Source organism: Herbaspirillum sp. (genome assembly GCF_035644555.1).
GTDB lineage: Bacteria > Pseudomonadota > Gammaproteobacteria > Burkholderiales > Burkholderiaceae_D > Herbaspirillum.
On the sequence record NZ_DASQOH010000003.1, the window covers coordinates 57,672 to 98,785 of the forward strand.

Annotated in this window: 32 protein-coding genes (1 of these 32 only partly in view); 19 read left to right on the top strand and 13 right to left on the bottom strand. The window is 64.2% G+C overall.

Annotation, left to right across the window (positions count from 1 at the left end; all coding sequences use genetic code 11):
- From VE092_RS00555 to VE092_RS00575, 5 genes are all read left to right on the top strand, one after another.
- Positions 1 to 415 carry the end of a GNAT family N-acetyltransferase gene (locus VE092_RS00555; RefSeq protein WP_324872758.1) on the top strand. Its footprint begins 488 nt before the window's first position, so only the last 415 of its 903 coding nucleotides appear in the window; the start codon falls outside the window, past its left edge; its stop codon occupies positions 413 to 415.
- Between the two features lie 191 nt (positions 416 to 606).
- Complete coding sequence (locus tag VE092_RS00560) at positions 607 to 1,983, top strand: aspartate aminotransferase family protein (protein WP_324872760.1); 1,377 nt, start codon at positions 607 to 609, stop codon at positions 1,981 to 1,983.
- 131 nt (positions 1,984 to 2,114) lie between these two features.
- Entirely contained in the window at positions 2,115 to 2,609 is a 495-nt protein-coding gene (locus VE092_RS00565; protein ID WP_081626852.1) for an Lrp/AsnC family transcriptional regulator, read from the top strand.
- A 260-nt stretch (positions 2,610 to 2,869) separates the two neighbouring features.
- The gene (gene fliD, locus VE092_RS00570) at positions 2,870 to 4,900 is read left to right on the top strand and encodes a flagellar filament capping protein FliD (RefSeq protein ID WP_324872764.1); all 2,031 of its coding nucleotides are present in this window, start codon (positions 2,870 to 2,872) and stop codon (positions 4,898 to 4,900) included.
- A gap of 137 nt (positions 4,901 to 5,037) precedes the next feature.
- Positions 5,038 to 5,487 (top strand): MaoC family dehydratase, encoded by a 450-nt coding sequence (locus VE092_RS00575; RefSeq protein WP_324872766.1) that lies wholly within the window; start codon positions 5,038 to 5,040, stop codon positions 5,485 to 5,487.
- A 12-nt stretch (positions 5,488 to 5,499) separates the two neighbouring features.
- On the opposite strand, the gene maiA is transcribed toward VE092_RS00575, so the two are convergent.
- Genes maiA through VE092_RS00595 form a run of 4 tightly spaced genes read right to left on the bottom strand, consistent with a single transcriptional unit; the run spans position 5,500 to position 10,196 of the window.
- Entirely contained in the window at positions 5,500 to 6,147 is a 648-nt protein-coding gene (gene maiA, locus VE092_RS00580) for a maleylacetoacetate isomerase (RefSeq protein ID WP_324872768.1), read from the bottom strand.
- A 28-nt stretch (positions 6,148 to 6,175) separates the two neighbouring features.
- Entirely contained in the window at positions 6,176 to 7,522 is a 1,347-nt protein-coding gene (gene fahA, locus VE092_RS00585; RefSeq protein WP_324872770.1) for a fumarylacetoacetase, read from the bottom strand.
- Complete coding sequence (gene hmgA / locus VE092_RS00590) at positions 7,519 to 8,856, bottom strand: homogentisate 1,2-dioxygenase (protein WP_324872771.1); 1,338 nt, start codon at positions 8,854 to 8,856, stop codon at positions 7,519 to 7,521. Before hmgA ends, fahA begins: the two co-directional genes overlap by 4 nt.
- Positions 8,853 to 10,196: an MFS transporter gene (locus VE092_RS00595; protein ID WP_324872773.1), complete on the bottom strand. Its 1,344-nt coding sequence runs from the start codon at positions 10,194 to 10,196 to the stop codon at positions 8,853 to 8,855. The genes hmgA and VE092_RS00595 overlap by 4 nt, the downstream gene beginning before the upstream one ends.
- 263 nt (positions 10,197 to 10,459) lie before the next feature.
- On the opposite strand from VE092_RS00595, the gene VE092_RS00600 reads away from it, so the two are divergent.
- From VE092_RS00600 to VE092_RS00620, 5 genes are all read left to right on the top strand, one after another.
- On the top strand, positions 10,460 to 11,374 hold the full coding sequence (locus VE092_RS00600) for a LysR substrate-binding domain-containing protein (RefSeq protein WP_324872775.1): 915 nt from the start codon (positions 10,460 to 10,462) through the stop codon (positions 11,372 to 11,374).
- Positions 11,375 to 11,410: 36 nt separating this feature from the next.
- Positions 11,411 to 12,244, top strand: a complete 834-nt coding sequence (locus VE092_RS00605) for an alpha/beta hydrolase (RefSeq protein ID WP_324872777.1) — start codon at positions 11,411 to 11,413, stop codon at positions 12,242 to 12,244.
- A gap of 191 nt (positions 12,245 to 12,435) precedes the next feature.
- Positions 12,436 to 14,985, top strand: coding sequence for a PepSY domain-containing protein (locus tag VE092_RS00610; protein WP_324872779.1), 2,550 nt, complete (start codon positions 12,436 to 12,438; stop codon positions 14,983 to 14,985).
- Positions 14,986 to 15,230: 245 nt separating this feature from the next.
- Positions 15,231 to 16,649 carry a cardiolipin synthase gene (cls, locus tag VE092_RS00615; RefSeq protein ID WP_324872781.1) on the top strand — a complete coding sequence of 473 codons (1,419 nt, stop codon included), beginning with the start codon at positions 15,231 to 15,233 and terminating at the stop codon, positions 16,647 to 16,649.
- Positions 16,650 to 16,705: 56 nt separating this feature from the next.
- Positions 16,706 to 17,599: a hypothetical protein gene (locus tag VE092_RS00620; RefSeq protein WP_324872783.1), complete on the top strand. Its 894-nt coding sequence runs from the start codon at positions 16,706 to 16,708 to the stop codon at positions 17,597 to 17,599.
- 137 nt (positions 17,600 to 17,736) lie between these two features.
- Here VE092_RS00620 and VE092_RS00625 read toward each other — a convergent pair whose 3' ends face one another.
- Positions 17,737 to 18,051 (bottom strand): c-type cytochrome, encoded by a 315-nt coding sequence (locus VE092_RS00625; RefSeq protein WP_324872784.1) that lies wholly within the window; start codon positions 18,049 to 18,051, stop codon positions 17,737 to 17,739.
- 233 nt (positions 18,052 to 18,284) lie between these two features.
- On the opposite strand from VE092_RS00625, the gene VE092_RS00630 reads away from it, so the two are divergent.
- Together VE092_RS00630 and lgt are read left to right on the top strand one after the other, a co-directional pair.
- Entirely contained in the window at positions 18,285 to 19,187 is a 903-nt protein-coding gene (locus tag VE092_RS00630; protein ID WP_324872786.1) for a LysR family transcriptional regulator, read from the top strand.
- Positions 19,188 to 19,295: 108 nt separating this feature from the next.
- Positions 19,296 to 20,132, top strand: coding sequence for a prolipoprotein diacylglyceryl transferase (gene lgt / locus VE092_RS00635; protein ID WP_324872788.1), 837 nt, complete (start codon positions 19,296 to 19,298; stop codon positions 20,130 to 20,132).
- A 77-nt stretch (positions 20,133 to 20,209) separates the two neighbouring features.
- On the opposite strand, the gene VE092_RS00640 is transcribed toward lgt, so the two are convergent.
- Together VE092_RS00640 and edd are read right to left on the bottom strand one after the other, a co-directional pair.
- On the bottom strand, positions 20,210 to 20,839 hold the full coding sequence (locus tag VE092_RS00640; RefSeq protein ID WP_324872790.1) for a bifunctional 4-hydroxy-2-oxoglutarate aldolase/2-dehydro-3-deoxy-phosphogluconate aldolase: 630 nt from the start codon (positions 20,837 to 20,839) through the stop codon (positions 20,210 to 20,212).
- Positions 20,836 to 22,707, bottom strand: coding sequence for a phosphogluconate dehydratase (gene edd, locus VE092_RS00645; protein WP_324872792.1), 1,872 nt, complete (start codon positions 22,705 to 22,707; stop codon positions 20,836 to 20,838). Before edd ends, VE092_RS00640 begins: the two co-directional genes overlap by 4 nt.
- 385 nt (positions 22,708 to 23,092) lie before the next feature.
- Here edd and pgi point away from each other — a divergent pair, with 385 nt between their 5' ends.
- The 4 genes from pgi to tal all read left to right on the top strand — a co-directional run bounded on the left by pgi (position 23,093) and on the right by tal (position 28,240).
- Positions 23,093 to 24,766: a glucose-6-phosphate isomerase gene (pgi, locus tag VE092_RS00650; protein WP_324872794.1), complete on the top strand. Its 1,674-nt coding sequence runs from the start codon at positions 23,093 to 23,095 to the stop codon at positions 24,764 to 24,766.
- 50 nt (positions 24,767 to 24,816) lie between these two features.
- The gene (gene zwf, locus VE092_RS00655; RefSeq protein ID WP_324872796.1) at positions 24,817 to 26,283 is read left to right on the top strand and encodes a glucose-6-phosphate dehydrogenase; all 1,467 of its coding nucleotides are present in this window, start codon (positions 24,817 to 24,819) and stop codon (positions 26,281 to 26,283) included.
- Positions 26,284 to 26,321: 38 nt separating this feature from the next.
- On the top strand, positions 26,322 to 27,176 hold the full coding sequence (locus VE092_RS00660; RefSeq protein ID WP_034310514.1) for an SIS domain-containing protein: 855 nt from the start codon (positions 26,322 to 26,324) through the stop codon (positions 27,174 to 27,176).
- Between the two features lie 128 nt (positions 27,177 to 27,304).
- Entirely contained in the window at positions 27,305 to 28,240 is a 936-nt protein-coding gene (gene tal / locus VE092_RS00665) for a transaldolase (protein ID WP_006463829.1), read from the top strand.
- A gap of 116 nt (positions 28,241 to 28,356) precedes the next feature.
- Here tal and VE092_RS00670 read toward each other — a convergent pair whose 3' ends face one another.
- The 6 genes from VE092_RS00670 to VE092_RS00695 form a co-directional block, all read right to left on the bottom strand.
- A complete protein-coding gene (locus VE092_RS00670) occupies positions 28,357 to 29,916 on the bottom strand; it encodes a methyl-accepting chemotaxis protein (RefSeq protein WP_324872799.1) in 1,560 nt (519 codons plus the stop codon).
- A gap of 197 nt (positions 29,917 to 30,113) precedes the next feature.
- The gene (locus VE092_RS00675; RefSeq protein WP_182994022.1) at positions 30,114 to 31,151 is read right to left on the bottom strand and encodes an L-idonate 5-dehydrogenase; all 1,038 of its coding nucleotides are present in this window, start codon (positions 31,149 to 31,151) and stop codon (positions 30,114 to 30,116) included.
- A gap of 27 nt (positions 31,152 to 31,178) precedes the next feature.
- The gene (locus VE092_RS00680) at positions 31,179 to 31,973 is read right to left on the bottom strand and encodes an SDR family NAD(P)-dependent oxidoreductase (protein WP_324872802.1); all 795 of its coding nucleotides are present in this window, start codon (positions 31,971 to 31,973) and stop codon (positions 31,179 to 31,181) included.
- A 71-nt stretch (positions 31,974 to 32,044) separates the two neighbouring features.
- Positions 32,045 to 33,598, bottom strand: a complete 1,554-nt coding sequence (gntK, locus tag VE092_RS00685; protein WP_324872804.1) for a gluconokinase — start codon at positions 33,596 to 33,598, stop codon at positions 32,045 to 32,047.
- 84 nt (positions 33,599 to 33,682) lie between these two features.
- Positions 33,683 to 35,035: a GntP family permease gene (locus VE092_RS00690; protein ID WP_006463834.1), complete on the bottom strand. Its 1,353-nt coding sequence runs from the start codon at positions 35,033 to 35,035 to the stop codon at positions 33,683 to 33,685.
- Between the two features lie 368 nt (positions 35,036 to 35,403).
- A complete protein-coding gene (locus VE092_RS00695; protein WP_324872807.1) occupies positions 35,404 to 35,895 on the bottom strand; it encodes a VOC family protein in 492 nt (163 codons plus the stop codon).
- A 199-nt stretch (positions 35,896 to 36,094) separates the two neighbouring features.
- Here VE092_RS00695 and VE092_RS00700 point away from each other — a divergent pair, with 199 nt between their 5' ends.
- The 3 genes from VE092_RS00700 to ggt all read left to right on the top strand — a co-directional run bounded on the left by VE092_RS00700 (position 36,095) and on the right by ggt (position 40,197).
- Positions 36,095 to 37,021, top strand: coding sequence for a LysR family transcriptional regulator (locus VE092_RS00700; RefSeq protein ID WP_324872809.1), 927 nt, complete (start codon positions 36,095 to 36,097; stop codon positions 37,019 to 37,021).
- A gap of 93 nt (positions 37,022 to 37,114) precedes the next feature.
- The gene (locus VE092_RS00705; protein WP_324872810.1) at positions 37,115 to 38,173 is read left to right on the top strand and encodes a LacI family DNA-binding transcriptional regulator; all 1,059 of its coding nucleotides are present in this window, start codon (positions 37,115 to 37,117) and stop codon (positions 38,171 to 38,173) included.
- A 263-nt stretch (positions 38,174 to 38,436) separates the two neighbouring features.
- Positions 38,437 to 40,197, top strand: coding sequence for a gamma-glutamyltransferase (gene ggt, locus VE092_RS00710; protein ID WP_324872812.1), 1,761 nt, complete (start codon positions 38,437 to 38,439; stop codon positions 40,195 to 40,197).
- The last annotated feature ends 917 nt before the right edge of the window (positions 40,198 to 41,114 follow it).

Sequence of the window (41,114 nt, forward strand, 5' to 3'; positions counted from 1 at the left end):
GCCGATGGGCAAGAACGATGTGCAGCGCCTGCTGGCGCTGGATGCGCGCGCCACCGGCATGGAGCGCAGCAAGCTGCTGCTGGCCCTGCTGGAGATGTCCGAAGGCGTGGCGCTGGACCGCGACGGCGAAATGCTGGGCTTTGCGCTGGTGCGCCGCTTCGGCCATGGCCGCGTGATCGGGCCGGTGGTGGCACCCGACGCCGAGCGCGCCAAGGGTCTGATCGCGCACTGGATCAATACCTATTCGGATTCCTTCATCCGCATCGATGTGTTCGAATCCAGCGGCCTGCCGGCCTGGCTGGACACGCTGGGCCTGACCAACGTCGACCATGTCACGCGCATGTGCAAGGGCACGCCGCCGGTTTGCGCGGCGGACATGCAGCTGTTTTCCATCGTCAACCAGGCGCTGGGCTGAGGCCGCAGCCGGTCGCTCAGGGCGCGCCGCAGAAAATGCCAAAGCCGCCCGCAAAACCCATGAAGATGCTTTTTGGACCCCGCATCTTGCGCATTCGCTGCGACCGGGCAGGCATAGCATAGAACGCATCCCGGTCGTGTCGCCCGCCTGGCACGATCTTGTTCAACGCCATCGTCAGCGAGTCCTCCTTCATGCAAACATCGACCCTGGCTGCCCTCGACCGCAGCCACCTGATCCATCCCGTGACCAGCTTTCGCGAACACGAAGAGCTGGGACCCATCATCCTCAAGTCCGGCCGTGGCGCCTACCTGACCGACCATCAGGACAAGGAACTGCTGGATGCCTTCTCGGGCCTGTGGTGCGTCAACACCGGCTATGGCCAGGAGAGCGTGATCCGCGCCGCCACCGAACAGATGCAGCGCCTGCCGTATGCCACGGGCTACTTCCACTTCGCCTCGGAACCGGCCATCCTGCTGGCCAAGAAGCTGGTGGACATCAGCCCGGCCTCGCTCCGGCATGTCTACTTCACCCTGGGCGGATCGGATGCGGTGGATGCCGCCGTCCGCTACATCACGCACTACCACAACGCCATCGGCAAGCCGGCCAAGAAGCATTTCATCTCGCTGCAGCGGGGCTACCATGGTTCTTCCTCGGTGGGCGCCGGCCTGACCGCGCTGCCCAACTTCCACTTCCACTTCGACCTGCCGCTGCCGACCCAGCACTACCTGCCCTCGCCCTATCCCTATCGCAGCGAACTGGCCGACGATGCGGCCATCATCGCCGCCTCGGTACAGGCGCTGCGCGACAAGGTGGCCGAACTGGGCGCGGACCAGGTGGCGGCCTTCTTCTGCGAACCGATCCAGGGTTCGGGCGGCGTGGTGGTGCCGCCCAAGGGCTGGTTGAAGGCCATGCAGCTGGCCTGCAACGAGCTGGGCATCCTGTTCGTGGTGGATGAGGTGATCACCGGCTTCGGCCGCACCGGTCCCATGTTCGCCTGCCTGGACGAAGATGTGCAGCCAGACCTGATGACCATGGCCAAGGGCCTGACCGCAGGCTACGCGCCGATGGGCGCGGTGATGATGTCGGACCGGGTCTACCAGGGCATTGCCGATGGCGCGCCCATGAGTACGGTGGTCGGCCATGGGCAGACCTATTCGGCCCATCCGGTCAGTGCGGCGGTAGCGCTGGAGGTGCTGCGCCTGTACGAGGAAGGTGGTCTGCTGGAAAACGGTCGTCGGGTCGAGCCGCATTTCACCGGTGGCCTGCGCGCCCTGCTGGATCATCCGCTGGTGGGCGACGCCCGCAGCCGGGGCCTGTTGGGGGCGCTGGAACTGGTGGCCGACAAGCACACCAAGGCGCGCTTCGCGCCTGAACTGAAGCTGCACGAACGCATCTTCAAGGTGGCCTACCAGCAGGGCCTGGTGTTCCGCGCCTTCGGCGACAACATCCTCGGTTTCGCGCCGGCGCTGTGCTATACCCCGGCCGATTTCGAGCTGATGTTCCAGCGCCTGCGGGCCATCCTGGACGAGGTGCTGGCCCAGCCCGAAGTGCGACAGGCCGTCAAATAGGCCGGCAATGCGAGCAAAGCCCCCGGTCGGATGCGGAAATGCGGACCGGAGGGGTTAAAATGCCCTGACATCCGGCCTGCCTTCCCCGCCCAGGGACAGCAGGCCGGCTGAGTCGAATAACCCGAGGCAACATGATGACTAACGGCGCGTTGAAACTGGACCGGATCGATCTGAGGATTTTGTGTCACCTGCAGGAAAATAGCCGCATTACCAACGTAATCCTGGCCGACGCCGTCGGCCTGTCACCCAGCCCCTGCCTGATCCGCGTCAAGCGCCTGGAAAAGGCCGGCTACATCAGCGGCTACGGCGCCTACATCCGCCTGGAAAAACTGGCCGATGTGCAGATCGTGTTCACCGAGGTGACGCTGTCGGACCATCGGCGCGAAGACTTCGCCAAGTTCGAGTCCTATATCCGCAATGTCGACGAGATCATCGAATGCCACCTGGTCAGCGGGGGTTACGACTACCTGCTCAAGTTCATGACCCGCAGCGTGGTGCACTACCAGAGCGTGATCGAGTCGCTGCTGGAGCAGAACCTGCGCATCGAAAAGTATTTCAGCTACATCGTCATCAAGTCACCCTTCATCAAGCATCACTACCCGCTGGAAAAGTTCATCCAGACCTGAAGCCGGCTTCCCACGGCGGCCGCCTGCTGCCGCCTACTGCCATCGGGTGAGGTTGCGCCCCGGCCCTCACCGGGCAGTCGCCGGCCTGGCGCGTACCCGCCCGGTCGCTTCTCCGCGCCACACCGCCATTCCGCCCCCCCTTCAGCTTTTGTCGGCACTCCACTCTTTACTTTTGTAAAGATCTGCCGTTAATGTGGCACAGTCTGACGACTTGTCAGTTTTCACATTACAAAAAAATCATTATTGCTCAGGGGTCAACAATGGCAACTTCCACCGGGTCCATCTCTACATCGGCCGGTCCGCTCGATGTGGCGACCTTGGTCAACCAGCTCATCGCGGTCGAAAGCAAGTCGCGGCTGACGCCGCTGAAGAACAAGGAAAGTGGTTTCAATACCCTCATTTCCGCCTATGGCACGCTGAAAAACGCCTTGTCGACCTACCAGAGTGCGCTCAAGGGCATGACCGCCGCCACCTTCAGCGCCCAGAAGACCACCCTGACCAATGCCGGTACCGGGACCGGCCTGACCACCGATCCGCTCACGGCCGAGACCAATACCGACGAATCCACCAAGGTCTTGGCACAGAAGCTGAAGTCGGGCGGCTACACGGCGGGGACCACCTTCAACGCCGGCGATTCGATCGCCATCAAGGTGGGCAGCAACCAGCCCACGTTCATCACACTCAAGGCCAATGCCACGCTGGCCGGGGTGCGCGATGCGATCAATGCCTCCAAGGCCGGGGTCACGGCCTCGATCACCACCGACGGCAGCGGCGACCACCTGGTGCTGGAATCCAATACCGGTGGCACCGCCAATACCATCAAGATCACCGCCAACAACACCCTCTCGGGACTGAGCTACGATCCGGCCTCCAGCACACCGAGCAGCGTGACCCAGGTACAGGCCCCGCGCGACGCCGCCAAGGCGGCTTCGGGCTCGTACAGCCTGGCGGTGAACCAGCTGGCGCAGGCGGTCAAGGTCAGCTCGGCCGGCATCGCCCCGGGCAGCTCCTTCGACAATGGCGTGCTGGCCATCAAGACCGGCAATGGCTCGACCGTGCTGATCCAGCCCAAGACCAATTCCCTGGCCGGTGTGCGTGACGCCATCAACGCCAGCGAAGCGGGCGTGAACGCCTCCATCGTCAGCGATGGCACCAATGACCACCTGGTGCTGACCGCCAAGGACAGCGGCGCGGCCAACACCCTGCGGGTCAGCGGAACCGGCTCGTTCGCGCCGTTCGCCTTCGATCCCAGCGGCACCGTCACCACCCCGGGCGTGACGGCTGGCCAGACCTTCGCCACTGGCGCGCTGGCACTGCAGGTGGGCAACAAGTCCTTCAACATCACCCCGACCGATCTGGACGCCAGCGGCGACATCCGTCTCAATGACGTGATGAAGGCCATCAACGATGCCAACACCGGCGTGACGGCCAGCATCACCACCAGCGGCGGCAAGGAACAGCTGGTGCTCACCCCGACCGGCAGCGACGCGGTCAAGCTGACCGGCAGCAACGATTACGCCGGACTCACCGGCAGCACCATGGGCCAACTGGCCAAGGCGCAGGATGCGCGGATGACCATCGACGGCGTGACAGTGACCAGCACCAGCAACAAGGTCACCAACGTGATCTCGGGGGTGACGCTGAACCTGAGCAAGGTCACCAATGCCACCGACAATTTCACGCTGGCCATTTCCAATGACACCAGCGGACTGACCACCGCCGCCAATACCTTCGTCAACGCCTACAACACGCTGGCCAAGGCGGTGACCAACCTGACCAAGCAAACCCCGTCCACCACCAAGGGCGAGGCCAATACCGGCTCGCCGCTGGCGTCGGAATCGTCGGTGCTGAACATGATGACGCAGATCCGCAGCACCATGCTGGGCGCGCTGGGTGAAGGCGGCGGGATGAACCTGTCGCAGGTCGGCATCTCGTTCCAGAAGGACGGCACGCTGGCGCTGGATTCGACCAAGCTGAGCACGGCTGCCAACAAGGACTTCGAGAGCATCAGCAAGCTCTTCACCGCCACCGGCGGTGTGGTCACCAAGCTGCAGACGGTGATGGATGGCATCCTGAAGGAAGGTGGCACGCTGGCCACCAAGACCAAGGGCCTGCAGGCCAGCCTGAAGATCGTCACCGATCAGCAGACCGCCGCCAGTTCGCGCCTGCAGGATCTCAAGGACAACTACACCAACCAGTTCAATCGCCTCAACATCACCCTGGCGACCATGCAGGCGCGGCAAAGCTACCTGACCCAGCAGTTGAGCAAGCTATCCCCCAAGTCTTCCTGAGCCCGCCCCAGGAGCGCACGGGCCGCAGCGTATCGTCCGCTGCGGCCCGTGGTGGCGGCTGAAGTCGTTATACTGGGGCCCTGTCCGGTTTCCTGAAGACCGGCCCGTGACATCGATAACAATGATCAGGAGACATCGTGGATACGCCCCACTATTTGGAAGACTTCCAGCCCGGCCAGGTATTCCGTTCCCCCGCCACGCTGACCGTGGATGCCGAGGCCATCAAGCAGTTCGCCAGCCAGTTCGATCCGCAGCCCTTCCATCTGGATGAGGCTGCCGCCCAGCAGACCTTCTTCCGCGGACTGGCCGCCAGCGGCTGGCATACCGCCGCGCTGACCATGCGGCTGCTGGTCGATACGCTGCATATCCAGGGCGGCATCATCGGCGCCGGCTTCGATGAATTCCGCTGGCCACGCCCCACCCGCCCCGGCGACGTACTGCGCCTGGAGGCCGAGGTGCTGGGCATCAAGACCTCACAATCGCGACCGCTGCAGGGCTTCCTCAACCACCGCGTGACCACCTACAACCAGCACGACGAAGCCGTGCTGATCATGACCGGCAACCTGCTGGTGCCGCGCCGCAGCTAAGGCTGGCCCAGGTCAGGCGGCGTCCGGCTGGCGCGCCGGATGCGCCTGCTCGAAGGCCGGCAGCGTATTACAGGCGGCTTCGATGGCGCATAGCGTCGGATAGGGCGCCATATCGACCTCGAAGCGGCGCGCATTGAAGATCTGCGGTATCAGGAAGCAATCGGCCATGGTCGGCGCATCGCCCACGCAGAAGTGGCCGCGCGTGCTATCGGTCGCCAGTTGCTGCTCCAGCGCGGTGAAGCCGAGCTTGATCCAGTGCTGGATCCAGGCGGTCTTCTGGCCGTCGTCGATGTCGAGCTGCTGCTTCAGATAACGCAGCACGCGCAGATTGTTCAGCGGGTGGATTTCACAGGCGATGGCCAGCGACAGCTCGCGGATGCGGGCGCGCGCAAAAGCGTCGCCTGGCAGCAGGGAAGGCGTGGGATAACGCTCTTCCAGGTATTCCAGAATCGCCATCGACTGCCTCAGCAGTTGCCCCTGGTCGGCCAGCACCGGCACCAGCGCATGCGGATTGAGTTGCGTGAAGGCCGGCAGCAACTGCTCGCCACCCTGGTTGAGCAGGTGTACCGCTGCCGTCTCGTAGGCCACGCCCTTGAGATTGAGGGCAATGCGCACGCGGTAGGAGGCCGAGCTGCGGAAATAGCTGTACAGGGTTGTCATCCTCATCCTTCCTCGGTAAATGATCCGCTCAGGCCAGGCTGCGCGCCGGCAGTACGGTGCCGGCGGCTTCGCCGAACCCGATCGTGGGCAAGCCATCACGGCGGGCGGCGGCGCGCAGGACGATGGTGTCGCCATCTTCCAGGAATATCCGTCGCTCGCCGTTGGCCAGTTCGATGGGCGCCTTGCCGCCGGCGCTCAGTTCCAGCAGCGATCCGGCCTCGCCGGGCTGCGGACCGGACAAGGTGCCGGTCCCCAGGAAATCACCGGGGCGCAGGTTGCAGCCGTTGACGGTGTGATGCGCCACCAGTTGCGCCACGGTCCAGTAGGCGTCGCGGTAGTTGGACAGCGACAGGCGCTGCGGGGCGGTGCCGGCCTTTCGCATGGCGGCGGTCTGGATCAGCACTTCCAGTTGCAGATCGAAGGCGCCGCTCTCGCGCAGGGTGGGGGCATCCAGGTAGGGCAGCGGCTGCGGATCTTCGGCCGGACGGGTCCAGGCGCAACGATACGGTGCCAGCGCTTCCAGCGTGACGATCCAGGGCGAGATGGTGGAGGCGAAGCTCTTGGACAGGAAGGGGCCGAGCGGCTGGTATTCCCAGGCCTGCACGTCGCGCGCCGACCAGTCATTGAGCAGGCAAAGGCCGAACACCTTGTCTTCGGCCTGGCTCATCGGTACCGGTTCGCCCAGGGCATTGCCCCCACCGATGAAGATGCCCATTTCCAGTTCGTAATCCAGGCGCTTGCAGGGTCCGAAGCTGGGTGTATCAGCATCCGGCGCCTTGGTCTGGCCGACCGGGCGACGGAATTGCTGGCCCGAGACCGCAATCGACGAAGCACGACCGTGGTAGCCGATCGGCACCCACTTGTAGTTGGGCAGCAGCGGGTTGTCCGGACGGAACAGCTTGCCCACCGAGGTGGCGTGGTGGATGGAGGTATAGAAGTCAGTGTAGTCACCAATGGCGGCCGGCACGTCGTAGCGGGCCTGGGCCTGCGGCACCAGGCAGGCCGCCAGTTCGGTCTGGTGCGGCGAGCCGGTGCGTAGCAGGCGCGACAGCGCCAGGCGCAACGCCGACCAGGCTGTCGGGGTCAAGGCCATCAGGGCATTGAGCGTGCTGCCGCTGCAGGCCGCATGGGCGGCCTGGCGCGTGGCTTCGTCAAAGCCGGAAAAGGCACCGGCCGCCTGCGCCGCCGGCAGGTCCAGGATCTGGTCACCGATGGCGACGCCTGCACGGAAGCTTTCTTCACTTTCAGCACGGCGGAACACACCATAAGGCAGGTTCTGGATCGGGAATGGACAGCCGTCGGTGTTGGCACTCTCGACCCAGCTGCGCAGCTCGGTGTCGTGGGTTTCGTTCAGTTTCAGGCTAGGCAGGCTCATGCGCGCTCCGGGTTGAAGTTCTTCTGGATTCCCAGCCAGCAATCCTGGTAGTCGCGCTGCAGGGTCGGCGACGCCAGGGCATGGCGGGTGGGGCAAAGGATGTTGCGGGTCTCGAACATGAAGGCCATGGTGTGATCGACCTTGTTCGGCTGGCTGGTATCGATGCGGCTGGCCTTCTCGAAGGTGGCCGCGTCCGGTCCGTGGCCGCTCATGCAATTATGCAGGCTGCAGCCGCCGGGAACAAAGCCGCCGCCTTCCTTGGCGTCGTACTGGCCGGTGATCAGGCCCATGTATTCGCTGGCCACGTTGCGGTGGAACCAGGGCGGGCGGAAGGTATCCTCAGCGGCCAGCCAGCGCGGCGGGAAGATCACGAAGTCGATGGTATCCACGCCCGGGGTGTCGCTCTGCGACTGCAGCACCAGGAAGATCGAGGGATCGGGATGGTCGTAGCTGATCGAGCCGATGGTGTTGAAGTGGCGCAGGTCGTACTTGTAGGGCGCGTAGTTGCCGTGCCAGGCCACTACGTCCAGCGGCGAATGGCCGATCTTCGCCTGCCACAGGTTGCCGCCGAACTTGGCGATCAACTGGAAATCCCCCTCGCGATCTTCGTACCAGGCATGGGGCGTGGCGAAATCACGTGGATTGGCCAGGCCGTTGGACCCCAGCGGCCCCAGATCCGGCAGGCGCAGCAAGGCGCCGAAGTTCTCACAGACGTAGCCGCGTGCCTCGCCGTCCGGCAGCCGCACCTGAAAGCGCACGCCACGCGGGATGACGGCGATTTCCTGCGGTTCGATATCGAGCACGCCCAGCTCGGTACGCAACTGCAGTCGTCCCTGTTGCGGCACGATCAGCCATTCGCCATCGGCCGAATAGAAGAAGCGGTCGGTCATCGAGCAATTGGCCGCATACAGATGGATGGCGCAACCGTTCTGGGCCTGTGGCGAGCCGTTGCCGGCCATGGTGACCAGGCCCTCGATGAAATCGGTGGGGACCGTGGGCATGGGTTGCGGGTCCCAGCGCAACTGGTTCGGCGGCGGCGCCACGTCATCGAAGTGACTCACCAGCAGGCCGCGCTCCATCGGAGCAAAGGGTTCATGTACCGCTGCCGGGCGGATACGGTACAGCCAGGAGCGGCGATTGTGGCCACGGGGGGCGGTGAAGGCGGTGCCTGAAATCTGTTCGGCATACAGGCCATAAGCCACCTTCTGCGGTGAATTGCGGTGCGCCGGCAAGGCGCCGGGCAAGGCTTCGGTCTCGAACTCATTGCCGAAGCCGGACTGGTAGCCACGGGTATGCACGTGATGGCTGACGGATGAATCGGTGACGGTAGTCATGCGGAAACTCCTCGGGAAGTACGATGCAGGCGCGCGATGGTCAGCGCCGAGATCAGGGCAGGTACGGCGGCGGCGATGAAGAGCGAACCATTGCTCCATTGCAGGGCGATCAGCTGACCGCCGATCACCGGGCCCACCACCGAGCCGATGCGACCGATACCGAGCGCCCAGCCGATGCCGGTGGAACGCAAGGTGGTCGGATAGTAGGTCCCGGCCAGGGCATTGACCGCCGGCTGGCCGCCGACGATGCAGAAACCGGCCACGATCACTGCCACGAACAGCAGTGCCGGCAGGGCCGCCACCTTGCCGATCATGGCAATCGAGACGCAGGCCAGCAGGAAGCAGACACCCAGCACCCGGGTGAATCCATAGCGATTGATGAAGCGACCCAGGGTCAGGGTACCGATCACGCCGCCCACCTGCAGTGAAGTGCCGATCAGTACGGCCATGCTGGTGGAATAGCCGGCGTCATGGATCAGCGTGGGCAGCCAGTTGGAGAGGAAATAGAGGTTGATCAGGTTCATGAAGCTGATCAGCCACAGCAACACGGTCACGCCGGCGCGACCGTCGCGGAACAAGGCCGCCACCGGCATGCCCTCGGCCTTGGCTTCCTTGACCACCACCTCAGTGCGTTCATCGATGACGATGGACGGATCAAGCTTGCGCAGCCAGCGTGCCACCTGCGCCCGCGGACGGCGATGCAGTACCAGGAACTGGATCGATTCCGGCAGCCAGACCAGCATGACCAGGCCCAGCACCAGCGGCACTGCACCACCGACCCAGAACACCGCATGCCAGCCGTGCGCCGGGATCAATGCGGCGCTGACGAAACCGCCGGCCGCAGCGCCCACGGTGAAGCCGCAGGAGACCAGCATCATGCGGGTCACGCGGGAAGAGGATGGGCTGAATTCACCCACCAGCGCCATGGCATTGGGCATGATGCTGCCCAGGCCGAAACCGGTGATGAAGCGCACCACCAGCAACTGGTCCAGCGTGGTCACCAGGGGTGTGGCCAGCATGCAGGCCGCGAAGAAGAGCGTGGAGGCGATCAGCACCGGACGGCGGCCATAGCGGTCGCCCACCGGGGTCAGTACCAGCGAACCCAGCAGCATGCCGAACAGGCCGGCGCCGAACACCGGCCCCAGGCTGGCCTTGTTGACACCCCAATCGGCAATGATGGCCGGCGCCACATAGCCCATGGCCTGCACGTCGAAACCATCGATGATCAGGCACAGGCCGCACAACAGCAGCAGGCCGAACTGGAAAGTGCCGAAACGGCCCTGCTCCACCACCTGGTCCACATGGACCGTGGGGAGAGCGCCACTTGCGTGGATACTCATGTCTTGACTCCTCGTCTGTCTTTACGTTGTTTTAATTGTGTTGCCGGTCTGGCGCGCCGATGACGGCCGACAATGTCGCTCTGGATGGCGCTCTGTGCAGGTCTCGCGACCTGGCCCCGTTGGCTGGGGCGGCGACGTCACTGTAGTGCAATCGCCCTTCTTTTACGATATAAATACGAAAATACGATCCATTCATTTCGTGAATATTGCAGTGCACTGCAGGGCTACCTGCGGTGTGCACGTTCCAGGCTCCAAGCTCATCCATGGCCCTCATCGAACCCCGTGACATCGATCTCAACCTGCTGGTGGTATTCCAGGAGGTCTTCCAGGAACGCCAGATTTCCTCGGTAGCGCGCCGCCTGGGCCTGTCGCAGCCGGCGGTCAGCAATGCGCTGGCGCGGCTGCGGCGCAGCTTCGGTGATGAACTCTTCGTGCGCACCGCACAGGGCATGCAACCCACGCCGTTCGCAGACCAGCTGGCCGAGCCGGTCGCTGCGGCACTGCAGCAGGTGGCGCGGGCTCTCAACCTGCAGGAAGGTTTCTCCCCGCAAAGTAGCGAACGACGCTTTACCATCGCCATGACCGATGTCGGCGAGGTCTATTTCATGCCCCGTCTGATTGAGGCCTGCGCGGCGCTAGCGCCGGGGGTGAGCGTGAGCACGGTGCGCGCCGGCGCCGTCGATCTCAAGAGCGAGATGGAAGCCGGCCGGGTGGACCTGGCCATCGGCGCCTTCGACAACCTGTCCGAGGCACTGTACCAGCGGCGGCTGTTCCGCCAGGACTACGTCAGCATGTTCCGCATCGGCCATGCGCTGGATCGGCGCGGGGAGGTCAGCCTCAAGGAATTCCTGGCGGCCGAACACCTGATGGTGTCGTCGCTGGAGAGCCCCTATGACCGTATCAACCAGAATCTGGAAAAGGCCGGTATCCTGCAAAGCCTGCGCTTTCGCGTGCCGCATTTCACCGCCGTGCCCTACATCGTCAGCACCACCGATCTGGTCGTGACCGTGCCGCGCAAGCTGGCCGAGAGCGCGGCCATGCCGTTCGGACTGCGCTACATCAAACCGCCGCTGCGACTGCCGGCGCTGCAGACCAACATGTTCTGGCATCGCCGCTACAATCAGGACGAGGGCAATGTCTGGCTGCGCAATCTGATTTCCGGGCAGTTCGCCGAATAATAGGGAGAGGGCCGCAAAGGGCCGGGGAGGAAGACCATGAACATCTATCGCGACTACGACCGCCAGGCGCTGGACCGGCAATATCACGTACGCCTGCACATCCCGGATTTCCAGGATTACTTCGACCGTTTCGCCCGTGAAGGGCTGGCCGCGCGCCAGGCCCACCCGCACCTGGCCGATGTGCCCTACGGCGAGGATGCGCTGCAGACCCTGGATTTCTTTCCCGGACGCAGCAATGGCCGCCCCCTGCTGGTGTTCATCCATGGCGGATACTGGCGGTCGCTGGACAAGCACCAGTTCAGCCAGCTGGCCCTGCCCTATCTGGCGCAGGACATCAACGTGGCGCTGGTCAATTACCGCCTCGCACCGCAGGTGCGCATGGGTGACATTGCCGCCGATTGTGGCCGGGCGCTGCGCCTGTTGCACGCCAAGGCCGGCGCGCTGCGCTTCGATCCGGAGGCGATCTGGCTCATGGGACATTCGGCCGGCGCCCATCTGTCCGCGCTGATCGCTTCGCTGGGCGCAGCGCCCGTGCGCGGCATCTGTGGGCTCTCCGGCATCTACGACCTGGAGCCGGTGCGCCTGTCCTACCTCAACGAATCCCTGCACCTGTCCCCCTCTGACGCCCTGCAGGCCAGCCCGCTGCAACTGGCCATGCCGCAAGGCGTGCAGGCGCTGCTGAGCGTGGGCGCACAGGAAACGGCGGAATTCCGGCGCCAGAACGACACCTATGCCGCTACGCTGCGTCAGTCGGGCCATGCGGTGGAAATCGTGGACTTGCCGCATGCGCATCACCTGAGCATCGTGGATGCCGCGGCCGATGCCGGGAGTGTGTTGACCCGGACCATGATCAACATGATGCTGGGGTGAGCCGAAGCAAGCTTGCCACACCGCACGTCGCTCACTTCCAGATATCAATAAGAATCATTTTCATCTGATCTATAATAGCGGGCTGATCCGCCCAGCCCGTCCGGGCGGTCATTGACGCGCCGGCCGTTTCACTGGCCTGGCAGACAAGATCAACAAGGCGCTCCCCGCGCCTGTCGCCGCCCTACTGATACATGTTCAAGAAGATCTGGTTCCAGCTCCACTGGTTCATCGGCATCACCGCCGGCACCCTGTTGATGACCATTGGCGTGACCGGTGCACTGCTGGCTTTCCGCGAAGAAATCATGGAGGCCTTGAGCCCCGGCGTGATGCATGTGCAAGTGCGCCAGCAGGCCACGCTGACACCGCAGCAGATGCTGGAGCGGCTGCGCGATGCCGAACCGCAGCGCCGGGTCAGCACGCTGACCCTGTCGGCCGAACCGGGCGCTTCAGTGCGCGTGGTCTTTGCGCCGCCGCCGGGCGAACGACGCGGGCAGGCGCGCTATGCCGATCCCTATACCGGAGCACTGCTGCCACCGGTGACGGGCGCGGAGTTCTTCGAATTCACCGAGCGCTTCCACCGCTGGCTGCTGCTGCCCACCGAGATCGGCAAGATCGTCCTGGGGACGCTGGCACTGTCGCTGCTGACCCTGGCACTGTCCGGGCTGTACCTGCGCTGGCCGCGCCGGCCCTTGTCGCTGCGGGCCTGGCTGCGGCTGGATTTCCAGCTGCAGGGACGCTCCTTCCTGTGGAACCTGCACGCGGTCATCGGTACCTGGTCGCTGGTGATGTACGTGATCTTCGCCACCACCGGCGCCTACTGGGCGCTGGACTGGTTCAAGGACGGCGTCAACACGCTGGCCGGCGAGAGCCGCCGTGCGCCCATGCAGCGTGGAGAAGGCAAGAAGAAGGAAGCCGCTGCAGCCCCCGTGCCATTGGACCTGACCCTGACCTGGAACAGCTTCCTGGCCAAGGCCCCCGATTACCAGAATGCCCAGTTGCGCCTGCCCGAGCAGGGTACGCAGCCGGTGCAGATCTTCTTCCTCAGTCACGATGCGCCGCATGAACGTGCGCGCAGCCGCATGGTGGTGGCACCGCAGACCGGCGAAGTACGGCAACTGGAACGCTACGAAGACAAGAGCCGCGGCGGGCGCTTCATCGCCGCCATCTATCCGCTGCACATGGGGACCTACTTCGGCCTGCCGGGTCGCATCATCATGGCCATTGCCAGCCTGATGATGCCGCTGTTCGGCATTTCCGGCTGGATACTCTACCTGGATCGTCGTCGCAAGAAGGCCGCGCTGCGTGCCGAGCGGGCCAGCCTCGACAGTGGCAAGGCGGCCAACATCACCAGCGGCGAACCGGTGCTGGTGGCCCATGCCTCGCAGACCGGCCAGGCCGAGCGCATCGCCCTGCATACCGCTGCCGGACTGCGCAAGAGCGGCGTGCCGGTGACCCTGCTGCCACTGGCGCAGGTCACCCCGGAAATCCTGCGTCACCATCGTCGCCTCCTCGTCATCGCCAGCACCTTTGGCGAAGGCGATGCGCCCGACAGCGCACGCGGCGTCGAAAAGCGCCTGCGCCAGGCCGCCGGGCAATCGCTGTCGCATGTGCAGTACGCGGTCCTGGCCCTGGGAGACCGCCATTACACCCAGTTCTGCGGCTTCGGTCACACGCTTGATCACGGCCTGCGTCAGTGCGGTGCCAAGCCGATGTTCCCGCTGGTGGAAGTGGATCGCATGGATGGCGAGGCGCTACGCAAATGGGAGAGCGAACTGGCCGCGCATGGTCTGCAAGCCGCAGTCAGCGATATCCTGCCGACCACCGCTCCGGCCTGGCAGGCCTGGACGCTCACGCGCCGCGTGCTGATGAATCCGGGCAGCCAGGGCGCGCCCCTGTATCACCTGGAACTGCAGCCGCAGGAAGGCGCCCTGCCCGCCTGGCAAGCCGGCGCGCTGGTGGAAATCCTGCCGCGTCATGCGCCCGACCGCATCGCCCTGCTCTTGCAACGCCTGCAACTGGACGGCGCCACCCCGGTGCGTCACCAGGGTCAATCCTGCACGCTGGCGCTAGCGCTGTCGTGCAGCCTGCTGCCGCAGCATGCCGTGGCCGAGGCCCAGGGCTTGGTCGATACGCTGCAGCCCCTGACGCCCCGCTCCTATTCGGCGGCCTCGGTGACCGCGGATGGCGCCCTGCACCTGCTGGTGCGCCAGGTGCAGCATGAGGACGGCCTGGGCCTGGCTTCCGGCTGGCTGACCGAATTCGCGCCGCTACAGTCGGCATTGCAGCTGCGCCTGGTGCACAACGCCGGCTTCGCGCCGGCGTCGCCGCAGGCGCCGGCGATCTTCATCGGCAACGGCTCCGGCATGGCCGGTCTGCGCGGCCACCTGCTCGCGCGCATCCACGCCGGGCAGACACGCAACTGGCTGCTATTTGGCGAACGCAACGAGGCGCACGATTTCCTCTACCGCGAACAACTGCAGCAGTGGCTGGCACAAGGTCAGCTCACGCGCCTGGACCTGGCCTTCTCGCGTGACCAGCCGGAGCGCATCTATGTCCAGGACCGCCTGCGCGAGGCGGCTGCCGAACTGCACCACTGGCTGGATCAGGGTGCGGTGCTGTACGTCTGCGGTAGCCTGGAAGGCATGGCTGCCGGGGTCGATGCGGTGCTCACCGCCGTCCTCGGCGAGGCCGGCCTGCAGGACCTGATCGAACAGAACCGCTACCGCCGCGACGTCTATTGATCCCCTTCAGGATGGGCCGACCGGCCCATCCTTGCCCCCCCTGCGCAGATGCAATGCAACGGCGTGGGTCATCCCCAGCCTACCCTGTAGGCAGCCCCCGCTTTCCGCTGTAGGACAGTTCCGATTCGCGCTTCCCGCTGCGCCATCGCGCTGTTGTCGGGCATATACTCGACCGCACAGCGTTGCCCTCCCCGGCATCCGAGACAGCCTCATGGTCGATGGCAGCGCCCAACCGGGAACCTTCCATGACCAACAACAAGACAAATTCGAAGCGCTGGCCCACTGCCTGGCTCTTGCTGCTGATGTTCTCCCTGATGCTGGCCGCCTGCAGCTCGCTGCCCACCATCGTGCCCGACATGGACAGCCAGTCGGCCAGCACCATCCAGATGAAAGGTGGGCGCGGCGTCCTCAGCGAGGCCCAGGCCAAGGCAGTGCTGGACAGGCTGCGCGCACAGAACGCCGACAATACCCTGCTGGACCGCCACGTCGCCATCGAAGGCGCCATCACCGGCTCGCCCCTGGTGACCGGCAACAAGGTCACGCTGCTCATCGATGGCCCGGCCACCTATGCCTCCATGCAGCAGGCCATCCAGGCGGCGCGCTATCACATCAACATGGAAACCTACATCATGGAAGACGATGAGGTCGGCCGCCAGTTTGCCGACCTGCTCATCGCCATGCAGAAGAAAGGGGTGCAGGTCAACCTGATGTACGACAGCGTGGGCGCCATCAATACGCCACGCGCCTTCTTCCAGCCGATGATCGACGCCGGTATCCACGTCCTGGAATACAACCCCATCAATCCCACCCAGGTGCGCAAGGACTGGGAAGTCAACCAGCGCGACCACCGCAAGCTGCTGGTAGTCGATGGCAAGACCGCCTTCGTGGGCGGCATCAACATCAGCAGCGTCTATTCCAGCGGATCCTTCAGTACCCGCAAGAAGAAGCCGCGCGTCAACAAGGACGGCGAACAGATTCCCTGGCGCGATACGCAGGTACGCATCGATGGCCCGGTGGCACTCGAATTCCAGAAGCTCTTCGTCGATACCTGGCACAAGCAGCGTGGCCCCGATCTGGGCGAACACCGTTACTTCCCGCCGGTGGCGCCGGCCGGCAACGAAATCGTGCGCGCCATCGGCAGTTCGCCCGACGATCCCTACAGCGTCATCTATGCCACCTTCATCTCCGCCATCCAGCATGCCGAAAGCTCGATCTACCTGACCAATGCCTACTTCGTCCCCGATCCGCAACTGCGCGACTCGCTCAAGGATGCCGCCCGGCGCGGCGTGGACGTACGCCTGATCCTGCCCTCGCACAGCGACTCCTCGCTAGTTCTGTATGCCTCCCGCTCCTTCTATGCCGAACTGCTGGAAGCCGGCGTACGCATCTTCGAACGCCAGGACGCCCTGCTGCATTCCAAGACCGCCATCATCGACGGTGTCTGGTCGACCATCGGCTCGACCAATCTGGACTGGCGCAGCTTCGTCTACAACCAGGAAATCAATGCGGTGATCCTGAGCCCGCAGTTCGGCGTCCAGATGAAGAGCATGTTCGACCGCGATCTCGGCGCCTCCAAGGAAATTACCAAGGAACAATGGGCAGAGCGGCCGATCAGTGAAAGAATGAAGGAATTCGGTGCCAGCGTCTGGTCCCGCCTGCTGTAGCCAGCATCGAATACTGAAACCACTGCACCATTGAAGAGGAGTCCGGTTTGCGATCCATGTTGTCCCGTCTGACCCTGCATCTGATCTTCCCGGCCACGCTGGCCCTGGCCGCCTGTGGCTGGGCGCACGCCCAGACCCAGACGGGCGCGGCCGCCATGAAAAGCCGTTACACGGAGCTGCAGGGCGAGCTCAACAACAATGCCTACCACCGTCCGCTCTATCTCAATTCGCGCGAGGACGGCGGCAACGTCAAGGGCGATATCTACGCGGTGCTGGACTATCCCTTCACCCAGGTGCGCGAGGCCTTGGGTAGCCCAGACCGCTGGTGTGACATCCTGATCCTGCACCTGAACACCAAGTATTGCCGGCTCCTCCACGATGGTGCCAAAACCACCCTGCGCCTGCAGGTCGGCAAGAAGACCGAGGAATCTCTCGACAGCACCTACCGGGTCGACCTGCGCTATCGCGGTGGCGCCAGCGGCGCTGATTATTTCTCGTCCTCGATGCTGGCCGAGAAGGGACCGCTGGATACCTCCGACTATCGCATCGAGATCGAATCTATCCCCCTGGATGAAAAGCGCTCCTTCCTCCACTTCAGCTATGCCTATTCGTATGGCATGGCCAGCAAGCTGGCCTTGCGCGCCTACCTGATGACGGCCGGGCGTGACAAGGTCGGCTTCAGCGTAGTCAAGCGCGATTCACAGGGACAACCGCAATACATCGAAGGCACCCGTGCCACCGTGGAGCGCAACACCATGCGCTACTACCTGGCCATCGACGCCTACCTTTCCGGACTGGCAGCGCCCGCCGAGCAACGACTGGAAAAGCGCCTGACCAACTGGTATGACGCGACCGAACAATATCCGCGCCAACTGCATGAAGTCAGCCGGGACGAATACCTCGGCATGAAGCGCAATGAAGTGGCGCGGCAGCAGAAAGCGGGCAGCTAGGCAGGCAAGCACCCATGCGGGAACGACTCCGTCTCCTGCCATAGCGCAGTGAAGTCCCGACGGTATCGATAGAACCGCAATACCATGAAATAAAAAAGGAGACCGCGGTCTCCTTTTTTCATTGCATGCAAGCAGATTTACTTCAGGCTCAACACCCACTTCACCAGCTCACGCGCCTCGGCTTCGCTCACCTGGCCCTTGTTGGCCGGCATCGCCACCGCACCCCAGTTGCCGCTACCACCGTTGAGGACCTTCTGGGTCAGCTTGGCTTCGGCATCCTTCTGGCCGGCGTATTTCTTGGCCACGTCCTTGAAGGCGGGACCGACGATCTTGGCATCCACCGAGTGGCAGGCCATGCAATTCTTGGACTTGGCCAGTTGCGCATTGGCCAGCGCTTCGGCCGAAATGGCCGATCCGGCCACCAGGGTGGCAATCAACAACAGGTATTTCATGGGAGCTCCTCAGCAAGCGGTGAACGACGGTGACGCCTGCTGCGGCACTCTCCAGGCGCTTCGCAGGCGGGGCTATTCTAACCGGCTTCGGCACGCAGCCTCTATCTGCCCTGGCGTATATCTGTCATAGATCAAATTCCATGACGGAAATATCGGCCTGTATCGCTGGCTTGCCGCTCCCCATGGCCAGGGATATCATGAACGCCCGACTCATTCGGAACCGATATCAGTCCATGTCCGACCATCCCCGCCTGGAACTGCGCCAGCTGCGCTACTTCGCCGCCGTGGCCGAGGAAAAGCATTTCGGGCGCGCCGCCGCCCGTCTGCACATGACCCAGCCGCCCTTGTCGCAAACCATCGCGGCGCTGGAAGAGCAACTGGGTACGCCGCTGTTCCAACGCACCAAGCGCAGCGTGGCGCTGACGCCGGCGGGGGAAGCCCTGCTGCCGGAAGTCCAGCGCATCCTGCAGCAGGCGGCCGCTTTGCCGGACCTGGCGCGACGCGCCGCCAGCGGGGCCTCCGGGCTGCTGTCGCTGTCCTTCATTTCCAGCGCCGACTACAGCATCCTGCCACCGCTGCTGCAGCGTTTTCGCGCCCGCTATCCGCAGGTGCAGATCGAACTGCGCGAAGCCACCACCGACATCCAGCTGGAAGACCTGATGCAGGGCAAGATCGACGCCGGCCTGCTGCTGCCGCCGCTGCCGGAGAAAGCCGCGGCGCTGCTGGATGTGCGGCCTGTGCTGTCCGAACCGCTGATCGCGGCGATCCCCGAGGGCGCCGTCAGGAAGCGCGGCCCGGTGTCGCTGAAGAGCTTGCGCGAGCTGCCGCTGATCATCTTTCCGCGCCGCATCTCTCCGGCCTTCCATGACACCATCCTGTCGTGCTTTCGCGATGCCGGGGTGACCCCGCACATCGGCCAGGAAGCCATCCAGATGCAGACCATTGTCGGCCTGGTCTCGGCTGGCATGGGAATGGCGCTTGTGCCACAATCCGTGTCGAACCTGAAACGCCCGGGTGTCGACTACCGCCGGCTCTCCGATCCGGCGCCGGAGATCCAGACCGGTCTGGCCTGGCGCCGCGACAATCCATCCAGCGTCCTGCGGGCCCTGGTGGAATTGCTGGACGCGCCAACCTGATCGCATTGAAGCGCGCCATTTCCCGTCCGACGGGAAGAGCATCAGCGAACTTGCATCGTCCGTCGCGCTCCAATTGCGGTTCCGCCCAACAACAGAAAGATCAAACTCATGCTCGTCCACCCCATGCCCGACCCGATTGCCATCCACATCGGGCCGCTGGCCGTCCACTGGTATGGCCTGATGTACCTGCTGGCCTTCGCCCAATTCATCGCGCTGGGACGCCTGCGCATCAAACAGCCGCACATCGCCGCCGTCGGCTGGAAAAAGGAAGACCTGGACGACATGCTCTTCTACGGCGTGCTCGGGGTGGTACTCGGCGGGCGACTGGGTGAAATCCTCTTCTACAACCCAGCCTACTATTTTGCGAATCCGGCCGACATGATTGCGGTCTGGAAGGGCGGCATGTCCTTCCACGGCGGCTTCCTGGGGGTGATGCTGGCCATGTACCTGTGGGGGCGCAAGCGTGGTCGCAACCTGATGGACATCATGGATTTCATCGCTCCCATGGTGCCGCTGGGCTATGCCGCCGGCCGACTGGGCAATTTCATCAACGCCGAACTGCCGGGCCGCCCGGCCGACCCCTCGCTGCCCTGGGCCATGATCTGGCCCAATGTGGACAACATCCCGCGCCACCCCTCGCCGATCTACCAGATGCTGGTCGATGGCATCCTGCTGTTCATCATCCTGTGGATCTTTGCGCGCCATTCCCGCCCGCGCATGGCGGTGGCCGGCATGTTCTCGCTGCTGTACGGTTGCGCGCGCTTCTTCACGGAATATTTCCGCGTGCCGGATTACGAAGTCCACTTCGGCAGCATCACCATCTCGGCCGGACAGATGCTGTCGGTGCCGATGATCGTGCTGGGCATCATCCTGCTGGTGCTGGCCTACAGGCTCAAGCAGCAGGCACAGGCGCCTTCTGAACCCGTACTGGTCGGCAAGAAGTAATCTTCTCCGGCTCACGAAAAAGGGCGGTACCGATTCGACCTCGGTACCGCCCTTCGTTTTGCCAGCCTGTGGAAAAGTCAGACCTTCTTCAACGCGCTGGCCGCCTTGGCGATTTCGGTGATCTTGTCCCAGTCACCCGCTTCGATGGCGGCCTTGGGGGTCAGCCAGGAGCCGCCCACGCAGACCACGTTCTTGCAGGCCAGGAACTGCGGTGCAGTCTCTTGCGTGATGCCGCCGGTGGGGCAGAAGGAGACATCCGACAAGGGACCGGCGATGCCGTTGAGCATGCCGATGCCGCCCGCCGGCACGGCCGGGAACAGCTTCAGCTGACGGAAGCCCGCCTCGCGCGCGGCCATCACTTCGGACGGGGTCATCACGCCCGGCAGCAGCGGCAGGCCACTGCGCTTGGCGGCTTCGATCAGCGCCGGGGTCAGCCCGGGCGAGACGCCGAAGACGGCGCCTGCATCACGCGAGGCGGCGAATTCTTCCGGCGCAGTCAAGGTGCCGACGCCGACGATGGCCTCCGGCACCGACTCGGCGATGGCGCGGATGGCCGGCAGGCCGTGTTCGGTACGCAGCGTGATTTCCAGCACGCGGATGCCGCCTGCCACCAAAGCGCGTGCCAGCGGCACGGCGTGTTCGAACTTGTCGATGGCGATCACCGGGATGACCGGCGAGGCGCGCATGATTTCCAGTGTGGTCTTCATACCGTGGCTTTCTCTTTCTCAAAAATCGGCGGCAGGCCGAAGGTGGCACCGCCCTCTTCTGCGGTTCCCACCGCGTTGCGGAACAGGCTGAACAATTCGCGGCCCATGCCGTGCTGGTTGCCGGAGAGGTCGCTGGTGTCGAGGCTGCGTGCTTCCCACTCGGCGGCATCGACCTTGGCTTCCAGGGTGCCGGCCTCGGCATCCAGGCGGATGATGTCGCCGTCGCGCACCCGGCCCAGCGGACCACCGCCCAGCACCTCGGGCGTGACATGGATCGCGGCCGGTACTTTACCCGATGCGCCGGACATGCGGCCATCGGTGACCAGGGCGACGTGGCGGCCCTTGTCCTGCAGGATGCCCAGCGCCGGGGTCAGCGCGTGCAGTTCGGGCATGCCGTTGGCGCGCGGTCCCTGGAATGTGATCACGGCCACGAAGTCACGGTCCAGCTGGCCGGCCTTGAAGGAGGCCATGAAGGCTTCCTGCGAATGGAACACGACGGCCGGGGCTTCCACCATGCGATGCTCGGGCTTGACGGCGGAAATCTTGATGACGGCGCGACCCAGGTTGCCCTGCAGCAGCTTGAGGCCGCCATCCGGAGCGAAGGGCTGGGCAACGGTACCGAGCACGCCAGCGTCACCGCTCTGGGCCGGGGCATCGTGCCAGGTGACGATGCCGGGGCGACCGTTCTCGCCCTCGGCGGCCAGCATCGGCTCCTTGCAGTGCTGGCGCAAGCCCTGGCCGAGGATGGTGGTGACGTCATCATGCATGAGGCCGGCATCAATCAGTTCGCGCAGCACGAAGCCGGTACCGCCGGCAGCATGGAAGTGGTTTACGTCGGCGGTGCCGTTGGGGTAGATCTTGGTGATCAGAGGGACCACGGCCGAGAGCTTGTCGAAGTCGTCCCAGTCGATCACGATGCCGGCCGCCTTGGCGATGGCCACCAGGTGCAGCGTGTGATTGGTGGAGCCGCCGGTGGCGTGCAGTGCGACGATGGCGTTGACGATGGCCTTCTCGTCGATCATGCGTCCCACCGGGGTGTATTGGGTGCCGAGGTCGGTAATCTTCGCGGCCTGCTTGGCGGCCGCGGCGGTCAGCGCGTCGCGCAGCGGGGTGTTGGGAGTGATGAAGGCGGCGCCCGGCAGGTGCAGGCCCATCGCTTCCATCAGCATCTGGTTGCTGTTGGCGGTGCCGTAGAAGGTGCAGGTACCGGCGCCGTGGTAGGACTTGGACTCCGCTTCCAGCAGTTCGGCGCGGCCGATCTTGCCGGCCGTGTAGAGCTGGCGGATCTTGACCTTGTCGCTGTTGCTCATGCCGCTGGTCATGGGACCGGCCGGTACGAACACGGCCGGCAGGTGACCGAAGTGTAGCGCGCCGATCAGCAGGCCCGGCACGATCTTGTCGCACACGCCCAGATACAGCGCGGCGTCGAACATGTTGTGGGACAGCGCGATGGCGGTGGCCATGGCGATGGTGTCGCGCGAGAACAGCGACATCTCCATGCCGGTCTGGCCTTGCGTGACGCCGTCACACATGGCAGGGGTGCCGCCGGCGAACTGCGCCACAGCGCCGGCTTCACGGGCGGCGTCCTTGATGATCTGGGGGAAACGCTCGAAGGGCTGGTGCGCCGAGAGCATGTCGTTGTAGGCCGAGACAATCGCCAGTGAGGGAGCCTTGTCCTCCTTCAGCTTCAGCTTGTCATTGGCAGGGAAGGCGGCGAAGCCGTGGGCCAGGTTGGTGCAGGCCAGTGCGCCGCGCTGCGCGCCCTTGCGGCGGGCCGCTTCCAGGCGTTCGAGATAAGCGGTCCGGTAAGGACGGCTACGTTCGGCGATGCGTTGGGTGACGCTGGCTAAGGTAGCGTTGAGAGGCATTGTCGGTTTCCTGTTAGCGTTAACACTGTAATTTTACTACATAAATTTGCGCGAATGAAATCATACACTTAGAGCACTGCAGCATGGACAAACCGGGCATCTTTTCATTGGGGAACATCAATCCGCTTCAAAAGCCTTATCAGTCTTCGCTTCCCGGTTGCCGACATGGATGCCGACAGGCAATGTAACCGGGCCGTCATAAACTGTAGTGAAACTACCACTTCGGCGACATTTGATGTATAGTCATCCGCATTGTCCCAAGAACATGAACACGGCCTGCCCGGCTCTTTTCCTGCAATGCGCATGACGACATGGCGCATGGATCGCAGGGATGGATGCCGCAGCCAGACATGACAGGCCACGACAGCCAACCCATCTCCGACTCATGCATACACCCGCCCTGACCGACACGGCCGCCTTCAAGGCATTGCAAGAACACCACGCCACGGCTGTCCAGTGGCACATGCGCGATCTGTTCGCCCGCCAGCCCGACCGTTTCGAGCGCATGCATGTGCGCGCCGCCGGGCTCCTGCTGGACTACTCCAAGAACCGCATCGATACCGACACCCTCGCGCTGCTGATGAGCCTGGCCCGCGAGCGCGGCGTGGAAGCGCTGCGCGATGCCATGTTCAATGGCGAGAAGATCAACTTTACCGAACATCGCGCCGTCCTGCACACCGCACTGCGCGCACCGGAAGATGCGACCACGGCCATAGTGGACGGACAACCGGTGGCGCCGGAGGTTCATGCGGTCCTCAAGCACATCCGCACCTTCAGTGAGCAGGTACGCAGTGGCACCTGGCGCGGCTATACCGGGCGCGAGATCACCGACATCGTCAATATCGGCATCGGCGGCTCCTTCCTGGGCCCGCAGATGGTGTGTACCGCCCTGCGCGCCTACGCGCACGCACGCCTGCGCACCCACTTCGTGTCCAATGTCGATGGCCACGACCTGGAAGAGGTGCTCTCCCGCGTCGATCCTGAGACCACGCTCTTCATCGTCGCCTCCAAGACCTTCACCACCCAGGAAACCATGCTCAACGCCCGTTCGGCGCGCGCCTGGTTCTTGCAGCACGGCAAGTCCGACGACCTGGCCCGGCACTTCGTGGCCGTCTCCACCAATGCGGCCGAGGTGGCCGCCTTCGGCATCGATACCGAGAACATGTTCCCCTTCTGGGACTGGGTGGGTGGCCGTTATTCGGTCTGGTCGGCCATCGGCCTGCCGGTGGCGCTGCTGGTTGGCTACGACAACTTCGCCGCCTTCCTGGCGGGCGCCCACGAGATGGACCGCCATTTCCGCGAGGCCCCGCTGGAATCGAACATGCCGGTGATCCAGGCGCTGGTGGGCATCTGGAACCGCAACTTCCTCGGCAGCGCCTCGCTGAGCATCGCTCCCTATCACCAATGGTTGCGCTTCTTCCCGTCCTACCTGCAGCAACTGGACATGGAGAGCAACGGCAAGCGCATCACCCGTGACGGCACGCCGGTCACGACCCTGACCTGTCCGGCCATCTGGGGCGACGTCGGCACCAACGGCCAGCACGCCTATTTCCAGCTGCTGCACCAGGGTACCGACATCACGCCCATCGATTTCATCGCCGTCCTCAAACCCTCGCACGGCATTACCGGGCACCAGGAAGCACTGCTGGCCAACTGCTTCGCGCAGTCCGAAGCCTTCATGCGCGGCAAGGACGCCGACGAGGTGCGCGCCGATCTGCAGGCACAAGGTCTGCCCGAAGCGGAACTCGCGGCGCTGATCCCGCACAAAACCTTCGAGGGCAACCGCCCCAGCAATACCCTGCTGCTGCCGGAACTGAGCCCGCATGCCCTGGGTGCGATGATTGCGCTGTACGAGCACAAGACCTTCGTGCAGGGCGCGATCTGGGGCATCAACAGCTTCGACCAGTGGGGCGTGGAACTGGGCAAGGTGCTGGCCAAGACCATCCTGGGCGAGCTGCAGGCCGAGGACGCTTTGCAGGCCGCGCGCCACGACGCCTCCACCAGCGCCCTGATCGCACTGGCCCGCCAAGCTGTCCAGGCTCGCCGGCAGGGCCACTAAACACGTAGCGCTCCATCCGCTACTTCACGTACAAAGAGACGACACACACCATGGCTACTTCTGATTTCGATCTGGTTCTATTCGGCGGCACCGGCGACCTCTCGATGCGCAAGCTGCTGCCCGCACTGTATGCCCGCGACCGCGCCCGCGACCTGCCGGCCGATGCGCGCATCATCTGCCTGGGCCGTGACGACAAGTCGCGCGAAGACTTCCTCAAGCTGGTCGAGAAGGATTCCAAGCCCCACGTTCCGGCTTCCAACATGGACGCCTCGGTCTGGGAACGCTTCACCGGCCGGCTGCAGTACGCCTCGGTCAATGCCAAGGAAGCCGACAGCTTCAGCCACCTGAAGGAAGCCCTGCGCGACATCGCCGGCCTGGCGCGAGTGTTCTACCTGGCGACGCCGCCCAGCCTGTTCGCCTCGATCTGCGAAAACCTGTCCAAGGCCGGCCTGGTGACGCCGACCTCCCGCGTGGTGCTGGAAAAGCCGCTGGGCCGCGACCTCGCCAGTGCGCGCGACATCAACGCCCAGGTCGGCCGCTTCTTCCAGGAATCGCAGATCTTCCGTATCGACCACTACCTCGGCAAGGAAGCGGTGCAGAACCTGCTGGCGCTGCGCTTCGGCAACGTACTGTTCGAACCCCTGTGGCGGCGCGAATGGATTTCCGACGTGCAGATCACCATCGCCGAAGAACTCGGCGTGGGCGGCCGCTTCGACTACTACGACACCTCCGGCGCCCTGCGCGACATGCTGCAGAACCACCTGCTGCAACTGCTCTGTATCGTCGCCATGGAACCGCCGGTGTCTAACTCGGCCGACGCCGTGCGCGACGAAAAGCTCAAGGTGCTGCGCTCGCTCAAGCGCTTTACCCCCACCACGCTGGCCATGAACGTGGTGCGCGGCCAGTACCGCGCCGGCCATGTCGATGGCGTGGCCGTGCCGGGCTACCGCAAGGAAGCTGATGCCAACCCCGACTCGCGCACCGAGACCTATGTCGCAGTCAAGGCCGAGATCGACACCTGGCGCTGGGCCGGCGTGCCGTTCTACCTGCGTACCGGCAAGCGCATGGCCGACTCCCTGGCCGAGATCGTGGTGCGTTTCAAGAGCGTGCCGCATTCCATCTTCGCGCACCAGAACGACACCCCGAACTGCCTGGTGATCCGCCTGCAGCCTGACGAAGGCCTGCACATGAACCTGATGGCCAAGCAGCCTGGCGATGGCATGCGCCTGCGTCCGGTGGAGCTGGAGCTGGACTTCCGCGAGAAGTTCAAGACCCCGCGCATGGACGCCTACGAACGCCTGCTGCTGGACGTGCTGCGCGGTCATCTGACACTGTTCATGCGCAGCGACGAACTGGAGGCCGCCTGGGAATGGGTGGAGCCCATCATCGATTACTGGGACCAGCAGGAGGCCGACCCGGTCCCCTACAACGCCGGCACCTGGGGACCTGCTGCGGCAAGCGCCCTGATCGGTCGCGACGGACTGCAGTGGCGCGAAGAAGCCCTGCCCGAGGTCTGACCAGCGCCCGCTAGCGTCACCAGGTCACCGTCATGTCCATGCTGCTCGACTCCATCCGCACCCACATCAACTCCCTCTCCAAGTCGGAGAAGAAGGTGGCCGCGACCATCCTGGCCAACCCGCAACTGGCCCTGGCCGAGAACCTGACGGCGCTGGCCAAGAATGCGGAAGTGTCGGAACCGACCGTGATCCGTTTCTGCCGCGCCATCGGTTACGAAGGCTGGCATGACTTCAAGCTCAAGCTGGCCCAGAGCCTGGCGCTGGCCCTGCCGGGCGCGGATGAAACGCTGGCCCAGGACGACCTGGCCGCCGATCTGGTCAACAAGATCTGCAGCCGTTCCATCAATACCCTGCTGGACCTGCGCAACCATCTCAACCCGGATGCCATCCAGCTGGCGCTGGACGTGCTGGCACGGGCCAACAAGATCGAGTTCTACGGCCAGGGGACCTCCGGTATCGTGGCCAACGACGCGCAGCACAAGTTCTTCCGCTCGGGCGTGCCCACGGTGGCCTATTCCGACCCGCACATCCACAGCATCGCCGCCTCGCTGCTCAAGGCCGGCGACTGCGTGGTGGCGATCTCGCAGCGTGGCGGCAATGCCGCCCTGCTGCGCTCGATCCAGCTGGCGCGCAAGGGCGGTGCCGACATCATCGTGCTCGGCCCCTCCGGCACGCCACTGGCCGAACTGGCCACGGTACTGGTGCCGATCGACCTGTCCTTCAACATCGACCCCTATACCCCGATCTCGGCGCGACTGGCGCACCTGGTGGTGATCGACATCCTGGCGGTCGGACTGGCGCTGCGACGCGGCCCGGAATTCCGCAAGAAGATGCAGAACGCGCAGAAGTCGCTGCAGAAATTCGACATGCAATTCGACTCCTTCTTCCGCTGAGCGTACGAATGCGCTGAAGGCCGCGGCAGATCAAGGATCAATGATTTAGCGACATTCACCGACAGACAGGAAACGGCCATTGCGTACAATGCCTATCCTTATTCTTCACCCTAGCAACAGGACTTTCCATGAGCCAGCTTGAACAGTTGAAGCAGTACACCACCATCGTGGCCGATACCGGCGACTTCCAGGCCATGAAGGCCTTCGCGCCGCAGGATGCCACCACCAACCCCTCGCTGATCCTCAAGGCAGTGCAAAAGGCCGAGTACAAGCCGCTGCTGGAGTCGGTGGTCAAGGCCCATGCCGGCAAGAGCACCGATGCCATCATCGACCGCCTGCTCATCGCCTTCGGTCTGGAGATCCTCAAGCTGATCCCGGGCCGCGTCTCCACCGAGACCGACGCGCGCCTGTCCTTCGACACCGAAGGCACCGTGGCCAAGGGCCGCGAGCTGATCCGCCTGTACGAAGAAGCCGGCATCGCCCGCGAGCGCGTACTCATCAAGATCGCCTCCACCTGGGAAGGCATCCGCGCCGCCGAGATCCTGGAAAAGGACGGCATCCGCTGCAACCTGACGCTGCTGTTCTCGCTACCGCAGGCCATCGCCTGCGCGGAAGCCCGCGTGCAGCTGATCTCCCCCTTCGTCGGCCGCATCTACGACTGGTACAAGAAGTCCACCGGCCAGGAATACACCGGCAGCGACGATCCCGGCGTGCAATCGGTCAAGGCGGTCTACAACTACTACCGCAAGTTCGGCTACGCCACCGAGGTGATGGGCGCGAGCTTCCGCAATACCTCGCAGATCGTCGAACTGGCCGGCTGCGACCTGCTCACCATCAGCCCGGACCTGCTGCAGAAGCTGGCCGACAGCGATGCCCCGGTGGAGCGCAAGCTGAGCAAGGAGGCCGCCGACGCGGCCGACATCGAGCGTATCTCCCTGGATGAAAAAGCCTTCCGCCTGGCCCTCAACGCCGACGCCATGGCCACCGAAAAGCTGGCCGAAGGCATCCGCCAGTTCGCCGCCGACGCCGTCAAGCTGGAGCAGATCGTGGACGCCTTGCGCTGATCCTCGCCCCGCCAAGAAGCAAAAGGCCGCATCGTGCAGACGATGCGGCCTTTGTCATTGTCACTGCCCATCACGGCTGGTGACAGCTGATGATGGCCGAGGCCGACAGGCAGCCCTCACCTGGCTGCCGACACCGGCAGGACCCGTGCGTCGCCCGACCGGCAACGGAAAAAACTCATCGTGGTCTGCAGCACGATGGCACGCCGGTTCAGTTCTTCCGAGGTCACCGCCAGTTCTTCGGAACTCAGCGAGTTCTGCTGGATGACCTGCGCCAGCTGGCTGGCGGCGGCACTGATCTGGCTGACTGCCGCCGATTGCTTTTCCGAGGCCTGGACAATTTCCTGCACCAGCTCCGAGGTGCGGGCGATGTCGGGCACCATGTGCTGCAACTGCCGCTCGGCGGTACAAGCCAGGCTGACGTTGGCCCGGGCGACCTCGTCGATTTCCTGTGCGGCGGACTGGCTACGCTCGGCCAGGCGCCTGACTTCGGCCGCCACCACCGCGAAGCCGGTACCGTGCTCGCCGGCGTGCGCGGCCTCGATGGTGGCGTTGAGGGCCAGCAGGTTGGTCTGGTAGGCGATGTCATCGATCACCGCAATCTTGCCGGCGATCTGCTGGATGGCCTCCACCATCTGCTTGAGCGTGTCGGCGCACTGGAGCGCCTGACCGGCGGCAGCGGCGGCGATCTGTCCGGTCTGGCGGGCATTCTCGGAAGTGCTGAGAATGGAGCCATGGATCTGTTCCAGCGCCATGCTGGCCTGCTCCACGCCGGTGGCCTGCTCGGTCGAGGCGCGCGACAGCGACTGGGCGGTGGCGCTGACTTCCTCGGCGGTGCTGACCATGGCCTCGGCACTGCCGCTCACTTCGGCCACCACCTGGCACAGCCGCTCGATCATGGTCTTGATGGAATTCATCATGCTGTGGCGGTGACGAGGCTTGAGTGCGATCTGCTGCGCCAGGTCGCCGTCGGAGAGGCGCTGCATCACCGTCACTACCTCTCCCGGCTCGCCCCCGAGCTGGCGCGTGATGGTGCGGGTGACCATCCAGCCGGCGCCCAGCATGATCAGCAGGATCCCGGCGGCCATCTGCAGTACGGCCTGCAGCGCATGGTCGATGATCTCGCGCGCCGACAGCGCGCTCGCCTCGCCCAGGGCGATGTTGTAGGAGCGATGACGGGCGAAGGCGGCCTGCACAGCCTCGATGGCGCCGCGAAACTCCAGTCCCACCAGAACCTTGCCCTGCTCGTCCGCGCCCTGCTCGGCCAGCGCCAGCAGACGCTGCGCCACGGCCTCGAAAGTGGCGAGCCGCTGGCGGTCATCTTCCAGCATGACCTGGTCGGCTTCATCGGTGAGATAGGCCTCGCGATAGAGATTCATCTGCTTGTCCAGGCGCTGGCGATAGACTTCCATCTCCTGGCGCAGGCGACGCCGATCGTCGGCGTCCTGGTTGGCGAGGTAGTGGTAGACCCGGCCCTGGATGGCGTTGAAGGCGCCCTGGGCATCATCCAGCGCCGTCACGCTGGGTACCGTGTTGACCTGCGCGTAGTTGGCGGCGCGGTAGACGTTCTCGATCTGGCGCAGGCTCACCGCGGCGGTGGCGGCCAGGCCCAGCATGGCCAGCACGATCAACAGGATCAGGCGCTGTCCCACCGTCAGCGCATAAGGTCTGGCCATCATGTCCTCCCCCCAGAGGTTGTCCTGCTTGTTTACGCGGGACGGACATGTCTCTGCCCCACCCCTGGGAGCAAAACTTATAGCGCGCACACGATATTGTCAATCTGGCACAGTTGAGCGGACCAGACTGCAAGGCGGTACAGGCTTCAACGACGAGGGCGATGTCCGTAGTACAGGCCGGCGGGACATCGCCGGGCAGATCAGTCGAAGCTGATCTGCACCTTCATCATCTTCGAACGATCACCGGCGATCTCGAAGGCCTCCACCGCCTGGGCGATGGGATAGGTGGCCGAGATCAACGGCTTGACGTCCACCAGGCGGCGGTTCATCAGCTCGACGGCCATGGCGAACTCTTCATGGAAGCGGAAGGCACCGCGCCAGTCCAGCTCCTTGCCCACCAGCAGGTTGGCCGGGAACTGGATGTCCCCGCCCAGGCCCACCTGCACGATCACGGCTTGCGGACGCAGCGCCTCCAGCGCACCCACCAGCGCGCGCTCGTTGCCACTGGCTTCGAAGAGCACGTCGAAGGTCCCCTTGTCGGCGGCGTAGGCCTTCAGCGCCTCCGGTGTCTCGGCCATGTTGATGGCACGATCGGCACCCACCTTCAGTGCGGCTTCCAGCGGCATCTTCGCCACATCGGTGACCACCACTTCCAGCGCGCCGGCGCGACGGGCGGCAATCACCACCAGGGCACCGATGGGGCCGCAGCCCGTCACCAGCACGCGCTTGCCCACCAGCGGACCGGCGCGACGCACGGCATGCAATGCCACCGACAGTGGTTCGGCCATGGCGGCCTCGCCATCGCTGACGTGGTCGGCCACGACATGGGCCTGTGAACGCTCGATGACGATTTCCTGGCGGAAGGCGCCCTGTACGTGCGGGGTGCGCATTGCACTGCCGTAGAAACGCATGTCCAGGCAATGGTTCTGCTTGCCTTCCTGGCAGTATTTGCACAGCCCGCAGGGGCGGCTGGGCGAGATGGCGATGCGGGTACCGGGCGCGATGTCGGTGACGGCGCTGCCGACTTCGGCGATCTGGCCCGACACTTCGTGGCCCAGCACCATCGGTTCCTTGATGCGCACCACGCCGAAACCGCCGTGGTGGTAGTAGTGCAGGTCGGAACCGCAGATACCGCCGGCCTTGACCTTGACCTTCAGTTGTTGCGGCTGCAGTTCGCCGCTGTCGAGTTGCTGGATGCGCAGGTCGTGCGGCGCATGGATGACGAGGCCTTGTTGCATGATCTTCTCCTGGATGGCATCAATAGGTTACAGGGTCGCGGTGACACCGCCATCCACGTAGAGGATGTGGCCGTTCACGAAACGCGAGGCATCGCTGGCCAGGAACACGGCCGCGCCTACCAGGTCTTCGACATCGCCCCAGCGCCGCGAGGGCGTGCGGCCGACCAGCCAGTCGGTGAACTTGGCATCGTTGACCAGGGCCATGTTCATCTCGGTCTTGAAATAACCCGGGCCCAGGCCATTGACCTGGATGCCGTACTTGCCCCAGTCGATCGCCATGCCCTTGGTGAACATCTTCACCGCGCCTTTGGTGGCGGTATAGGGGGCGATGCCGGGACGACCCAGTTCGCTCTGCACCGAGCAGATGTTGATGATCTTGCCGGCGTCACGCGGGATCATGTGGCGCGCCACTGCCTGGGCTGCGTAGAAGACGCTGTTGAGGTTGGTGTTGATGAGGTCGTGCCAGTCCGATTCCTTGAACTCCTCCAGCGGATTGCGACGCTGGATGCCGGCGTTGTTGACCAGGATGTCGATGGCACCGATCTCGCTCTCGATCTTCTGCACGGCAGCCTTGACCTCGTCGGAGGAGGTAGCGTCGAAGCTGGACTCATGGATGACGTGGCCTTCGGCACGCAATTGCGCCGCCACGCCGGCCAGCTTGGTGGCATCGCGTCCATTGAGCACGATGGCCGCGCCCGCTTGCGCCATGCCGCGCGCCAGTGCCAGGCCGATTCCGCCGGAGGAACCGGTGATCAGGGCCAGCCGGCCTTCCAGGGAAAAACCCTGCAGGCCTGCCGGCAGGGAGGTGGTCTTGGTGGTCATGTAGTCTCTTTCTTCTTGTTGGGGAGGTGGCAGATCGAAACTGCTCAGGCCGGCCTGCGCCGGAGCAGCGTTCAGTGCGCCTTTCCGGTCTCGCGCTGGAAGGCGGCGATGGCGTGGTACTCCGCTTCCAGCTTGGCCGGAATGGCCGCAAAGATGGGTTGCAGGCGGCTATAGACCGCCACCGCGTCGGCATGCGGCGCGTGATGGTTGGTGGACCCGACCATGCCGGAAATCACCGACAGCGACGGCACCAGCCCCAAGGCCCAGGCGCCCAGCACGGCCGCGCCCAGGCAGGACGATTCCACGCTCTCCGGCACCACCACCTCGCGATTGAAGATGTCGGCCATCATCTGGCGCCATAGGGCCGAGCGGGCAAAGCCGCCGGTGGCCATCATGCGCTTGGTGGGGCCGACCAGTTCTTCCAGGGCCGGCAGGATGCTGTAGAGATTGAAGATCACCCCTTCCAGCGCGGCGCGGATCATGTGGTGCTTGCCATGGTGCAGGGCCAGGCCGAAGAAGGAGCCGCGCAGGTCGGCATTCCACAGCGGTGCACGCTCGCCGGCCATGAAGGGATGGAACAGCAGCCCTTCGGCGCCCGGGCGCACCTTCTCGGCGATGCGGGTCAGGGCTTCATAGGGATCGACGCCTTCATCCCGGGCCGCAGCTGCCTCGGCGGTGGCCAGTTCATCGCGCACCCAGCGGAAGATGTTGCCGCCGTTGTTGACCGGGCCGCCGACCACCCAGTGCTTCTCGGTCAGTGCATAGCAGAACAAGCGGCCATGTGGGTCGGTCAGGGGCTCATCGATCACCGTGCGCATCGCACCGGAAGTGCCGATGGTCACCGCTACATGGCCGATCTCGATGGCGTTCACGCCAAGGTTGGAGAGCACGCCGTCGTTGGCGCCGATGATGAAGGGGGTGTCCACCGACAGCCCCAGGCGTTGCGCCATCTCGGGCGACAGCGGCGGCAGGCGGTGGGTGGTCGGCACCGGCGTGGGCAGTTGTTCCGGCTTGACGCCCAGCAGTTCCAGCGCACCGCGATCCCAGGCCAGCTCGCGCAGATTGAACATGCCGGTGGCCGAGGCGATGGAGTGGTCCACCACCCACTGGCCGAACAGCTGGTACAGCAGATATTCCTTGATGCCGACAAAGCGCGCCGCCTTGCTGAAGACTTCCGGCTTTTCATGGCGCATCCACATCAGCTTGCACAGCGGCGACATCGGGTGGATGGGCGTGCCGGTGCGGCGGTAGATGGCGTTGCCGTCGTGTTCGTGCTTGATGCGCTCGGCCCAGACCGAGGCGCGGATGTCACCCCAGGTGATGCTGTTGGATAGCAGGCGGTCCTCGGCATCCAGCGCAATGACGCTGTGCATGGCCGCGCTGAAGGACAGCAGGGCGATCTCCTGCGGCGCTGCAGCAGCGACCTTCACGGCGCCGGCAATCGAGGCCAGCGCGGCCTCGACGATCTGTTGCGGGTCCTGCTCCGCCATGCCCGGCTCGGTACAGATCACCGGGTATTCCTGCGCATGCTGTGCGACCACCTTGCCATCGAGCGTGAAGACGACGGATTTGGTGCTGGTGGTGCCGATATCGACACCGAGCATGTAGCGGGCGGAGGTGGACATGGAAATTCCTTATCTGACAGATGGCAAGACGCCCGGACCAGCCGGGCGTTGCATCATGGGTATTGAATGACGATCAAACGACGATCAAACGACGAGATTGAGCAACATGATGAAGATGATAGCAACAACCGAGATCAGTGTTTCCATCACCGTCCAGGTCTTGAAGGTTTCACCCACGCTCATGTTGAAGTATTCCTTGACCAGCCAGAACCCGGCATCGTTGACGTGCGACAGGATCAGCGAACCGGCGCCGGTGGCCAGTACCAGCAGTTCCTTGTTGGTACCGGGGATCAGCGCCACCAGCGGAGCCACGATGCCGGCGCCGGTGATGGTGGCCACCGTGGCCGAACCGGTTGCCACGCGGATCACGCCGGCCACGAACCAGGCCAGCAGCAGCGGCGAAATCTGTGCATGCACGGCCAGCTGGCCGATGGCAGTCCCCACGCCGGAATTGACCAGCATCTGCTTGAAGCCGCCACCGGCACCGATGATCAGCACGATGGCCGCGGTCGGTGCCAGGCTCTGGTCGACGAACTTCAGCACCTGCTGGCGGGTGAAGCCACGGGCCAGGCCGAAGGTCCAGATCGCCAGCAGCAGCGCCGCCAGCAGGGCCACGATGGGGTTGCCGATGAAATCCATCAGGTCGCGCACGGCGTGGCCTTCAGGCAGGGTGACGTCGACGAAGGTCTTCAGCAGCATCAGGAACACCGGCGAAAGCACCGTCACCAGGGTGGTGGTGAAGCCCGGCAGGTTGCTGGTCTGCGGTTCGCGCGCCAGTTGTGCCATCAGTTCTTCCGAAGGCTTGATGTCGACGTAGCGCGAGATGAAGGAACCGAACATGGGGCCGGCGATGATGACGGTCGGCAGGCCCACCAGCAGACCGTAGAAGATGGTCTTGCCGATGTCGGCGCCGAAGATGCCGATGGCCAGCAGCGGGCCCGGATGCGGCGGCACCAGCCCGTGCATCACCGACAGGCTGGCCAGCATGGGCATGCCGATCTTGAACAGCGGCACGCCCGAGCGGCGCGCCACGATGAACACCAGCGGGATCAGCAGCACGAAGCCGATCTCGAAGAACAGCGGAATGCCGACCAGGAAGGCGCCCATCATCATGGCCCAGTGCACGCGCTCGCGGCCGAAGGCGCGCACCAGCGTCTGGGAAATCTGGTCAGCACCGCCAGACTCGGCCATCAGCTTGCCCAGCATGGTACCCAGGCCCAGCACGATGCCGACGAAACCCAGCACGCCGCCGAAGCCGTCCTGGAAGGACTTGACGATCTTGGGCAGCGGCATGCCCGAGATCAGGCCGAGGAAGCCCGAAGTGATGGTCAGGGCGATGAAGGGGTGGATGCGCAGGCGCGTGATCATGAGGATCAGCGCGAGGATCGCAATGACTGCATTGAACAGCAAGGTGGCGTCGTGGCTCATGCCCAGCATGGGATCTCCGATTGCCGATAGCCGATGGCGCACGATCCCCGGTTCACCGCAGCGGCGCGGCCCCGCGCTTGGCGGTAGGGCGAGCGTCTCCTGCGGCCTCTCCTGGAGAAGGCACGGACATCTGCACTATCTGCGTAGTGTTTTATAGAGGAACCCACGAGGGCTGCACTGAGTTCCGTTCCTGAGTGTGGTATGCCGCCGCCAGCTCCGCCGCCGTGTGCCCGGAGGTTCGGATGTTAGCGTTAACATGGGGCGCGATGATAACGCTAACATTTTGAGCAGGTCAAACCTTTCTTTTGCTGCAGCGCGGCAGAAATCAGGACAGCGACGGGATCAAGAGGGAGGAGCCCTGCTGTGGCCGGCCTGCTTTACCGCTCCGTCGCCGCCAGCGGCTCCAGCAATTCGAACAGGTTGCCCCAGGGATCGCAGAAGAAAGCGAAGCGCAGTCCGAGCGGCGGCACGTCCCTGGGCTCGCTGACGATGCGTACGCCACGTTCCCGCAAGGCCGTCACCGAAGCGGCGAGGTCGTTGACGCGGAAGCAGACGTGGTGCCAGCCGGCTACTTCGTGGGTATCGAGCAGTTGCTCGAAGGCAGGCCGACTCACCGTGCAGCCCGGACCGGCAATGAATTCGATGCGAAATCCGTCGTCCTGCGCCGGGCTCAGGAAGGCCAGGGTCTTTTCTCCCAGCGGGAGACCGGGGCTGACGCGGAAGTCCAGCTTCTCGCGGTACCAGGCCGCCGCTTGCTCGAAGTCAGTTACGCGGATCCCTGCGTGGTCGCCTTTCCAGCTGGCAAAAGGGCTCCCGGCGGACAGGCTTGGGGGCGTCGGATCAGATGGCGTTGCGGTGTGCTGTGTCATGGCGATTTGCTCGATGTGGGGAGGTGAACAATCAAAAAAGAAGGAGATCCAGTGAGCGAACGATCTTTGATGCGATCAATGAAATCCAGGACCGTGATGCCTCCACACTCTCCAAAAGAGCGGCATCAAGGCATCCATACCATCGTAGAGGCCACGATGCCCCCAGACAATCCAGCAAAATGCGAATAGACTGATCGGCATGGCGAACAATACCGAACCCTCTTTCGACGACCTGTCGGTCTTTCTTGCGGTCTGCGAGACCGCCGGATTTCGCGCTGCCGCCCGCCGGCTGGGGCTGGCCCCCTCCAATGTGAGCGATACCGTGGCGCGGCTGGAGGCCGGCCTCGGCGTGCCCCTGCTCACCCGGACCACACGCAGCGTGGTCCCCACCGAAGCGGGCCGTGAACTGGTGCAGCGCCTTGCCCCGCTGTGGACGCAGGCGCGCCACGCCCTCAGCGACATCGCCAGCACCCGGCATGAAGTGCGCGGCCTGCTCAAGATCAATGTCACCGGCGCGGTGATGGTCGACATCCTGCCGCCGCTGGTGGACCGCTTCCTGGACAGGCATCCGCACGTGCGCATGGAAATCGTCGTGGAAGACCGCCTGGTCGATGTGGTTGCCGAAGGCTGTGCGGCGGGCATCCGCTATGGCGAACATCTGGCACAGGACATGGTCGCGCTGCCCATCGGGCCGCGTGTCCAGCGGCTGGCGCTGGCGGCGTCCCCCGGCTATCTCGCCCGGCACGGGACCCCGGCGCATCCTGGCGAACTGGTCGACCATGCCTGCATACGGCTGCGCTTTTCCAGCGGCGCGCTGACCGCCTGGGACTTCCAGCGCGGCGAGCAGTCGCTCACGGTGGATCCGCCGGCCCGGCTGGTGATCGGGGTCGATGCGGCACCGGCAGCGATTGACCTGGCTTGCGCCGGACACGGACTGATTTGCACCTTCGCCAACTGGCTTGAGCCGCATCTCGCCAGTGGTGCGCTGGTCCCGGTGTTGCCGCACTGGTGGCAAAGCTTTGAAGGGCCACGGCTGTATTTTCCGGGCCGACGCGTGTCCGCGCCCCTGCGTGCCTTCATCCAGGTAATCTCGGAAGACCAGGCGCAATCAAGCGCAAGCCGCTAAAAAATCAGCCCCGTCGTGGGCATCAGCCAGCCAAGACAACGGCCCGAGCAGGTATCATGTCGCCACCCTGAATGACCGCCCTCCCCTGCATCCATGACCCAGCGCGCAGCACCCAAGTCCAAGCCGAAGTCCCCTCCCGCCGTGCGCGGCAGCCGCGCTACCGGGCGCGTCACCATCATCGACGTGGCGGCCGAGGCCGGGGTGAGCCCGATGACGGTCTCGCGGGCGCTGAAAAATCCCGGCCTGGTGCAGGAACAGTCGCGCCAGCGCATCCTGGAAGCCATCGATCGGCTCGGCTATGTGCCCAACCAGGCTGCCTCGACACTGGCTTCGGCGCGTTCGCAGGTGATCGCGGTGCTGGTGCCTTCGCTGACCAATGCGGTCTTCATCGAAACCCTGTCGGGCATCCGCGATTACCTGGCCGGGGCCGGTTACCAGTTCCTCATCGGCGAGACCGGCTACGTGCGGGACAAAGAAGAACAACTCATCGCCACCTACCTGGCCCATGCACCGGCCGGTTTCCTGCTCTCCAGCAGCGAACAGCACGACATCCTGCAGGCCCGCCCCGGCAGCCGCGACATCCCGGCCGTACGCATGTTCGACCTGGGACGCAGCCAGCACGACCTGTCGGTGGGTTTCTCGCAGACCCGCGCCGGGCAGGCGGTGGCACGTCATCTGGTCCAGCGCGGCTATCGTCGGCCGGCCTTCCTGGCGGCCCAGCTGGACCCGCGCATGATGAAGCGCCGAGAAGGCTTCCGCAAAGGCCTGATCGAGGCCGGCATCCAGCCGGATATCGAGGTGCTGCTGCCGGAACCGACCACCGTCAACATGGGCGCGCAATTGCTGCGGCGGGTGCTGGAGCAGTATCCGGACTGCGATTCGGTCTTTTGCTGCAACGACGACCTGGCGCTCGGTGCGCTCTTCGAATGTCAGCGCCAGGGCATCAGCGTGCCGGGGCAGATGGCCATCGCCGGCTTCAACGACCTCTCCTGGGCGGCTTGTGCCACGCCGTCCATCACCACGGTGGTGACGCCGCGCTATGACATCGGCTACAAGTCGGCCGAGATGCTGGTGCGCCAGCTCAAGGGTGAGGACATCCTCAAGGGCCGCCTGGACCTGGGCTTCGAGCTGGCGCTGCGCGAAAGCACCTGACCCGGCGAACGACTTCGCAAGCGCCTGCTGCGCACGGGAGCTGCCTCCGGGCGGGCCACCTCATCGGTTCGCCACATCCCGTCCATCCATGGACGAATCCCCATCAATAATCCATCCATCGCTGGCCGCTGGCTCTGGACAGATGCGGTCCATTCTCTACAATCTTCCGGTGTCGTCCAGACTGTGCGGCAGCATCGCATCCGGACGGCATTCCTATAAATAATATGCACATTCCCAAGTCCAGATCACCAGGAGCATCCCTCATGCAGACATTCACCGGTCTTTGCAAACCCGCCGCCATGGCCCTGCTGCCCTTGTGCGGCGCGCTGGCCTTCCTGCCGGCCAGCGCCCAGACGGCGCCACCGGCGGCCCCCGTGGTCAAGTACGACCTGACCTACGACATCATCAGCCCCGTCCACAGCCAGCACGGCATGGTCGCCACCGAACAGGAACTGGCCACCAAGGTCGGCGTGGACATCCTCAAGAAGGGCGGCAACGCCGTCGATGCGGGCGTGGCCGTCGGTTTCGCGCTGGCGGTGGTACTGCCCAATGCGGGCAACATCGGCGGTGGCGGTTTCATGATGATCCACGATGCCAAGACCGGCAAGAACGTGGCCCTGGACTTCCGCGAGATGGCACCGCAGCGCGCCACCCGCAACATGTACCTGGACGACAAGGGCAATGTGGTGCCGGGTCGCTCGCTCTACACCCACCTGGCCGTGGGCGTACCGGGTACCGTGGCCGGCCTGTCGCATGCACTCGCCAAGTACGGCACGATGAAGCTGTCGCAGGTCATCCAGCCGGCCGTCGAACTGGCCGAAAAGGGCTACCCGGTCAGCCGCAGCCTGGCGCTGATCCTGGCCGCCGAGCGTGAGCACCTGGGCCAGTGGGATTCATCCAAGGCGATCTTCTTCAAGGAAGGCCGTCCGCTCAAGGAAGGCGAAATGCTGGTCCAGAAGGATCTGGCCAAGTCCCTGCGCCTGATCGCCAAGGAAGGTCCCAAGGCCTTCTATGACGGTGCCATCGCCAGGAAGATCGTGGCCGAGATGGACAAGCACGGCGGTCTCATCAGCGCCGACGACCTGCGCAACTACAAGGTGGTCGAACGCGTGCCGGTGTCGGGCAACTATCGTGGCTACCAGGTGATGTCCATGCCGCCGCCAAGCTCGGGCGGGGTGCATATCATCCAGATGATGAACATCCTGGAACGTTATCCGCTCAAGCAATACGGCGCCGACAGCGCCCAGACCATCCACCTGATGGCCGAAGCCATGAAGCTGGCCTACGCCGACCGTTCGGAATACCTGGGCGATCCGGATTTCACCAAGGTCCCCGTCAAGGGTCTGACTTCGCGCGCCTACGCCGACGAACTGGCCAAGAAGATCAACCCGGACCGCGCCACCCCGTCCAGCGAGATCAAGCCGGGCCAGCCGCAGCCGTATGAAAGCGATCAGACCACCCACTTCTCGGTGGCCGACAAGGACGGCAACCTGGTGGCGACCACCTACACCCTGAACCTGAACTTCGGCAGCGGCATCGTCGCCACCGGCACCGGCATCACCCTGAACAACGAGATGGATGACTTCGCCGCCAAGCCGGGCGTGCCCAATGCCTTCGGCCTGATCGGTGGCGACGCCAATGCAGTGGGACCGTACAAGCGACCGCTGTCGTCGATGTCGCCCACCTTCGTGCTCAAGGACGGCAAGCCCTTCCTGGTCACCGGCAGCCCGGGTGGCAGCCGCATCATCACGACCACGATGCAGACCATCCTCAACGTGATCGACCACGACATGAACGTGGCCGAAGCCACCATCACGCCGCGTATCCACCACCAGTGGGCACCAGACCAGCTACGCGTGGAAAAGGGCCTTTCCGCCGATACCTTGAAGATCCTGCAGGACAAGGGCCAGAAGATCAGCGTGCAACCCTCCATGGGACGCACGCAGACCATCCAGATCCGGGAAGACGGCTTTGACGGCTTCTCCGATCCGCGCAATCCGGATGGACGTACGCTGGGCTTCTGATGAGATAGGCGCTGATCTGGCCTGATCCGCAGGCCAGCACCACCGCACGGCACAAGCCGGCCCCCGTTGATCGGGCGCCGGCTTTTTCATTGCCTGCGCCGGCATACAGTTCCCCAATGGTCCCGAAAATGGACTACAAATTCATCTTTCGCACTACGCTCCTGAATCTCAAGGTCGGTACGAAAAACTTAGGTTTTATCACCACCTGAAAATCCATTTCGTTTGTGGTCAATTTTCGACACCCCCTTTTTCCCCGTCTTCTCAGCAAGCGATCAAAACGAGAAGAGGCTTCAGCACAAAGGGTTTCATCGCGATTGCACACGGCCTTTTTCCGTCGATCAAAAATTTTTCTATAACGCCATAAAAATTATTTGAGACGAAAATCGAAATCCAAATAAATGGATTTAGTTAATTTTTTGAATTTCAGACTTTTTGCCAAAAGCCCCTTATCAGGACCGGCACACGCCATCACTATGGCAGCCATTTGTCGCCACCTGCTGATTTCATCCAGGTCGAATCGAGCCGGTTCGGAGCCCTACGACGGCAGCCCGCCCGTGTGCTGCAGCGTACTGACGGGCAGTCGCACCCGATCAGGCCGCCCGATCGAAGCCATGCGCCGCGCCCGCCCGCGCGCATCCAACCCAGCCGCGATGAGACAGCCTGGCCGATCCAGATTCATTGATTCATATAAGGGAACATCATCATGACCATCACCGTCCTCAAGCAGTCCGAAGCAGATGCCTATCTCAAGAACATCTCGATCAAGGCCATCAAGGATGCGTGAGCAGTTCGGCATCGACATCAACTGGTTGCTCAGCGGCGCGCCCGCCGACATCACCACCACGCCGCTGGGCCAGGAAGTGCACACTCTGGTTCGTCATTACCGGCGCGCCGACCTGGATGCGCGCGCCATGCTG

Excerpts from the sequence above, each read along its gene's own strand:
- VE092_RS00595 (WP_324872773.1), bottom strand. The coding sequence starts at position 10,196 with ATGAGTATCCACGCAAGTGGCGCTCTCCCCACGGTCCATGTGGACCAG.
- maiA (WP_324872768.1), bottom strand. The coding sequence starts at position 6,147 with ATGACAACCCTGTACAGCTATTTCCGCAGCTCGGCCTCCTACCGCGTG.
- VE092_RS00705 (WP_324872810.1), top strand. The coding sequence starts at position 37,115 with ATGACCCAGCGCGCAGCACCCAAGTCCAAGCCGAAGTCCCCTCCCGCC.
- edd (WP_324872792.1), bottom strand. The coding sequence starts at position 22,707 with ATGCCTCTCAACGCTACCTTAGCCAGCGTCACCCAACGCATCGCCGAA.
- VE092_RS00680 (WP_324872802.1), bottom strand. The coding sequence starts at position 31,973 with ATGACCACCAAGACCACCTCCCTGCCGGCAGGCCTGCAGGGTTTTTCC.
- VE092_RS00565 (WP_081626852.1), top strand. The coding sequence starts at position 2,115 with ATGATGACTAACGGCGCGTTGAAACTGGACCGGATCGATCTGAGGATT.
- VE092_RS00625 (WP_324872784.1), bottom strand. The coding sequence starts at position 18,051 with ATGAAATACCTGTTGTTGATTGCCACCCTGGTGGCCGGATCGGCCATT.
- VE092_RS00695 (WP_324872807.1), bottom strand. The coding sequence starts at position 35,895 with ATGACACAGCACACCGCAACGCCATCTGATCCGACGCCCCCAAGCCTG.
- VE092_RS00630 (WP_324872786.1), top strand. The coding sequence starts at position 18,285 with ATGTCCGACCATCCCCGCCTGGAACTGCGCCAGCTGCGCTACTTCGCC.
- zwf (WP_324872796.1), top strand. The coding sequence starts at position 24,817 with ATGGCTACTTCTGATTTCGATCTGGTTCTATTCGGCGGCACCGGCGAC.
- VE092_RS00660 (WP_034310514.1), top strand. The coding sequence starts at position 26,322 with ATGCTGCTCGACTCCATCCGCACCCACATCAACTCCCTCTCCAAGTCG.
- VE092_RS00560 (WP_324872760.1), top strand. The coding sequence starts at position 607 with ATGCAAACATCGACCCTGGCTGCCCTCGACCGCAGCCACCTGATCCAT.
- VE092_RS00605 (WP_324872777.1), top strand. The coding sequence starts at position 11,411 with ATGAACATCTATCGCGACTACGACCGCCAGGCGCTGGACCGGCAATAT.
- ggt (WP_324872812.1), top strand. The coding sequence starts at position 38,437 with ATGCAGACATTCACCGGTCTTTGCAAACCCGCCGCCATGGCCCTGCTG.
- VE092_RS00620 (WP_324872783.1), top strand. The coding sequence starts at position 16,706 with ATGTTGTCCCGTCTGACCCTGCATCTGATCTTCCCGGCCACGCTGGCC.
- VE092_RS00610 (WP_324872779.1), top strand. The coding sequence starts at position 12,436 with ATGTTCAAGAAGATCTGGTTCCAGCTCCACTGGTTCATCGGCATCACC.
- pgi (WP_324872794.1), top strand. The coding sequence starts at position 23,093 with ATGCATACACCCGCCCTGACCGACACGGCCGCCTTCAAGGCATTGCAA.
- hmgA (WP_324872771.1), bottom strand. The coding sequence starts at position 8,856 with ATGACTACCGTCACCGATTCATCCGTCAGCCATCACGTGCATACCCGT.
- VE092_RS00670 (WP_324872799.1), bottom strand. The coding sequence starts at position 29,916 with ATGATGGCCAGACCTTATGCGCTGACGGTGGGACAGCGCCTGATCCTG.
- cls (WP_324872781.1), top strand. The coding sequence starts at position 15,231 with ATGACCAACAACAAGACAAATTCGAAGCGCTGGCCCACTGCCTGGCTC.
- VE092_RS00690 (WP_006463834.1), bottom strand. The coding sequence starts at position 35,035 with ATGCTGGGCATGAGCCACGACGCCACCTTGCTGTTCAATGCAGTCATT.
- VE092_RS00675 (WP_182994022.1), bottom strand. The coding sequence starts at position 31,151 with ATGCAACAAGGCCTCGTCATCCATGCGCCGCACGACCTGCGCATCCAG.
- gntK (WP_324872804.1), bottom strand. The coding sequence starts at position 33,598 with ATGTCCACCTCCGCCCGCTACATGCTCGGTGTCGATATCGGCACCACC.
- VE092_RS00700 (WP_324872809.1), top strand. The coding sequence starts at position 36,095 with ATGGCGAACAATACCGAACCCTCTTTCGACGACCTGTCGGTCTTTCTT.
- fliD (WP_324872764.1), top strand. The coding sequence starts at position 2,870 with ATGGCAACTTCCACCGGGTCCATCTCTACATCGGCCGGTCCGCTCGAT.
- lgt (WP_324872788.1), top strand. The coding sequence starts at position 19,296 with ATGCTCGTCCACCCCATGCCCGACCCGATTGCCATCCACATCGGGCCG.
- VE092_RS00640 (WP_324872790.1), bottom strand. The coding sequence starts at position 20,839 with ATGAAGACCACACTGGAAATCATGCGCGCCTCGCCGGTCATCCCGGTG.
- VE092_RS00600 (WP_324872775.1), top strand. The coding sequence starts at position 10,460 with ATGGCCCTCATCGAACCCCGTGACATCGATCTCAACCTGCTGGTGGTA.
- tal (WP_006463829.1), top strand. The coding sequence starts at position 27,305 with ATGAGCCAGCTTGAACAGTTGAAGCAGTACACCACCATCGTGGCCGAT.
- fahA (WP_324872770.1), bottom strand. The coding sequence starts at position 7,522 with ATGAGCCTGCCTAGCCTGAAACTGAACGAAACCCACGACACCGAGCTG.